Genomic DNA, 56455 nt, shown 5'->3' on the forward strand with positions numbered 1-56455 from the left:
TCGTAGGAGGCATAAGGTGGGTATAAGGGACAGGGTGGGGGCGGGAGCCGGTCTGGCGGTCGGTCATCGCGGCAACAGGCCCAGAATGTCGTTGTAGAAGGCCAGTCCCATCAGTCCGGCCAGCAAGGCCAGGCCGACGTACTGCCCGGCCGCCATCGCGCGTTCGCTCAATGGGCTGCCTTTGACCAACTCGATAAGGTAATACAGCAGGTGACCGCCGTCCAAGATCGGGATCGGCAGCAGGTTGATGATCGCCAGGCTCAGCGAGAGCAGGGCGAGGAAATACAGGAACCAGTCGGCGCCGCGCTTGGCCGAGGCGTTGGCGGCGCGGGCGATGGTGACCGGCCCGGACAGGTTCTGGACCGAGGCCTGCCCGGTCAGCATCCGGCGCATCATGCCGACCGAGTCGGACGCCAGCCGGCCGGTCTCGCGCAGCGCCGCGGGCAGGGCGGCCAGCGGGCCGTAGCGTTGCACGGCGTCGTAGGCCGGGGCCTGCGGCGCGGCCAGGACGATGCCCAGCTCCCACTGTCCGGCGCGCGCCGGATCGGTGCTGGCCCGGGGCTGCAGCTCCAGCGCCAGCCGGTCGCCGTCGCGCTCGACCTCGACCATCCCCGGGCCGCCCCGGAGGCCCAGCGCCTGCACCTGGGGCGAGACCTCGCCGGCCGAGTCCACCCGGACGCCGTCGACGGCCAGGAGCAGGTCCCCGGGCTGCAGCACCCCCGCCGCGGCACCGTCCTCGCGGACCGCGTCGATCCGGGCCGGGGCGAGCAGGAAACGCCAGGTGAAGCCGGTCTGCTCCGGGATCCGCCGTTCGTCCAGGTCCGCCGGCAGCTGCGACAGGCGCAGCGTCCGGACGAGGGTGTCGCCGGTGGCGCTTTCGGCGGTGACGTCGATGTCGCGGCGGTCCAGCGCGGGCGTGGCCATGGCCATGGCGGCCTCGGTCCAGGTGCCGACCCCGCGGCCATCCACTTCGACCAGGCGGTCGCCGGGCTGGAATCCCGCCTGGGCGGCGATGCCGGTGGCCTGGCCCACGACCGGGGCGTAGTCCTGCCGGCCGACCATGAACATCACCCAGAGCAGGGCCACGCACAGCAGCAGGTTGGCGGCCGGTCCGGCGGCGACGATCGCGATCCGGCGCCATACGCCCTGGCGGTTGAACGCATGCGCCTGGCGGTCGACCGGCACCTCGCCTTCGCGCTCGTCGAGCATCTTCACGTAGCCGCCGAGCGGGATGGCGGCGATGGCGAATTCGGTCCCGGCGCGGTTGTGGCGCGACCACAGCGGCTTGCCGAAACCCACCGAGAAGCGCAGCACGTCCACGCCGCAACGGCGCGCGACCCAGTAGTGGCCGTATTCGTGGAAGGTGACCAGCACGCCCAGGCTGACCACCAGCCACCAGATGGAGCCGATGAAATCACCCATGGGCGCGGCTCTGGCGTGGAACGCCGGGTGACGGGGTGGCGCTCATGCGGTGCGGATCCCGGCGGAGGGCATGGGGGGCAGGTGCTGGCGGGCGAAGCGGCGCGCTTCCGCATCGGCGGCCAGCAGCGCTTCGAGCGAACCGGCTGGCGCCGCGGGCAATGCGGCGAGGGTGTCCTCGACCAGCGCGGGGATGCCTAGGAAACCGATCCGGCCCTGAAGAAAGGCTGAAACCGCCTCCTCGTTGGCCGCGTTGAGCACCGCCGGCGCGGTTCCGCCGGCGACCAGCGCCTCGCGGGCCAGGCGCAGGCAGGGAAAGGCCGCCAGGTCCGGGGCTTCGAATTCGAGCCTGCCCTCGGCCAGCAGGTCCAGGCCGGCCACGCCCGAGTCGATGCGCTCGGGCCAGCCCAGGCCCACCGCCAGCGCGGTGCGCATGTCCGGCAGGCCGAGCTGGGCCAGGGTGGAACCGTCGACGTACTCGACCAGGGCGTGGACCAGGCTCTGCGGATGCACGAGCACGTCGATGCGGTCGCCCGCCAGGCCGAACAGGTGGTGGGCCTCGATCACTTCCAGGCCCTTGTTCATCAGGGTGGCCGAATCGACCGAGATCTTCGGCCCCATCGACCACTTCGGATGCGCCACCGCCTGTGCCGGGGTCACCGTGGCCAGGCGCGCGCTGTCCCAGCCGCGGAACGGGCCGCCGGAGGCGGTCAGCACCAGCCGCCGCACGCCCTCGGCCCGGCACGAACGCAGGCACTGGAACACGGCGCTGTGTTCGCTGTCGATCGGCACGATTTCCGCGCCGGACGCGCGCGCGGCGGCGATCACCAGTTCGCCGGCCAGCACCAGCGACTCCTTGTTGGCCAGCAGCAGGCGCTTGCCGGCGCGCGCGGCGGCCAGGGTCGAACCCAGCCCCGCCGCACCGACGATCGCGGCCACCACGGTGTCGCAGGCGGGTCCGGCCACCAGTGCCTCGAGCGCCTCGTCGCCGGCATGGGCCCGGGTCGCCAGGCCGGCGGCGCGCAGGCCGTCGCGCAGCGGCGCGAGCCCGGCCGGATCGGCGATCACCGCATGGTCCGGCCGGTGGGCGGCGCACAGCGCCAGCAGCGCCCCGGTGTTGCTTCCGGCGGCCAGCACGCTGGCACGCATGCGCTGCGGATAGCGCGCGATCACGTCCAGCGCCGAGGCGCCGATCGAGCCGGTGGCGCCGAGGACGGCGACCTGGCGGAGGCCTGCGGCGGGTGTCATGTCGGCGACGGGCGGCATGGCGGTGGCCGGCTTCAGAAGCCGAGCATCTCCTTGCCGATCGCGAACACGGGCAGGGCTGCCAGCACGCCGTCGATGCGGTCGAGGACGCCGCCATGGCCCGGGATCAGGGTGCCGGAGTCCTTCGCCCCGGCCTGGCGCTTGAGCAGGCTCTCGACCAGGTCGCCCACGATCGAGGCCAGCACCGTCGCCGCGGCCACCAGCGCCAGCAGGGGCAGCTGGGCCACGGTCGCGCCGGCGAAGGCCCCGAACGCCAGCGCCACGCCAAGGCCGGCGACCAGGCCGCCGATGGCGCCTTCGATGGTCTTGTTCGGGCTGATGGTCGGGGCGAGCTTGTGGCGGCCGAAGCGGCGACCGGCGAAATAGGCGCCAGAGTCCGCCGCCCAGACCAGGGCCAGGGCGGCCAGCAGCCAGCGGTGGCCGCTGGCGTCGATGGCGGCCGCGGCAGGCGCCAGCTCGGTGAAGCCGCCGGAGTGGATGAGGCACAGCGCGCACCAGGCCGGCACCACTGCGACCGTGCCGGCGGCCAGCTTGAAGGCCCGGGTCCAGGGACGGTCGCCAGCGGTGAAGCCCGGCCGCCACAGCCACAGCAGGGCCAGCAGCCAGGCCAGGGCGCCGGCGAGGGTGACGATCTGGAACAGCGCCGGCGAGAACCCGTCATCGCCGCGCGAGGCCCACACCAGCAGCACCATCAGCAGCAGGTTGAGGCCCACCAGAACGGTCCGCGGCAGGCTGTCGTCGATCCCGGCCAGCCGCAGCCACTCCCACAGCCCGGCGAGCATCACCAGCGCGGCCAGCGCCGCCAGCCAGGGGGTGGGGAGCAGCAGGATCGCCGCGATCGCGGCGGGCGCCATGACCAGCGCGGCGATCACCCGGGTGCGGGTCATGGAGTCGTCTCCGCGCCAATCTGGGCGCTGGTCAGTCCGAAGCGGCGTTCGCGCCCGGCATAGTCGTCCAGGGCCTGCTGCAGCACGCCGGCGTCCACGTCCGGCCACAGGGTCTCGGTGAACCACAGTTCGGTGTAGGCCAGCTGCCAGAGCAGGAAGTTGCTGACCCGGTGGTCGCCACCGGTGCGGATGAACAGGTCCGGGGACGGCAGGTCGGCCAGGGCCATGCGCGCGCCTACGGCCGCCTCGTCGACCTGCTCCGGGCGCAGCCGGCCGGCGGCCACCTCGACGGCCAGCGCCCGCGCGGCGGCGGCGATGTCCTGGCGTCCGCCGTAACTGGCGGCGATGGCCAGGTGCAGGCGTTCGTTGCGCAGGGTCTGTGCCTCGGCGGCGGCCATCCGCGCGCGGATCGGCTCGGCGAACGGACCGCGCTCGCCGATGAAGCGCACCCGCACGCCGCGCCGGTCCAGTTCGTCGACCTCGCGCTCCAGCGCGTTGAGGAACAGCTTCATCAGCGCGCCGACTTCCTCTTCCGGCCGCCCCCAGTTCTCGCTGGAGAAGGCGAACAGGGTCAGCGCGCCGATGCCGCGCTCCAGGCAGAAATCGATCACCCGGTTGACCGCGCGCGCACCGGCGCGGTGGCCGATCGCGCGCGGGCGGCGCCGGCGCTGGGCCCAGCGGCCGTTGCCGTCCATGATCACCGCCAGGTGGCGGGGGACGGGCGCGCCGGCGGTGGCGGGAGGGGCAGTCATGCCGTGAGCAGACCGCTCAGACCGCCATCAGTTCCTGTTCCTTGGCCTTGACCACCTCGTCGACGTCCTTGATCGCCTTGTCGGTGATCTTCTGGATGTCGTCCTCGGCCTTGCGCACCTCGTCCTCGGTGACCTGCTTTTCCTTGAGCAGGTCCTTGACGTGCTGGTTGGCGTCGCGGCGGATGTTGCGGATGGCGACCTTGGTGTCCTCGCCCTCGGCGTGCACGACCTTGGTGAGCTCGCGGCGGCGTTCCTCGGTCAGCGCCGGCAGGTTCAGGCGGATGGTGGTGCCGGCGGTGTTCGGGGTCAGGCCCAGGTCCGAGGCCAGGATCGCCTTCTCGACCGCGCCGACCATGCCCTTGTCCCACGGGGTGATCACCAGCGAGCGCGCGTCGGAGACCGACACCGCCGCGACCTGGGACAAAGGCACTTCGCTGCCGTAGGCGCTGACGCGGATGGTGTCGACCAGTCCGGTGGAGGCGCGGCCGGTGCGGACCTTGACCAGGTTGTGGCGAAGGGCGTCGATGCTCTTCGTCATGCGGGCCTGCGCGTCTTGTTTGATCTGGTTGATCATCGCCGTATTCCGTCCGTTCGCGTGAATCGGCCGATTATACGGGGATCGCCCGCGGCGCGGCGCGGGCGGCGACCGCCCGCGGTCCGCCGACGCCGCGGCTCAGCGGCGCGAACGGACCAGGGTGCCGACGCGTTCGCCGCGCAGGATCCGCATCAGGTTGCCGGGCACCGAGATGTCGTAGACCCGCAGCGGGATGCCGTGGTCGCGGCACAGCGCGAAGGCGGCGGTGTCCATCACCTGCAGGTCGCGGGCGATGACCTCGTCGTGGTCCAGCTCCTCGAAGCGGACCGCGTCGGAGTGCTTCTTCGGGTCGCGGTCGTAGACGCCGTCGACCTTGGTCGCCTTGAGCAGCAGGTCGGCGTTGATCTCGATCGCCCGCAGGGCAGCGGCCGAGTCGGTGGTGAAGAACGGGTTGCCGGTGCCGGCGGCGAAGATGCCGATGCGGCCTTTCTCCAGGTGGCGCACGGCGCGGCGGCGGATGTAGTCCTCGCACACGTCGTTGATCTTCAGCGCGCTCATGACCCGGACCTTGCCGCCGAGCTTCTCCAGCGCGTCCTGCATGGCCAGCGCATTGATCACCGTGGCCAGCATGCCCATCTGGTCGCCGGTCACCCGGTCCATGCCCGAGGCGGCCAGGCCGGCACCGCGGAAGATGTTGCCGCCGCCGATCACCAGGCCGATCTCGGCGCCGGCCTCGCGTACTTCCATGATCTCGCGGGCGATGCGGCCGATCACGACCGGATCGATGCCGTAGTCCTCCGCCCCCATCAACGCCTCCCCCGACAGCTTCAGCAGGACACGGCGGTAGGCGAGCTCGGACATGGCGGTCTCGGGGGCGGGTTGGGGGCGCGGGAATTCTAGCGGAAAGGCCCGGCGTGCGGCTCGCTTCGCGCGCGGCCGTTCACTGCCCGTGCTGGCTGACCCGGTTGCGGCCTTCGCGCTTGGCGCCGTAGAGCGCATCGTCGGCAGCCGCCAGCAGGCTGCGCGCATCGGCGAACTGGCGGCCGGTGCCGTGCGTGGCCAGCCCGGCGGAGAACGTCACGTAGAGCGGCTTGCCGTCGACCTCCGCCATGGGCATCCGCGAGGTTTCCTCGAGGATGCGCTGCAGCACCCGCGACGCGGAGGCCTCGTTGGAATGGCTCAGCACGACCAGGAATTCCTCGCCCCCGTAGCGCGCGACCAGGTCGGTGCTGCGCAGCATGCGCTGCAGGGTCTGCGCGAACTGGTGCAGGACCCGGTCGCCGACCAGGTGGCCGTGGCGGTCGTTGATGTGCTTGAAGTCGTCCAGGTCGATGAACGCGATCGACAGCGGTTGCTGCAGGGCGACGGCGGTGGCGAACTCGCGTTCGAGCACCTCCTCCATCTGCAGCCGGTTGTAGACGCCTGTGAGCGGGTCCCGCCGCGACTGCTCGGTCAGCTGGCGCACCTGCGCTTCCGATGCCTGGGCCTCGCTGCGCGCGCGCGCGGCATCCTGGATCTCGCGCAGGTTGCGCAGGATCAGCAGCTCCTTGGCGTGGTCGGCGATCGCGGCCAGGTGGCCGGGATGGGCGATGTGGACGTCGAACATCGCGCTGATTTCCGGCAGCGCGGTGGCGATCCGTACCAGGAGGTCGTCGAGCCGGGTGCCGTCGGCGGCGCAGGCCGACACCAGCGCGAGCGCGCGTTCGCGCAGCGCGTCGACGTCGCCTTCGGCCAGCCAGAGGTCGGCGATGACGCCGGAGGCCTGCACGCAGGCCTGGAAGGCGTCGTCGGCGACCGGCGCCGACTCGCTGCCGTCGATCGCATCGGCGAGGTACGCGGGCAGGCGCCAGTGGCGTGCGAGCCACGCGCCCACCTCGGCGTGGTCGGCGCCGAAGGCGGCCCGTTCCAGCGACAGCAGCGCGTCGTTGCCGTCCGCCTGCGCCCGCAGCGCCGGATACTCCTCCGGCTTGGCCTGGAGCAGGGCCAGCGCGCCGATGTCCTGGAGCAGGCCGGCCAGCATCAGGTCTTCCAGGCGCTTGACGCCGGCGTGGTTGCCCAGCAGGCGCGCGGCCAGCACGCTGCGCCGCCAGATGCGCTCCTGGTCGCGGGCGTCGCCGCTGCCGCGCATTCCCTGGGCCAGCGAGAAGCCCAGGGCCAGGCTGATCGTGGCGTTCAATCCGAGCAGGGTCAGGGCCTGCGGCAGGTTGTCGACCCGGCGCCTGCCCGCGTACAGCGGCGAATTGGCCACCCGCAGCATCCGCGCGGTCAGCGCCGGGTCCACGCCGATCGCCTGCGCCGTCGCATTGAGGTCCGCCCCCGGGTCCTGCGCCAGTTCGATGATCCGCAAGGCCACTGCCGGCGGTGACGGCAGGTTGCGGCAATGCAGGAGGTGGGCTTCCAGGTCGGGGTGCATCAGGTGCGATCGGGACGGTAATCAGCCGGAGTATGCCGGCAAAAGCGTGCGTCGGTCAGCAGTTTTGCCGGCGCCGCGCGTCGCCCGGGCCGGAAAGCAGGAAGGCCGCGGGATTCCCGCGGCCTTCCTGCTTGCTTGCGGCGGCTGGACGTCGCGGGTCGGGTCAGACCTGCATCGCCTTGGCCACTTCGGCGGCGTAGTCCTCCACCACCTTCTCGATGCCTTCGCCGACCACCAGACGCTGGTAGCCGACCACGTCGGCACCGGCGGCCTTGACCGCCTGCTCGACGGTCTTGTCGCCGTCCAGCACGTACGGCTGGCCGTACAGGGTCACTTCGTTGACGATCTTGTTGATCTTGCCGGAGATGATCTTCTCCAGGATCTCGGCCGGCTTGGACTTGTCCTTCTCGGACATCTTGGCGAGCTCGATTTCCTTTTCCTTCTGCACGAACTCGGCCGGCACGTCGGCGGCCTTGTTGTACGGCGGGTTCATCGCGGCCACGTGCATGGCGATGCCACGGGCCAGCTCGGCGTCGCCGCCGTTGACCTCGACCAGCACGCCGATCCGGCCGCCGTGGACGTACGCGGCCACGTTGTGGGCGCTGTCGATGGCGACGATGCGGCGGACCTGCATGTTCTCGCCCAGCTTGGCGATGGCGGCCGCCCGGGCCTCTTCGACGGTCTCGCCCGACGGCAGCTTGGCGGTCTTGAGCGATTCGATGTCCTTGGCGCCGGCAGCCAGCGCCGCCGCGGCGACGGCGTCGGTGAAGGCGATGAAGTTGGCGTCCTTGGCGACGAAGTCGGTCTCGGAGTTGATCTCGACCAGCACGGCCTTGCCGCCGGCCTGGGCCACGGCGATGCGGCCTTCGGCGGTGACGCGGTCGGCCTTCTTGTCGGCCTTGGCCAGGCCCGACTTGCGCAGCCACTCGCCGGCGGCGTCGATGTTGCCGCCGTTCTCGGTCAGCGCCTTCTTGCACTCCATCATGCCGGCGCCGGTGCGCTCGCGCAGTTCCTTGACCAGGGAAGCAGTGATTTCCACGGGTTTACCTCGTTATGTGATGAATGTGGCTCCGCGGCGCGGAGCGGGGCCGGCGGCCGGCAGCGCCTGCGGCGCGTACCGGGCGCCAGGCCCGGGCCGCGGACGGCGCGCAGGTGCGGCCGCCCGGCGGAGTGGCGGCCGCGTGGCGGCCGCCGGGGTGGGTCACTCGGCGACCGCGGCTTCGCCGCCTTCGGCCTTGTCCTTGCGCGGCGCGCCCTTCTTGGCCGGGGCGCGACGCGGGGCCTTCTCGGCGTCGCCTTCGGCGAAGTCGCCCTCGGTGACGGTGGCCGCGTGCGGCGCGGCGGCCTTGCCTTCCAGCACCGCATCGGCGGCGGCGCGTGCGTACAGCTGCACGGCGCGGATGGCGTCGTCGTTGCCCGGGATGGCGTAGTCGACCAGGGCCGGGTCGTAGTTGGTGTCGACCACCGCGATCACCGGGATGCCGAGCTTCTTGGCTTCCTTGATGGCGATGTCTTCATGGCCGATGTCGATCACGAACAGCGCGTCGGGCAGGCGGTTCATCTCCTTGATGCCGCCCAGCGAGGCTTCCAGCTTCTCGCGCTCGCGGCGCAGGCCCAGCACTTCGTGCTTGACCAGCTTCTCGAAGGTGCCGTCGGTCTCGGCCGCTTCCAGCTCCTTCAGGCGCGACACCGACTGCTTGACGGTGCGGAAGTTGGTCAGGGTGCCGCCCAGCCAGCGCTGGGTCATGTACGGCTGGCCGCAACGCTCGGCTTCTTCCTTGATCGCCTCGCGCGCGCTGCGCTTGGTGCCGACGAACAGGATGGTGCCGCGCTTCTGGGCGATGGCCGAGATGAAGTTCATCGCGTCGGAGAAGAGCGGAACGGTCTTCTCGAGGTTGATGATGTGGATCTTGCCGCGCGCGCCGAAGATGTACGGGGCCATCTTCGGGTTCCAGTAACGGGTCTGGTGGCCGAAGTGGACGCCTGCTTCGAGCATCTGGCGCATGGTGATCTGGGGCATTGCTGTAACTCCTGGCAGTGGAACCGCTCCGCGCGTGCCGTGGTTTCGGCTGATGCGCGGGGATGTGCGGCCATGGCGGCGCGCAGCAGACGATTCCGGGGTTGGGCCTCCCTGGCGCTTCCGTGTCCGAACCCGCAGCTGGAATTCCAGCCCGGGCACCCCGGCACGGAGGGTGGCGTCAGGTGTGTATTCGCCGGGACCGGACGGGGCCGGCGCTTCCCGCCCGGCGTGGGCGGCCCCGCCAGAGGACGGGAGCTGGGGAAAGCCGCGGGATTATAGCCGGGCCGGTAGGGCGGGGGCAAACCCGGGTCAACGGCCGGTGAGCAGGTCTGCCTCGGGGACCAGGACCACGGGCTCGCCATCCACGTCGGCCTCGAAACGCCCGTAAGGCGGGCGACCTGCGTCCGCCGGCAGGGGCCAGTGCTTGTAGCGGCCGGCCAAGACATAGCCGGCCAGGTTCGGTGCCAGTGCATGGCGCCGCTCGCCGGTGCCGATGTAGGCCAGCGCGGCGACGCGGGCGTGCCGGTCGCCACTGTTCTGCAGGCGCAGGAGGCGGTTCCCTGCGGCATCTTCGTCGATTCTGGCACTAAGTCGCGGCTTCGCAGCCGCCGAGGGCTGGATGAAGACAGGGATCGAATAGCGCAGCAGCGATGCCTGGCCGCCGGCAGCAGGGGGACTGTCCGGGGGCAGCTCGTCGACCACCAGGCGATAGGCGGTTTCGGCCGAGATGGTCGACCCGGCCAGCCGGACCACGCGGACGCGTTGCCGACCCAGCGGCGGGACTTCCAGCAGCGGCGGGCTCACTGCGAGCTCGCGGGTGGCCTGCAGCACTTCGCCGCCGCCGTCCTGGGTCCAGGAGAACAGCCTGACCTGGGCCTGCAGGGGCTGCCGGCCGGTATTGCTGAGCCACAGGCTGGTGGCTTCCTCGCCCGGCCCCAGGGTGAGGCTGACCGGCTCCAGGCGCAGGTCGCCGGAGGTGGCAGGCGTGGCCGCCGCCAGCCAGATGGCCAGCGTGAACAGCCGGAGCGTGGCCCTGCCGCGAATCATCAGAACACGATCGTGGTGACCCGCGCCCCGTCGGCCGGGCCGCTGGCCGGGACCGGGAAGTGCCGGCTGGCGCTGCCATCGGCGACGAGCGAAGCTGCTGCTGCCGCTGCGGGTGCGACCGTCCAGGGCACGCCGATCGAGCAGTCCACGCTGGGGCTGGCGCCGCCGTTGCGGACATCGCAGCGGTCGACGATTGTCATCGAGATGCGCAGGGTGGCCTGCTGGCTCGACGCATGCACTGCGCCGATCGTCAGGGCCAGGCCAGCCAGGGCCAGGAAAGCTTTGCAGGCGCGCATCTGCGGCTCCTTGCCGGTCGGAGGAACCGGCCTTCAGCCACGCTTTCGGCGGATACCGCGGGAAGTTGAGCCGATCCTGCGATGGCGCGTGTGTGGGAAGCGTGATCTGTGGACTGGATCACGCAAACGGCGGCGGGCCACGGCCAGGCCTGCGGCCAGGCGGAAAGGCTGCCCCGCCAGCTTAGAAGGTCAGGGTGATGGTGACCGTATCGGCATAGGTGCCCGCCGCGTTGACCGATTGGACCGGCACGCGGCCGTAGACGGTGCGGGTCTGGACGGCGTTGGTGCCGCTGCCCTCAACGTCGGTGGCCGTGGTGTTGCCCCAGGGCAGGGTGCGGGCCGAATCCTGGAAAAGCTGGTAGGTGATGTAGTTGCCGCCGGGTCCGGCCATGCGCCGGGTGGTGCCGCTGGCGTTACTGCCGTAGTTGAGCGCCAGCTGCCAGGCGGTGTTGGTAGGGCAGCGCAGGCTGATGGTCGAGGTCTGTTCGCGGTTGGTGGACAGGTTCGGGAAGGACCCAAACTCCAGGTCGGTGGCGGCGCTGACGTAGCAGGTATTGGCGAAGGTCGCGGTCACCGGTGCGTAGTTGGTTTCCTGCGAGGCGGACGCCGCGCACTGGGCGACGGACGGGGGGGTGGAGCCGGCCTGGGACACCCAGCGGATCACTTCCGTGATGTATCCGAAGTAGCTACCCGCGGAGACCTGCTGGCCCCCCGGTACGCGTCCATACAACGGTATCGATCCGGTCGACTGCGCCGCGGATGTGGTGTGGGTGATGCTGTAGACCGCATGGCCGCTGGTAGTCGAGCCGATCAGCTGGGTCATCGCGGGATTGGAATACAGGTCGTACTCCAGGAAATCGTCCCAGTTGGTCATCCGACGCGGGGCCACGCCGGTGATGAGCAGCGGATTCATGTACAGGCACAGCCGGAAGCTGCGGACGGCCTGGCTTTCATTGTTGCAGGTGAAGGTCACGCTATTGGACGTGGTGCCGCCGCCACCGCCAACGCTTCCGAAGGCGATCGAGGTTCCGCCGATCCAGCAGTCGTTGGCGGCCATGGCCTTGCCGGGCAACAGCCAGCAGCAGGCCAGCAGGGCGGCGAGCGGGAACGCGCGCAGCCACGCCGGAATCGCGCGCCCGTTCGGCAGGTAAACGTTGTTCATCGGCACACCACCCCGTCAAGTTCGATGAATCCCGTGCGTTCCTGCAGCTCCGGGAGGGACGCGTCGCAATAGCCGCCGTCGCGGCGGATTTTCAGTCCTGCGCCGGGCGGCAGTTCCTGCAGGTAGATCAGGCCGTCGTAGCCGACCACCGTCAAGGGCTGGACCGTCGCCGGGTCGGAGCTATCCAGCCACACGGCACTGCCAGGGGCCAGGTACTGGCCATCCGGATCCGTTACGGTGGCCTGGATCGAAAGCACCTTGCGCATCGGGAAACGGGCCAGCATGCCGCTGCGGCCGGGGGGCACGGCGAACACCTCGGTCGCGCCCAGCCGCAAGTCGGTGGGCGTCTGCAGCGGATCGATCGACAGCCGGTTGTTCTGCCAGGCGTTGAGCCGGTTGATCAGCAGCAGGCCGTCTTCGTCGGTGAAGCCGATCAGGCGGTTCTCCTGGAGGATCGGCACGTTGGCGATGCCGTCGGTGGATACCAGGGCGAATGCGCCGTCGACGCGGCGCATGGCGAACAGGTGTTTCTCCATCAGCAGCAGGCTGCCGATGGCGCCGGCGAAACCGGTTGTGCTTTGCGGGCTCGGGCCGTCCGCGCGCTGGTGGAAGAAGCCGGCGCTCCAGGCGCCATGGTTGCCCAGTCCGGACAGCTGCCCCTGCGCGCTGGCACGGTCGCCCAGCGTGGTCTGGACGCGCCAGCCCAGGCCGCCGAGATCGCTGTCGACGGGACGGTTTGCTTCGAGGCTGATGCCGTTGCTGTTGCGGTTGTGGCGCGCCGAGGCGGACACCGACGTGCGGCGGTCCAGCGGCATCGACCAGTACAGGAACGCGCTGTCGGCGTCGCGATTGCCGAGGTCGCGGTTCAGGCTCAGGCTGAGGTAGCCATTGTGCGGCAGTTGCCGCGACCAGCTCAGGCTGGCGAAGCGGCTCAGCGGTTGCCCGGCGGTTTCCTGGCGAACGTAGCTGGCACCGATCTGGGACAGACCCAGGCTGAGTCCGGCGAAGGCGCTGTCCATGCGCCGCGGTAACATGGCGTCCTCCAGGCTGGCGACATCGGCGAAGTCGTCGCTGCGCCGCAGCGTGGACGCGCCCAGGTTGAGCACGCCCGAATTCCACTGGTAGCCCACCCCGTACTGCTGGCCTGTTTCGCCGCGGTAACGGCTGCCGGCCACTGAGGCGTCCAGCACGCCGCCGCGCTCGCCGAGCAGCCAGGCCCCGCCGGCGCCGGCCATTTCCAGCCCGGACGTGGCCTCGGCATGGAACTCCAGCGTGGTCTGGTCGCTGACGCCATGGCGCACCGTGGCGCTGCCCATCGGGTCGTTGGCGTACGAGAACGAGCGGATGCCGTAGTCGCGGCGGACCACGCCGGCTTCCGCCGACCAGTCGGTCAGGCCCTGCCGCAGCAGCTGCGGGGTGTTGTACAGGGGAAACTGACGACCCGGCTCTGGCCGTTGATGTCAGTGATCACCATCTGCGCTTGACCGGCGCCGCTGATGGTTGGGATGGTGTCGATCTGGAACTGGCCGGGCCGGACCTGCTGGCTCGATTGGCGGATGCCGTTGATGTACAGGTCCACGGTCGACGGCAGCACCGCGTCGCCGGCGAACGAGGCCAGCGGGGTGGTCACCCGGTAGGGTTGCAGGCCGAAGTTGCTGCCGGCGCGGATGCCGCCGATACGCGTGGTCCGTGTCCAGCCGAGCGAGCCGCTGTAGGTGTCGCCAGCGATCACTGAGACCATGCTGTCCGGCAGGTCGAGTTGCCAGGAGGTGTCCAGGCGGGTGTTGCCGCGATCGCCTTCGTTCCCGCGCACGTTGATGGCGCGGCTGACCATGCTGTTGCTCCAGACGCCCGGCCCCATGCCGAACAGCCGCAGTTCGCTCCAGCCGCTCACCGACTGGTAGTCGCCGTCGCCCTGCGCGTAGACGTCGTAGTTGAACAGCAGACCAGCAGCGAGCGTGGAGGGATCGAGTCGGGGAATGCTCCGCTCCCCCGCGCTGAAGACCTCGCGTTCGCCGGAAAGGTTTTCCAGCGGTGCGGTCAGGGCCAGTTGCTGGTTGGCGGCGTCGTAGCGGGCCTGCAGGCCCGGGATGTCGTCCAGCGCGATCAGGCCGCTGGCGGTGTCGCCACCAAGCCAGCGCAGACCAAGTTCGCGGAGGGTCGCCGCGCTGGTGTGCAGCCGGCCGTCGATCAGGACGAAGCGGGCCAGCCGGCCGGTGGCGAATTCGTTGAGCGAGACTTCGAGATAGAGCTCCTGCGAGCCGGCATCCGCGTCGGGGAGCTGGTCGTCGGATCCGATCAGGTCCAGCGCGCCGGTAGCGGCGTAGCCGGCGGGCGATGGGTTCGGGGAGGGCGCGGCGTCCGCCATGGGCGTGCAGACCGCGGCGATACTAGCGGCCAGCAGTTTCCAGCGGCAATGTCTGGTCGTTCGGATCGTCATTGAATCTGACCTTCAAGGTGCCGCCCTTGGCCCGCTGTTGCGGCGACAGCGGGATCGTCCATTGCATCTCCTGGCCGGCCAGCACGTAGCCGAACAGCCCGGAGGCCAGTTCCGTGCGCTGGCCGTCGCTTCCCACCCAGGCCAGGTTGCTCATCCGGACCCGCTGTCGGGCCGGGTTGGACACGCGCAGCAGGCTCTTGTCGCCCTGGTCCTGCAGCATGGCGGACAGTCCGACCGGGCTGGGTGCGTGCGCCGGCGAGTTCGCCGTGCGCCGGGTCGGGCCCAGTGGCTCGGTGCCTTCGGCAAGGACGAATACCGGGACCGAATAGCGCAGGAGGAACTGGACCCCTGAGCGTTCCAATTCCGAGCCGTCCACCGGCAATTCATCGATGGTCAGCCGGTAAGCCGCCTCGGACTGCAGCGGTTCAATCCGTGGCCGGATGATGCGCACCAGCTGCTGCTCGCCGGCCGCGATGTCCAGGATTGCCGGGCTGGCTACCAGGTCGCGGCTGGACTCGTTCTGGTCCTTGCCGTCGGCCTGGGTCCAGCGTCCGACCCGTACCTGGGCCTTAAGCGGCTGCGTGCCCGAATTGGTCAGCCATAGCGCCTGCGACTGCTCGCCCGGGGCGAACTCGAGCATGATCGGGTTGACCTGCAGGTCGGCTGCCAGCGCGGCCGGCCCTGCCAGGAACGTCGCCGCCAGCAGCAGCCAGCCTCCGATACGGGAACCGCGCCCGGGCAAGCGGCGCGGCCCGCGTACATCAACAGTCAACGGGATCATTCCCTGCCTCGGCGCATCGATCAGTAGGTGATCGTCGCGGTGATGGTATCGGTATACGTGCCAGCCGACACGCCGGTGTCCGCGCTCAGCACGCGGCCGTACACCGTAATGGTCTGGGCAGAGCCGCTGCCGGTGCCGGCCACCCGGTTGGTGCCGGTGTCGCCCCAGTTCTGGGTGCGGCCCGTGTTCTTGTACAGGCTGTATGGAACGGTGCCACCCGGGCCAGTCATCTTGCGGGCGGTGTCAGTGGCGCCAGAGCCCGTGCCGGCGTTCAGGCCGATGTTGTACGGGGTGCCGTTGGTGCAGGTGACCACCAGCGTGCTGGTGCTGTCGACGTCGTTGGCCGACAGGCGGGCCTTGTTGCCGAAGTCGAGGTCGGACGAGGCGCTGGTGCTGAAGAGGCAGGATTCGGTGATGTTGATCTTCACCTGGAAGTTGCGGGTGTCGGTGGCGGCGCTGGCGGTGCCCGCTAAACCGGCCGCGACCAGGGCGGTGGCGATCAGGGTGTTCTTGAACAGGTTCATCGGGAACTCCGGGTGTTGGTTCGGGGTGTGGTGATGCTTGCGGAGGGATGCAGCAGGAGGCGTGCCAACTATTCGACGCGAGGCCTTCCAGTCCCTGGAAGCAGGATTTGACGCCGTTGTCACATTCCTGAATAGGAATAGTGTGACACATTGCGCGTCCGGTACCGGGCCTATTCAGCAAAATGTGACCTGCCGCGTCAGTCACTTGACGTTAACTATTCAGGTCCGCGCTCCGAAGTGACGCGGCAGGGCCGGGACGTCGCCGGTGTGGTCGATTTCCCGCCTGCGCGCCAGCAGGCGCCATCCGCGTTCAGGTACGGTCCCGGATCGGCGATAATCCGCGCATGACCCTGCACCTGAAGACCCCCGAGGAAATCGAGAAGATGCGCATCGCCGGCCGCCTGGCCGCCGAAGTGCTGGAGATGATCGCCCCGCACGTGAAGCCGGGCGTGACCACCGAGGAGCTGGACCGGCTCTGCCACGACCACATCGTCGAGGTGCAGGGCGCGATCCCGGCCAACGTCGGTTATCGCGGCTATCCCAAGACGGTCTGCACCTCGGTCAACAACGTGATCTGCCACGGCATCCCCAGCCCGGGCAAGGTCCTCAAGGACGGCGACATCCTCAATATCGACGTCACCGTCATCAAGGATGGCTGGCACGGCGACACCAGCCGCATGTACTACGTTGGTACCCCGTCGGTCATGGCCAGGCGCCTGGTCGAAACCACCTTCGAGGCGATGTGGCGCGGCATCCGCGCGGTGAAGCCGGGCGCGACCCTGGGCGACGTCGGCCATGCGATCCAGAGCTACGCCGAGGCCGAGCGCTTCACCGTGGTGCGCGAGTACTGCGGGCACGGCATCGGCAAGGTCTACCACGACGAACCGCAGGTGCTGCACTACGGCCGCCCGGGCGATGGCCTGGTGCTGCGGCCGGGCATGACCTTCACCATCGAGCCGATGATCAACGAGGGCACCCGCTACACCAAGGTGCTGCCCGACGGCTGGACCGTGGTGACCAAGGATCGCAAGCTTTCGGCCCAGTGGGAGCACATGGTCGCGGTGACCGAGGATGGCGTCGACGTGCTGACACTGGGCGCCGGCGACGTGCCGCCGCCGGCCTCCGGCCAGACGCCGCCGGCGTGAGCGCCGGCATGGGCGTCGATCCGATGGGGGCCGATGTCCACGGCGACGGCGGCGCGGCCGACGAGGCCGGCTGGGCCGCGCGCGCGCGCGAACTGCTTGCCCATGGCGATGCGCGCCTGCTCAAGCGGTACGGACGCGACGTCGACATCGACCGCCTGCTCGCATTGCGCGCACGCCTGGTCGACGACCTGCTGCGCCGCGCCTGGCACCACTGCATCCCGGAAGGCGCGGGGTTGTCGCTGATCGCCGTGGGCGGCTATGGCCGCGGCGAACTGTTCCCGCGCTCGGACATCGACCTGCTGGTGCTGGCAGAGCCGGACGCGCAGCAGGCGCACCAGGCCGCGCTGTCGCGGTTCTTCGCCCTGCTTTGGGACACCGGCCTGCCCATCGGGCACGCGGTGCGCTCGGCGCAGGAATGCACGACGGCGGCGGCGGACCAGACCGTGATGACCGCCCTGCTCGAGGCGCGTCCGGTCGCGGCGGGGCCGGAGGCGATGGCCGCGCTGGCCGCGGCGATCGCGCCGGAGAAAATCTGGCCGCCGCGCGATTTCTTCCTGGCCAAGCGCGAGGAGCTGCAGCAGCGCCATCGTCGCCACGGCGATACCTCGGACAACCTGGAGCCGAACATCAAGGACGGCCCCGGCGGCCTGCGCGACCTGCATACCCTGGGGTGGATGGCCGAGCGCGCGTTCGGCGTGCGCGAACTGGAGGCGGTGGTCGGCCTCGGCCACCTGGGCGCCGACGAGGCGGCGGCGCTGGCCCGCGAGCGACGCTCGCTCGGGCGGCTGCGCTTCGGACTGCACCTGGTCGCCGGGCGGCCGGAAGAGCGGCTGCGCTTCGACTACCAGAAGGCGCTGGCGCAGCGGCTGGGCTACGACGACGACGAGCACAGCCTCGGCGTCGAGAAGATGATGCAGGGCTTCTACCGAAGCGCCGCGATCGTCCGCCGGATCAGCGACCGCCTGTTGCAGCGCTTCGAAGAGACCTTCGATGGTGAAGCGAAGCCCGAGCCGCTGAACCCGGACTTCGTCCTGCGCCGCGGCTACCTGGCCGCGGCGGCCGGCTACTGGCCCGAGGGCGACCTGCGCGAAGTGCTGGCGCTGTTCTCGACCTGGGCCGCCCATCCGCAAGTGCGTGGCCTGCATTCGCAGACCGCGCGCGCGCTGGCCGAGTCGCTGCGGCAGCTGCCGGCCTATGCCGATGCAGGCCCGGCGGCGCGCGAGCGCTTCATGGCGCTGCTGCGCGGCCCGCGCCCGGTGCAGACGCTGACGCGGATGGCGCGGCTGGGCGTGCTCGGCCAGTACCTGCCGGCGTTCGCGCAGGTGTCCGGGCGAATGCAGTTCGACCTGTTCCACGTCTACACCGTGGACCAGCACACGCTGATGGTGCTGCGGAACATCGAGGGCTTCGCCAGCGCCAGTGCGGGCGCCGGCGACGAGCGCTTCTCGATCGCCCACGAAGTGTGGCCGCGCCTGCGCAAGCCGGAGCTGCTGCTGCTGGCGGGCCTGTTCCACGACATCGCCAAGGGACGCGGCGGCGACCATTCCGAACTGGGCGCGGTCGACGCGCGCGCCTTCTGCGCCGCCCACGGCCTCAGCGAGGCCGACACCGGGCTGGTCGTCTGGCTGGTGGAGCAGCACCTGCGCATGTCGGTGACCGCGCAGAAGCAGGACATCTCCGACCCGGAAGTGGTCCGCGCCTTCGCCACCCTGGTCGGCGACCGCGAGCGCCTGGACTACCTCTACCTGCTGACCTGCGCCGACATCGCCGGCACCAGCCCCAAGCTCTGGAATGCCTGGAAGGACCGCTTGCTGGCCGACCTATACCTGGCGACGCGCCGCGTGCTGCGCGAAGGCCTGGAAGCGCCGGTCGACGCCGAGGCGCGCGTGGCCGAGGCGCGCGAAGCCACCCGGCTCCTGCTTCGCGAACAAGGCCACGACGACGCCACCATCGAGCGGCAGTTCGCCGAGATGCCGGACGAGAGCTTCCTGCGCTTCCGCCCCGAGCAGCTGGCCTGGCAGGCCGCGGCGCTGGTAGAGGTGCGCATGGGTGACACCCAGGTCGCGGTCAGGCCGATCGGCGGTGCCGCCGGCGAGCACGGCGGCGCGCTGGAGGTGTTCGTGCATTCGCCCGACCGCGATGGCCTGTTCGCCGCGATCGTGGCCACCCTCGACCGCCACGGCTACGCCGTGCACCAGGCGCGGATCCTGATGGGCCCGCATGGCACCGTGTTCGACACGTTCGAGATATTGCCTGCCGACAGCTACGCCTGCGGCGATCCGGCGCAACTGGAGCTGGCGCTGCGCCAGGCGCTGGCGGGCGCGCTGGACCAGGTGCGCGCGCCGCGCCGCGCCGCGCCGAGGCAGCTGCGGCATTTCCGCTTCCCTCCGCGGGTGGACTTCAGCACCACGGCCGACGGGCGCCGCAGCCTGTTCGGCCTGGTCTGCCCCGACCGCCCCGGGCTGCTGGCCGATGTCGCCCAGGCCTTGCGTGCCAGCCACCTGCGGGTGCACGACGCCCGCATCGCCACGTTCGGCGAGCGCGCCGAAGACCTGTTCCAGATCACCGACGAACACGACCGGCCGCTGGACGCTGCCGCGCAGGACGTCCTGCGCGCCGAACTGCGTGCACGGCTCGATCCCGAAAACCCGAACCGAGGAGCCCCCCGCTGATGGCCGCGCAGAAGCCGAAGAAGACCCCTGCCCGCAAGACCGTGCGCAAGCGCCCGGCTGCGCCTGCCGGCCCCGGCCTGGACGAATTGAAGTTCTCGATCGAAAGCGCGTTCGCGCGCCGCGCCGCGCTGACCCTGGACGAGATCGACGGCTCCACCCGGCCGCTGGTGGAGCGCGTGATCGGTGGCCTGGAGTCGGGCGAGTTCCGGGTGGCCGAGCCGGACGGCAAGGGCGGCTGGCAGGTCCACGAGTGGCTGAAGAAGGCCGTGCTGCTCTACTTCCGGGTCAACGACATGGTGGTGATGGACGGCCAGCCGGCGCCGTTCTGGGACAAGGTGCCGGCCCGGTTCGGCGACTACGGCGAAGCCGAGTTCCGCAAGCTGGGCGTGCGCGTGGTGCCCGGCACGATCGCCCGGCGCGGCGCCCATTTCGGCAAGGACGTGGTGCTGATGCCGAGCTTCATCAACATCGGCGCGCATGTGGGCGAGGGCACCATGGTCGACACCTGGGCCACGGTCGGCTCCTGCGCCCAGGTCGGCAAGCATTGCCACATCTCCGGCGGCGCGGGGATCGGCGGCGTGCTCGAGCCGCTGCAGGCCAGCCCGACGATAGTGGAAGACCACTGTTTCATCGGCGCGCGTTCGGAAGTGGTCGAGGGCGTGGTCGTCGGCCACCACAGCGTGATCGGCATGGGCGTGTTCATCGGCCAGTCGACCCGGATCTACAATCGCGCCACCGGCGAGATCTCCTACGGTTACGTCCCGCCGGGCAGCGTGGTGGTCTCCGGCTCGCTGCCGGCCGCCGACGGCAGCCACTCGCTGTACTGCGCCGTGATCGTCAAGCAGGTGGACGCGAAGACGCGTTCCAAGACCAGCATCAACGACCTCCTGCGTGGCTGAGCTGCGCTCGCCTGGCGACCGTCCTGTCGACGGTGGCCAGGACAGCGAACGCACGACCATGGATGGCCGGGCCGGCTTACCGGAGCTCGCGACCTGGCGCCATGGATGGCAACCCCCGGCCTGGAAGCAAAGAAGACATGACCACGACGATCTACGGCCTGAAGAACTGCGACACCTGCAAGAAGGCGACGAAGTGGCTGGACCGCTTCGGCGTGCCCTACGCGTTCGTCGATTACCGCGACGACAAGCCGTCACCGGAAACGCTGGTGGAGTGGGCCGGCAAGGCCGGCGGCTTCGATGCCCTGGTCAACAAGTCGTCGACCACCTGGCGGCAGTTGCCCGACAGTCGCAAGGCGCCCGGCAGCCAGGCCGAGTGGAAGCTGCTGCTGCGCGAGCACCCGCAGCTGGTGCGGCGCCCGGTGGTGGTCAGGGACGACGGCACCTTCAGCCAGGGCTTCTCCGACAACGGCTTCAAGAAGCTGTTCGGCGTCGGCTGAGCGGCACGCGCTCCGCTGCTGCGAGCGTGGTGGCTTCGTAGCGCGGGGCTTGCCCCGCTGCTCCTGGCCACGATGCAGGAATCAGCGGGGCAGGCCCCGCTCTACGAGGGCGTGCCGTACGCGCGGCTGATCCGCTGACGTATCCTGCGTTGCACAAGGAGCAACGGCCGACCATGAGCGAAGTGCTGGACCTGACCTGCGATCTGATTTCCCGTCCTTCGGTGACCCCGGATGACGCTGGCTGCCAAATGCTGCTCGCCGGACGGCTGCAACGCGCCGGATTCACCTGCGAGCACCTGCGCTTCGGCGCGGTCGAGAACCTGTGGGCCACCCACGGCAGTGGCGCGCCGGTGCTGGTGCTGCTGGGCCATACCGACGTGGTGCCGCCCGGCCCGCGCGAGGCGTGGACCAGCGACCCGTTCGTCCCGCAGGTGCGCGACGGCGTGCTCTACGGGCGCGGCGCGGCCGACATGAAGGGCAGCGTGGCGGCATTCGTCGTCGCCGCCGAGCGTTTCGTCGCCGCGCACCCGGCGCACGCCGGTACCCTGGCGATCCTGCTGACCGCCGACGAGGAAGGCGATGCGATCGACGGCGTGCGCAAGGTCGCGCAGGCGTTCCGCGAGCGCGGCCAGCGCATCGACTGGTGCGTCACGGGCGAGCCGTCCTCGACCGCGCGCCTCGGCGACCTGCTGCGGGTGGGCCGCCGCGGCAGCCTGTCCGGCACGTTGACGGTCAAGGGCGTGCAGGGCCACGTGGCCTACCCGCACAAGGCGCGCAATCCGATCCACCAGGCCGCGCCGGCGCTGGCCGAACTGGCGGCGAAGGCGTGGGACGACGGCTACGAGAGCTTTCCGCCGACCTCGCTGCAGGTCTCCAACATCCATGCCGGCACCGGCGCCAACAACGTCATCCCCGGCGAGCTGCAGGTGCTGTTCAACCTGCGCTACAACCCGCACTGGAACGCCCCGGCGCTGGAAGCGGAGGTCGCCGCGCTGCTGGACCGGCATGGCCTGGACTACGACCTGCGCTGGCATCGCAGCGGCGAGCCGTTCTACACGCCCGAAGGCACGCTGCGCGCGGTGGCGCGCGAGGTGCTGGGCCAGTTCGCCGGTGCGCCACCGGAGGAGAGCACGGGCGGCGGCACCTCCGACGCGCGGTTCATCGCGCCGCTGGGCGCGCACTGCATCGAGGTCGGCCCGGTCAATGCCAGCATCCACCAGGTCGACGAGCATGTCCGGGTCGACGACCTGGAGGCGCTGCCTGGCCTCTATGCGCGCCTGATCGAGCGCCTGCTCCTGTAGAGCGGGGCTTGCCCCGCTGCCTTCGTTCGTGGGCCCGGCAGCCGGGCGAGCCCGGCTCTACGTGGCGCGTATGGCTCCCGCGATCCGTCCGTGCGCGGGATCAGTGCGGCCCGCGCTGTTCGTTGGGCCTGGCCTTGCGGTCGCTCAGCAACGCGCTCAGGGCGATGGTCAGGCCCAGCGCCGTCGCCACCAGGAACAGCAGCACCGCCAGGGCGGGATAGCCGAACAGCTGGGCCTTGGTTTCCACCCGCATCAGCATCGCCGAGGACAGCAGCAGCGCGGCGGTCACCACCGAGGCGGCGATGCGGTTGGCGATCTTCTGCATGTTCTCCAGCAGCCGCGAGTTCTCCAGCCCATCCAGGCGCACCTGCAGCCGGTTCTCGGCCAGCAGCGACAGCGTGTCGGAGATCTTGCGCGGCGCGTCGCGCAGCAGTGCCTGTACCTCCAGCGCCTCGCTGGCCAGGTTGGCGGTGGAGAACGAGCGCCGCAGCTGCGCGCGCATGATCGACTGCAGGTGCGACTCGACCAGCTCGCGCACGTCCATCTGCGGATCCAGCGCATCGGCCACCCGCTCCAGGTTGAGCAGGGTCTTGCCGAGCAGGCTGATCTCCGCCGGCACCCTCAGGCCGTGCTCGGCCGAGCAGCCGACCAGTTCCAGCAGCAGGCGGCCTTCGGAGGTGCGGCGGCCGCCAGTGGCATAGCGCGCCACCAGTTGCCCGGTGTCGCGGCTGAAGGCGGCGTCGTCGAACTGCTCCAGCCGCGTGCCGATCGCCACCAGTTCGCGGGCCACGTCCTCGCCGCGCGCGTCCACCGCGGCGAACAGCAGCTTGAGCAGGCGTTCGCGCATGCGCGGCGGTACCTGCGCCACCATGCCCAGGTCGATCAGCGCCAGGCGTCCGTCCTGGCACAGCAGCACGTTGCCCGGGTGCGGGTCGGCGTGGATGTCGCCGTGCACGAACACCTGGTCGAGGTAGGCGCGCATCAGCTGGCCGGCCGGCGTGGCCAGGTCGGTCTCGGTGCGGCGCAGGCCGGTGACGGTGGTCACCTTGGCGCCGTGCACCAGCTCCATCGTCAGCACGCGCTGGGTCGACAGGCCCCACACCGGCGCCGGCACGTACAGCATCGGGTAGGCGGACAGGCGTTCGCCGAAGCGCTCCAGGTTCTCGGCCTCGCGCCGGTAATCCAGCTCCAGCAGCAGGATCTTGCGGAACTCGGCGATCCAGCCGGCGAAATGCAGGCGACGCCCGGTCTCGGTCAGCGCATCGGCGGTGCCGGCCAGGCCGGACAGCACCTCCAGGTCCAGGCGGATGGCCGCGTCCATGCCCGGGCGCTGCACCTTCACCGCGACTTCGCGGCCGTCGCGCAGGAGCGCGCGATGGACCTGGGCCAGCGAAGCGGCCGCCAGCGGCACCGGGTCGAAAGAAGCGAACAGGCGGCTGATCCTGGCGCCCAGTTCCTCCTCGATGATCTTCTCGATCACCTCGGTGGGTACCGGCGCGACTTCGTCCTGGATACGGTCCAGTGCGTCGATGTAGGCCGGGGGCACCAGGTCCGGTCGCGTGGACAGCGATTGCCCGAGCTTGATGAAGGCCGGGCCGAGCGATTCGAGGTCGGCGGCGAAGGCCTGCGCCTCGGCGATCCCCGAGGCATGGGCGATGGTCGGCTCGGCCGGCGGGGCGTGGCTCCAGTCCAGGCCGGTCAGGATCCGGCGATGGCGCGCCAGGCGGGCCAGGACCTGGCCGGTCCGGGCGAGACGTTGGGTGGTGTCGGGCAAGGTCGGCTCTCCGGTGACGGCGGAAATCCGCGCTGGGATGAGGGGCACGGGAAGTATTGGCCGGCCCGCGTGAGCGGGGTGTCAGTTGCCGCGGCAACGGTTGCGCGCGGTCCGCGCAGCGGGTTAACGTCGGCCCATGCACCCGTTCCGCCTCGCCAACACGGCCAATTGCAACCGCAACAACAATGCGGCCAATAACCGTGCGCGACCGATGCGGGAGCGCGACCGGAGCTAGAGCAGCACAGCCCGGCCACCATCGAACCCGCATCCGGCCGATGCGGGTTTTTTTGTGCCCGGCGGCTGCCCGGCCAGGGCCGGGCGCCTGGCCGCGATGCGCGAAGAATTCCGTAACACCCCACCAGACCCAGGAGTTTCCCCATGTGTTCGATCTTCGGCATCTTCGGCCTGCAGCCGGGCGACGACCTGCAGGCGCTGCGCCGGCAGGCGCTGGACCTGTCGCAGCGGCAGCGCCACCGCGGCCCGGACTGGAGCGGGGTGTATGTCGACGACGGCGCGATCCTCGTGCACGAGCGCCTGGCCATCGTCGATCCTGCCGGCGGTTCGCAGCCGCTGCTGTCCGAGGACGGCCAGCTGGCGCTGGCGGTGAACGGCGAGATCTACAACCACCGCGCGCTGAAGGACGAACTCACCCGGCCCTATGCGTTCCAGACCGCGTCGGACTGCGAGGTGATCAACGCGCTGTACGTGGAAGACCAACCGGCTTCGTTCCTCAACCGGCTCAATGGCATCTTCGCCTTCGCGCTGTGGGACAAGGCGAAGGGCCGGGGCATCATCGCCCGCGATCCGATCGGCGTGTGCCCGCTGTACTGGGGCCACGATCGCGAGGGCCGGCTGCGCGTGGCTTCGGAAATGAAATCGCTCGTGGACGACTGCGCCGACGTGGCCCAGTTCCCGCCCGGCCACTGGTACGACACCGCGACCGGCACGCTGGCGAAGTACTACGAGCGCCCCTGGCGCAAGTACGAGGCGGTCGAAGGCGTGGAAGTATCGCCGCAGGAATTGCGCGAGGCGTTCGAGGCGGCCGTGCACCGCCAGCTGATGACCGACGTGCCGTACGGCGTGCTGCTGTCCGGCGGACTGGATTCCTCGCTGGTCGCCGCGGTCGCCGCGCGTTATGCCCGCCACCGCATCGAGGATGGCGACCGCACCGAGGCCTGGTGGCCGCGCCTGCACTCGTTCGCCATCGGCCTGGAGGGCTCGCCGGACCTGGCCGCGGCCAAGATCGCCGCCGAAGCGCTGGGTACCGTGCACCATGGGTTCGAATACACCTTCGAGGAAGGCCTGGACGCGCTGCCGGAGGTGATCCGCCACATCGAGACCTACGACGTCACCACCATCCGCGCCTCCACGCCGATGTTCCTGCTGGCGCGCCGGATCAAGGCGATGGGGGTGAAGATGGTGCTGTCGGGCGAGGGCAGCGACGAGGTGTTCGGCGGTTACCTGTATTTCCACAAGGCGCCCAACGCGCGCGAGTTCCACGAGGAGCTGGTGCGCAAGCTCGACGCGCTCAACAACTTCGACTGCCTGCGCGCCAACAAGTCGATGATGGCCTGGGGCGTCGAGCCGCGGGTGCCGTTCCTGGACCGCGAGTTCCTCGAGGTGGCCATGCGCATGGACGCCAGCCACAAGATGGTGCGCAAGGGCAGCGACGGCGCCCAGCGGATGGAGAAGGGCGTGCTGCGCCAGGCCTTCGACGGCTACCTGCCCGAGCAGATCCTGTGGCGGCAGAAGGAGCAGTTCAGCGACGGCGTCGGCTACGGCTGGATCGATGGCCTGAAGGCGCATGCCGAAGCGCAGGTCAGCGACCGCGAGCTGGCCGCGGCCGACAAGCGCTTCCCGGTCAATCCGCCGCAGACCAAGGAGGCGTATTTCTACCGGTCGGTGTTCGAGCGTTTCTACCCGACGCCGGCCGCGGCCGAGACGGTGCCGGGCGGCAAGTCGATCGCCTGCTCCTCGCCGGCGGCGATCGCCTGGGACGCGAGCTTCGCGAAGATGGCCGACCCGTCCGGGCGGGCGGTGGCCGGCGTGCACGAGGCCGCGCACGCTCCGTAGGAGCCGATCTTTATCGGCGACGCGACGCCGTCGGCACAAGCGACCCTTTCGTGGTTCCGAAGCCCCGGTCGCCGATGAATCGGCTCCTGCAGCGGGCCCTCAGCCGCAGGTGATGCGGGTGATGGTGTTGTTGGCGTCGATCTCGACGTTGACCCGGTCGGGCCGGAAGTCGCGGGTCACGACCTGGCCCGGGCCGATCGGACGGATCAGCCCGGCGCCGCTTTCGCGCCAGACCCGGGCCATGACGTCCTGTTCGGCCTGCTGCCCGACCGCCCATGCGACCGGACCTGCATTGCAGGCGCCGGCGGTGGCCGCGTTGCGGCCGGGCGTGCCCGGATCCGGCTGGACCGAACTGCAGGCGGCCAGCGCGATGCTGGCCAGGAGTGCGAAGGAAGCAGCGGAACGCAGGGTCATCGCGACGGTTCTCCGTGGTGGCGATCGGCACGTGGCGATCGGTTTGCGCGTTGGTGCTTGCCGGCCGGGTAGCGAAAGTCTCGAGCAGGAGGCCAGCTTCCGGCATGGCGTCACTGCGGGGCGGCCGGCGCCAGGGTCAGGGTATGCCTTGCCGGGCCGGGCAGGAAGGGCGTGGCCCGGCCCTCTACCCAGTCGTCGTGGCCGGCGCCCCAGAACGGCGACAGCGGATGGCCGCTCTGTCCGCCGGGCATGTGCACGATGCCGTCGGCCTCGTGGCCGGGCGAGACCACCATCCGCTGCGAAGCGCCGAACGCCGGGCCCTGGACCCGCGGCATCGAGCCGTCGCCCGGCAGGGGCGCGCCGGGCATGCACAGGCGCGTCCTGAAGAGGCCCGGCAGGGCGTTGGCGAGCGGGTGGCAGATCCGCGCCGTGTTGCGCTCGCCCCAGGTCCGTTCGGACAACGGGCCCTTCCCAGCCAGGTCGTCGCGCACTTCCTGCGCCGCATCCTCCAGCAGCGCGCTCCAGCTGTCGTAGCGGCGCGACAGCAGGTGGGGCGGACGCTGCTCCAGCAGCGGCCAGGCCACGCCCTCCAGCTGCGGCAGGTCGGGCATGGCGAACTCCTCGCCCAGCGCGGCCTGCGCCGGGGCCGTCAGGCCGTCGGCGATCCGCGCGTGCACGGCCAGGCGCCATGCCCGCACCAGGCGGTAGCTCACCGAATCGACCGAGGCACGGCCCTGCCAGGTAGCGCCCGCCTCGGCCAGGCCATGCAACGCCGAGCCGGCCGGCGCGCCCCTGGCCTCGTCCTGCAGCAGCTGCCACCAGCGCTGCAGGAACACGGCGCGGTCGTCGAGCTGGATCGCCAGCAGGTCGGTTTCGTCGAACCGGTCTTTCGCCAGCAGGCCATCGCGGATCTGCGCGGCGCGGGCGCCCAGGGCGTAGCCGCCGTCGCCGGCCACCGCCAGCGGCTCTCCATCCAGGACGCGGGCGTTGGCCGTCCACAGGCGATGGTTTTCGGGATCGGCCAGCACCGGCGACCGCGTGGTCGAGATGCTCCACGGTGCGCAGTCGGCCGCGGGTGCGGCGACGGCGTCCTGCAATGGTGCCGGGCAGCGGCCATCGCGTACCGGCAGGGGCCCGAGGATGCGCCAGGCGATCCGCCCGCCGCGATCGGCGAGCACCAGGTTCTGCGCCGGGGTCGCGGCGCCGGCGGCGATCGCCAGCGCATCGTCCAGGTCCGAGGCGATCGCCAGGTCGGCCAGGCCGAAGTTCAGTGCGCCGGGCTGGTGGGCGACCCAGCGCAGCGCCAGTGCGGTTCCCTGCGCATCGGCCGGATGCAGGATCGGGCCGAAGCGGGTGTCCTCGACCGGGAACGCCACCGGATCGGCGCCGGCGACGCGGATCGCCTCGTCGTGGCGGACGACTGGTTCGCACCCGGGCTCGCCCGCCGCCGCGCACGGCCGGACCGGCTGCCAGTCGGCCGTGTCGGCATAGCTGTTGGTGAAGCCCCAGGCCACGTGCCCGTTGCTGCCGACGATCACCGCCGGCAGGCCGGGCAGGCTGAAGCCGGACACGTCGACGCGGCCATCCGGCGCGCGGCTGTCGGGATAGCGCAGGCGCACGCGGAACCAGATGTTCGGCGCGCGCAGGCCCAGGTGCATGTCGTCGGCGACGATGGCACGGCCATCGGCCGTGAGCGCGCCGGCCACGGCCCAGTTGTTGCTGCCCGGGGTGCCCTTGTCGGCCAGGCGGCTGGGCCGGTCGCCATCGGGCACCGGCAGCGTGCGCAGGTCGACCTGCGCCGGGCCCGGCAGCGCCGCGTTGCCGCGCGCAACGCCGAACAGCGGCGCGTCCCATTGCGTGCCATCGTGCGCGAGCAGGCCGAACAGCGCCGCCGGCACGTGCTGGCGCAGCTTCCACAGGCGCAGCTCGCGCAGGTTCTGCGCATCCTGCAGGTCGAAGTACATCGCGTAGCCGGCCAGCGCCGAATCGGCCACCTGCCAGCGGCGCGGCGCCTGTCGCAGCAGCAGGTACGGCCACGGCCGCACGCTCAGCGCGCCGAGCCCGGCGTTGACGCCGTCGGCGTAGGCCTGCAGCTGCGGCAGGCGGTCGCCGGCGAACGCGTCCAGGTGCGCGTCGACCCGGGCGCGCATGCGATGGACGCGCTGCTGGCGATCGACATCCAGTGCCACCACACCGAACAGCTCCGACAGTTCCCCGGCCGCATTGCGCCGCATCAGGTCCATCTCGAAGTAGCGCTCCTGCGCATGCACGTATCCCAGGGCGCGCATGGCGTCGGGCTCGCTGCCGGCCTCGATGGTGACGACGCCCAGCGAATCGCGCTCGACCGACACCGGCGCGGCCAGGCCCGGCACGGCGAGCTCGCCGTCCAGCGGGGCCAGGCTGCCGCGCAGCAGCCACCAGGCCAGCAGGGCCGCACAGGCGGCCAGCAGCGCGGCCAGCACCGCCAGGCGTCGGATCCAGCGAAGCATGCATCTCCCCTTCAGTGACGAGGTGTGATGGCGCGGCGCCCGATCGCGCCGCCGCAGCGGATTATTCCATGCCGCGGCGTGGCGGCCGCGGCCCAATGCGACTGATTCCGATTGGAACACCGGCCGCCGGCTTGCGGCACACTGCGCCCCGCAAGTCAGTCCGGAGCACCGACCCATGAAAGGCCATCCCGAAGTCATCGACTGCCTGAAAGAGCTGCTGCGCGGCGAGCTGGCCGCGCGCGACCAGTACTTCCTGCATTCGCGGCGCTACGAGGACCAGGGCCTGAAGGCGCTTTACGAGCGCATCGGCCACGAGATGCAGGAAGAGACCGAGCATGCCGACGCGATCCTGCGCCGGATCCTGTTCCTGGAAGGCGACCCGGACATGCGCCCGCATGCGTTCACCCCGGGCACGACCGTGGTGGAGATGCTCGAGGCCGACCTCAGGGTGGAGTACCAGGTGCGGGCCAACCTGGCCGCGGCGATGAAGCTGTGCGAGCAGAAGCAGGACTACGTCAGCCGCGACATGTTGCTGGCCCAGCTCAAGGACACCGAGGAAGACCATGCCTGGTGGCTGGAGCAGCAGCTGGGCCTGATCAAGCGCATCGGCCTGGAGAACTACCAGCTGTCGAAGATCGGCGGCGACGGCGCGCCACCGCACGGCTGAGCCGCTTTTCCGTAGAGCGGGGCTCGCCCCGCTGCCCCTGCCGATGCCGGTCACGGCGCAGCCGGCGGCGACCGGCGGTCAGCGCCGCTGCAGCCGGTACGCGGCGGTCGCAAGCGCGGTCACGCCCTCGGCGACGAAGCGCGGTTCGCTGGCGAGGATGTCGCGCCGGGTGAGCCGTTCGACGTCCCAGTGCGGCGCGAACAGCGCATGCACGTCCGCCTCGGGAACCGGGAACGGCGGGCCGTCCTTCTCGCCGGGCGGGTATTCCAGGGTGATCAGCAGGCCGCGACAACCCGCCGGCAGCCTGCCGTAGACCTCGTCCACGTAGCGCCGGCGCATGCCGTCCGGCAGCGCGATCAGCGCGGCGCGGTCGTAGAACGCATCCATCGCCGCCAGCGTTTGCTCGCGCAACGCGAACACGTCGCCCTGGACCAGGTCGATGGCGCCGGCCCGATGGTGCAGTCCGTCGGCGTCACGCTGGACCTGCGGGGTGATGCCGGCCTCGGCGAAGAACGCCTCCACCGCCAGCGGCGACAGTTCGCAACCCAGCACCTGCAGGCCCTGGGCGGCCAGCCAGTGCATGTCCAGCGTCTTGCCCGCCAGCGGCACGAACACGCGGCTGCCGGCCGGTACGGCGAGCGAGGGCCAGTACTGCTCCAGCAGCGGCATCACCTCGCCGCGGTGGAATCCGATCTGTCCTTCCCGCCAGCGTTGCAGCCAGAAATCAGCGTCCATCCGTCACTCCGGTGCAGGCACCGCCGGTGCCCGTAGAGCGGGGCTCGCCCCGCTGCTTCCTGCCTGATTGCGGCACCTGCGCAGCGGGGCGAGCCCCGCTCTACGCAAGTCACTCGACAGCGAGGCCATCCACCTTCTGCCAGCCCCGCGGCAGCAGGCCGCCCCGCGTCGCCCGCGCGCCCAGGTACTCGTCCAGTTCCTTGAACGACAGCGTCATCGTGCGCTGCCCGCTGAACACCTGCAGCTTCTGTCCCGGTGCCACCGCGGCCACCGCGACCACGCGCTCGGTGCCGAGCTTGGCCTTGGGGATGTCGATCAGCTTGTTGCCCTTGCCCTTGTCCAGCTCCGGCAGGTCGCTCGCGGCGATGGCCAGCAGGTGGCCGGCGCTGGTCACCGCCACGATCCGGTCGGTCTCGACGCTGGCCACCGCCGCCGGCTGCAACACGCGCGCGTTCGGGGTCAGGTTGAGCATCGCCTTGCCGGCCTTGTTGCGGCCGGTCAGGTTCTCGAAACGGGTGACGAAACCGTAACCGTGCGAGGAGGCCAGCACGAAACGGGCGTCGTTGTCGCCGCTGGCCAGCGCCTGGAACGAGGCGCCCGCGGCCGGCGAGAAGCGGCCGGTCAGCGGCTCGCCGTTGCCGCGCGCCGACGGCAGGGTGTGCACCGCGGTCGAGTAGCTGCGGCCGGTCGAGTCCAGGAACGCCACCTGCTGGGTGCTGCGGCTCTTCACCGCGCCCAGCAGGCTGTCGCCTTCGCGGTACGACAGCCCGGCGGCATCGACATCATGGCCCTTGGCCGCGCGGATCCAGCCCTTCTCCGACAGCACCACGGTCATCGGCTCGCTGGGCACCAGCTCGGTCTCGTCGATCGCCTGCGCGGCGCCGCGCTGGACCAGCGGCGAGCGGCGCTCGTCGCCGAACTTCTTCGCGTCCGCCAGCAGTTCGTCCTTGACCAGCTTCTTGAGCTTGGCCTTGCTGCCGAGGATGGCGACGATGCGCTCCAGTTCCTTCGCAAGCTCGTCCTGCTCGCCGCGGATCTTCATTTCCTCCAGCCGCGCCAGCTGCCGCAGCCGGGTCTCCAGGATGTAGTCGGCCTGCTCCTCGGACAGGGCGAAGCGCGCGATCAGCGCGGCCCGCGGCTCGTCCTCGGTGCGGATGATGCGGATCACCTCGTCCAGGTTGAGGAAGGCGACCAGCAGGCCTTCCAGCAGGTGCAGGCGGCGCTCGACCTTCTCCTGGCGGTGCTTGAGGCGGCGGGCGACGGTGTCGGTGCGGAACACCAGCCACTCGTCCAGCATCGCCTTGAGGTTCTTGACCGCCGGCTTCCCGTCCAGGCCGATCACGTTCAGGTTGACCCGGTAGCTCTTCTCCAGGTCGGTGGTGGCGAACAGGTGGCCCATCAGCTGCTCGGCGTCGACCCGGTTGGAGCGCGGCACCAGCACCACCCGGACCGGGTTGGCGTGGTCGGATTCGTCGCGGATGTCTTCCAGCCACGGCAGCTTCTTGGCGCGCATCTGCGCGGCGATCTGCTCGATCACCTTCGACGGGGACACCTGGTAGGGCAGGGCGGTGACCACGAAGTTGCCGGTGCCTTCCTTGAGCCAGGTCGCGCGGGCGCGGACGCTGCCGTTGCCGGTCTCGTACATCGCGCGCAGGTCGGTCGCCGGGGTGATGATCTCGGCGGCGGTGGGATAGTCCGGCCCGCGCACGTGTTCGCACAGGTCGGCGACGGTGGCGTCGGGGTCGTCGAGCAGGCGCACGCAGGCGCTGACCACCTCGTTGAGGTTGTGCGGCGGCACGTCGGTGGCCATGCCCACGGCAATGCCGGTGGTGCCGTTGAGCAGCAGGTGCGGCAGCCGCGCCGGCATCCAGCTCGGCTCCTCGAGGGTGCCGTCGAAGTTGGGCACCCAGTCGACCGTGCCCTGGCCCAGTTCGCCGAGCAGGACCTCGGCGATCGGGGTGAGCCTGGATTCGGTGTAGCGCATGGCCGCGAACGACTTGGGGTCGTCGGTGGAGCCGAAGTTGCCCTGGCCCTCGATCAGCGGGTAGCGGTAGGAGAACGGCTGGGCCATCAGCACCAGCGCCTCGTAGCAGGCGCTGTCGCCGTGCGGGTGGTACTTGCCGATCACGTCGCCGACGGTGCGCGCGGACTTCTTCGGCTTCGCCGCCGCGTTCAGGCCGAGCTCGCTCATCGAATAGACGATGCGCCGCTGCACCGGCTTGAGCCCGTCGCCGACGAAGGGCAGGGCGCGGTCCAGCACCACGTACATCGAGTAGTCCAGGTAGGCGCGCTCGGCGTACTCGCGCAGCGGGATCTGTTCGAAGCCGTGGAAGGTGGGGCGGATGGTCTCGGTCATTGCGGGCACTGCGGGGGACAGGCCACGATTCTACCCGTCCGCCTGTCCCCGGATCAGCCCGCCCAGGGCAGCAGCGGGCCGCCCAGCCAGAGCGCGCGCGCCATCCAGGCGGTGGCCAGGGCGATGGCGATGGTCAGCGGGATGCCCACGCGCAGGAAGTCGCCGAAGGTGTACTGGCCGGGATTGAGGATCAGCAGGTTGCCGTGGTGGCCGATCGGGGTCAGGAACGAGGCCACGGCGCCCATCGCCGTGCACACCACGAACGGCGTCGGCGGCAGGTCCAGGCCATGCGCGAGCGCCAGCGCGATCGGCGCCAGCAATACCGTGGTCGCGGCGTCGGAAAGTATCTGGGTCAGCAGCGCCGCGGTGCCGAACATCACCAGCAGCAGGACGAACACCGGCCACTCGGCGGAATGGGCGAGCAGGAACTGCGCCACCAGTGCGGCCGTGCCGGTCTGCTCCATCGCGATCCCCAGCGGGATCACGCCGGCGATCATGACGAAGATGCGCACGTCGATCTGCGCGTAGGCCTGTTCGATCGCCACGCAGCGGGTCAGCACCATGGCCGCCGCGCCGGCCAGGAACGCGATCTGCGGCGGCAGCAGTTCGGTGGCGGCCGCGGCGACGGTGGCGGCCATGATGGCCAGCGCCATCGGCGCACGCCGCCGGCTCTTCTGCTGGCCCTGGAACGGCATCAGCATCAGGAAGCCGTGGTGCGCGGCCAGCGGCTGCAGGTCCTGCTCGCGGCCCCACAGCACCAGGAGGTCGCCTTCCTCGAGCCGCATCTCCGACAGCTCGCCGTGCAGCCAGCCCTCGCGCCGCCACAGGCCGACCACGACCACGCCCAGGGTGCGCAGGAAGTCGATCCCGGCCACGCTGCGGCCGATGAACTCCGAATTCGGGGCGACCACCGCCTGGACCAGGCGTTCCTCGCCCAGCACTTCGGTCTCGGGGTCCTCGCGCGGCTTGTCGCCGTACTTGGCGACCGCGTGCAGGGCCAGCCCTGGCTCGTCCTTGATCGAGGCGATCTCGTCGGGTGAGGCGCGGACCAGCAGGACATCGCCGGCGGCCAGCGGCCGGTCGCCGGCCTGCTGCCGGCGGCGCATGCCGTGGCGCAGCCAGTCCACCACCTGCAGGCGCTCGGCGAAGGCGTCCTCGAACTGTTGCCGGGTGCGGCCGACCCAGGGCGAGTCCGGCTCGACCAGCAGTTCGGTGTAGTAGCGCTCCAGGCGCAGGTAGTCGCCCTGCGGCGATTCGCCCATGCGCCGCGGCAGGAGCCAGCGGCCCAGCAGCATGTAGGCCGTGCCGAGCAGGACCAGCACCGCGCCGATCGGGGTGATGGCGAAGATGTCCAGCCCGGCGCCGCCGTCGCGCTTGAGCAGGTCGCTGGCCAGCAGGAAGGCGGGCGCGCTGAACAGGGTCAGGGTGGTGCCCAGCGAGGCGGCCAGCGACATCGGCATCAGCAGCCGCGAGGCCGCCAGCTTCTGCTCGCGCGCCAGGCGCATCAGGATCGGCAGCATCATCGCGGTCACCATCAGGTGGTGCGAGAAGGCGGCCAGCGCCGCGGTCGCGGGCATCACCACCGCGACCGTGCGCCACTCGCTGCCACCGGCCGCCCGGCCGATCGCCGCGCCGATGCGGTCGGTGATCCCGGTCGCGGCCAGCCCGGCCGAAAGCACGAACACCGCCGCGACGATGATCGCCGGCTCGCTCGAGAACCCCGCCAGGGCCTGCTTCGCATCGAGGATCCCGGTGAGCGCCAGTGCGAGCAGGGCCAGGACCGCGACCACGTCCACGCGCATCCGGCCGCTGATGAACAGCGCCAGGGTGGTGGCGAGGATGGCCAGGAAGAGGATCTGTTGCGTATCCATGCGCGGCGGGGCGTCCGGTGACCGATCCGCATCGTAGCCGGTGGGAGGGCGCGGGCCTGCGATGGCGGCCGGAAAAGAAAAACCCCCGCGTCTGGCGGGGGTCTTCAGGCAGGCGTGCCTGCGATGTCTGGTGCCCAGGAGAGGACTCGAACCTCCACGGTTTTACCCGCTAGTACCTGAAACTAGTGCGTCTACCAATTCCGCCACCTGGGCAGGTGAGGCCGCGCATTCTGGAGGGTGGCCGAAATCTTGTCAACGCCCCGTTGGCGCCCGCACGCCTGCACGCGGCCGTGAGCCGGGTGGGGTGTACGATCCGCGCATGAAAAACACAGGCAAGCGCGGCGGGAAGGCCGCGGGCGGCTCGGGCCGCAAGGACACCGGCCCCGGCAGGGCTGGCGGGGACGCGGCACGGACGAAGAAGACCCCGGGCAAACCCGCGGCGTCACCCAAGCTGCCGCCGTGGATGCCGGAGCCGCCGCCACGGGCTGGCGGCCGGCCGCCAGCCCCGGCCGGGACCGCGCACCAGGCGGCGCCCCGCAAGAGGCACCATGACCCGCATGCGGCGCGCGAGGCCGAGCGCTACGCCAACCCCATCGCCAGCCGCGAGGCGATCCTCGCCGCCCTGGAGGACGCAGGCGGGCCGCAGACCGCCGAGGAGCTGGCGCAGACCCTCGGCCTGACCGCCGAGGACCGCTTCGACGCGCTCGGCAAGCGCCTGGGCGCGATGGTCCGCGACGGCCAGCTGGTGCAGAACCGCCGCGGCGGTTTCGCCCCGGTCGAACACACCAACCTGATCTCCGGCACGGTGATCGCCAATCCCAACGGCTTCGGCTTCCTGCGCCCGGATGCCGGCGGCGGCGACGACCTGTTCCTGCCGCCGTACGAGATGCGCAAGGCCATGCACGGCGACCGCGTGCTGGCCAACGTCACCGGCATCGACCGCAGCGGACGCCGCGAGGGCAGCATCGCGCGCGTGCTCGAGCGCGGCATCAGCCGCCTGATCGGCAGCTTCGGCACCGAGGCCGGGATCAGCTTCGTGGTTCCGGACGACAAGCGCCTGCAGCGCAACATCCAGGTGCCGCAGGACGCCACCGGCGGCGCGCGCGACGGCCAGCTGGTGGTCTGCGAACTGGTCCAGGCCCCCGACGCGCGGCGTCCGCCGATCGGCAAGGTGATCGCCGTGCTCGGCGACAGCCTGACCCCGTCGCTGGTGGTCGAGGCGGCGATCCACGGCCACAACCTGCCGCACGAGTTCCCGCCGGAGGTGCTGGACGAAGCCACGGCGGTGCCGTTGACCGTCGAGCCGTCGATGGTCGGCGACCGCGTGGACCTGCGCGCCACCCCGCTGGTGACCATCGATGGCGAGGACGCCAAGGACTTCGACGACGCGGTCTACTGCGAGGTCAACAAGGCCGGCTTCCGCCTGGTGGTGGCCATTGCCGACGTGTCGCACTACGTGCGGCCGGGCACGCCGCTCGATAACGAGGCGCAGAAGCGCGCCACCTCGGTCTACTTCCCCGGCTTCGTCGTGCCGATGCTGCCGGAGACGCTGTCCAACGGGATCTGCTCGCTGAACCCGCGCGTCGACCGCATGTGCTTCGTCTGCGACATGCAGGTCGACCACGACGGCCAGGTCACCCGCTCGAAGTTCTACGAGGCGGTGATGAACTCGCATGCGCGCCTGACCTACACCCAGGTGTGGAAGGCGGTGGGCGAGGATGACGACGACGCCCGCGCCGAGATCGCGCCGGTGCTGCCCCACGTCGAGCGCCTGCACCAGCTCTACCAGGTCCTGGCCAAGGCGCGCGCGAAGCGCGGCGCGATCGAGTTCGAGACCTCCGAGGTCCGCTTCGTCCTGGACAACCGCGGCGAGGTCACCCAGGCCGGCATGCTGGTGCGCAACGATGCGCACAAGCTGATCGAGGAATGCATGATCGCCGCCAACGTCGAGGCGGCGCGGCACCTGATCAAGGCCGGCGTGCCGGCGCCTTACCGCATCCACGAGAAGCCCCCGGAAGGCAAGTACGCGGACCTGCTCGAGTTCCTCAAGGAATTCAAGCTCAGCCTGCCGCCGTGGGGCAAGGTCCAGCCCGGCGACTACACCCGCCTGTTGAAGAAAGTCCGCGAGCGCCCCGACGCGGCACTGCTGGAGTCGGTGCTGCTGCGCAGCCAGAGCCTGGCGGTCTACTCGCCGGACAACGCGGGCCATTTCGGCCTGGCGCTGGAGGCGTATGCGCACTTCACTTCGCCGATCCGCCGCTACCCGGACCTGCTGGTGCACCGCGCGATCAAGCATGCGCTGTCGCGGCGGAAGCCGGACGCTTTTCTTTATGCGCCGCGCGACATGGCGGGTCTGGCGCTGCAGTGCTCCGAGCGCGAACGCCGCGCCGACGAGGCCGAGCGCGAGGTCGACGAGCGCTACCGCGCCGCGTGGATGGAGCAGCACGTCGGCGGCCAGTTCGACGGCGTGATCAGCGGCGTGACCAGCTTCGGCCTGTTCGTGGAACTCGATCAGTCCAAGGTCAACGGCCTGGTCCACGTCACCCAGCTGCCGCACGACTACTACCACTTCGATCCGGTGCGGAAGACGTTGTCGGGCGAACGCCGCGGCATGCAGTTCCGGCTCGGCGACCGGGTCCGGATCATCGTGCTCAAGGCCAGCCTGGAGGAGCGCAAGATCGACTTCCGCCTGGTCGAGGACAGGGAGCGCGACACCGGCCTGCCGCCGCTGCCGCCGCGCGGGCAGCCGGCGAAGCGGACCAAGCAGAAGTACTGAGTCGCCGTGGCCAGCGAACCGGCGGTGCATACGGGGGGCTGCCAGTGCGGGGCGGTGCGCTTCCGCGTCACCGGCCCGCTGGACGACGCCTCGATCTGCCATTGCCGGATGTGCCAGAAGGCGTTCGGCGCCTACTACGCGCCGCTGGTGTCCACCCGCGGCGCGCGGCTGGAATGGACCCGCGGCGAGCCGAAGCGGTTCCAGTCCTCGAACCTGGTCCGGCGCGGGTTCTGCGGCGACTGCGGGACCCCGCTGACCTACGAGGCCCCCGATGGCGTGGCGCTGGCCGCCGGCGCGTTCGACGACCCGGCGGGGCTGGCGCCATGGATCCAGTACGGGATCGAGGGTCGCCTGCCGTATGTCCAGGGGCTGTCCGCCCTGCCGGCCCGTCGCACCGAGGAGGACGAGGCGGCCGCGGACTTCCTGTCGCGGATCGTGTCCTACCAGCATCCGGACCACGACACCGGACACTGGCCGCCGCGCACCGGGGCGTGAACGCGAGGCCGGCTCGTGCCGGCCCCCGGATGCGATAATGCCGGCTTCCCTTCGGCGGCCCCGTGCATGAGCAGCAAGCAGAACCAGTGGATCGTCGGCGTCAATGCGGTGGCCTCGGCCGTCGAGAACGACGCCGAGAACGTGCGCGAGGTGCTGGTCGAGTCCGGTGCGCGCAACCCGCGGCTGGTCGAGATCGAAGAGCAGGCGCGGCGCCGCGGCATCGACGTGCGCAAGGTCGCCACCCAGGCCCTGGACGGCATCGGCGGCAGCGTCCGCCACCAGGGCGTGGCCGCGCGCTATGCCGCGGCGAAGACCTGGGACGAGCACGAGCTGGCCGGCCTGGTCGAGGCCGCCGCGGGCAAGGCGCTGCTGCTGGTGCTCGATGGCGTGCAGGATCCGCACAACCTCGGCGCCTGCCTGCGCAGCGCCGCGGCCGCAGGCGCGACCGCGGTGGTGATTCCCAAGGACAAGTCCGCCCCGGTGAACGCCACCGTGCGCAAGACGTCGGCCGGTGCGGCCGACCGGCTGCCGGTGGTGTCCGTGACCAACCTGTCGCGCACGCTGCGCGAGCTGCAGAAGCTGGGCGTGTGGATCTACGGCCTGGCCGGCGAGGCGGAGCCATCGCTCTATTCGCTGGACCTGAAGGGCAACGTGGCCCTGGTCCTGGGCGGCGAGGCCGAAGGCCTGCGCCGGCTGACCCGCGAGCACTGCGACGGGCTGGTGCGCATCCCGATGCCGGGCGACATCGAAAGCCTGAACGTGTCGGTGGCCGCCGGCGTCTGCCTGTTCGAGGCGGTGCGCCAGCGCGCCTGACGGCCGTGCGGCGCGGGGGCTCGCGGCTCGGGGGAGCGGGAATGTCGGACTCGGAAGCGGGATGCCGGTCGCGGCGGGCGGGACGGCGCCGGAGGGTACGGGCCTGGCGCTTGGTGGTCGCGTTGCTGCTTGCCTCGCTGCCCTGGCTTGCGGCTGCGGCGGCCGCCGGCAGCGGGGCGCCACACGCGCCGGCATTGCGCGACTACGCCATCGATGCCTGGACCACGCGCAACGGGCTGCCGCACAACTCCCTGCGCGACATCGCGCAGACCCCGGATGGCTACCTGTGGTTCGCGACCTGGGAAGGCGTGGTCCGCTACAACGGCGTGGCGTTCACCGTGTTCGACCGCGGCAGCGAGCAGGCCCTGCGCGACAACGGCGTCGGTGCGTTGTACGTGGATCCGCGCGGCCGGCTGTGGATCAGCGATTCGCGCGGCAATGTCGGGCGGCTGGAGGCGGACGGTCGCTGGGCCTACGTCGAGCGCATGCCGCAATGGCCGCAGGCGCTGGTCCACGACATGGCGATGGACGGGCAGGGGCGCATGTGGCTGCTGTTCGAAGGCCATGGACTGGGCCGGGTGGAGCCGGATGGCCGCCTCGCGTACATCCCGCCCCCGGCCGGGATTCCGCTGCGGGCCAGCTTCCCGCACATGGCGGTCGATGCGCGCGGACGGGTCTGGATCGGCACGCTCGATGGCCTGGTGATGCTCGATGCCGCGGGCACGTGGCACCGTTTCGGCCGGGGCGAGGGCCTGCCGGCGGGCCTGGTCTGGCCTTACCTGGCGCCGGACGACACGGTCTGGCTCGCAGCGGAAGGCGCGCTGTTCCGGGTGGATGGCGATCGCATCGTCGCCGCGCACGCGCTGCCCGACTCGGGCCACGTCACCACGATGCTGGTCGACCGCAGCGGCGCGCTGTGGGTCGGCACCGAGAACCGGGGCATCGCCCGCATCGACGGCAGGGGCGCGGACTGGCTGCCGCCGGGAGGCGTGCTGCCGCGGGGGCGCATCGCCAGCCTGCTGGAGGATGCCGAGGGCAGCATCTGGGTCGGCGCCAACGGCGGCCTGTTCCGCCTGCGCGAGACGCTGTTCACCGGCTTCACGCGTCGCGACGGACTCGCCAGCGACTACGTGCGCGCGGTGCTGGAGGATCGCGATGGCGTGCTGTGGGTGGGCAATGGCGGCGGCCTGGACCGGCAGTCCGGGGACGGCCGCTTCGACCACGTGGCCTTGCCGGGAGCCGGCGGCGAGGAACCTTCGGTGCTCAGCCTGGCCGAGGGCACTGCCGGCGACCTGTGGGTCGGCACCTTCGCCGACGGTGTCTACCGCTTGCGCGGCGATGGATTGCTGCGCCACTACACCCAGGCCGATGGCCTGCCCAGCGGGCACGTGCGCGCGATCGGCGTCACCGCCGACGGCACGGTCTGGATCGGCAGTCGGCGCGGGGTGGTCTGGATCGACGCGGAGGCCGGTGCCGACGGCGTGCAGCCGCCGCCCGCGGTGCCGGGGTTGCCGCAGGGGCTGGTGACCGCGCTGGCGGGCATCGGTGCCGACCTGTGGATCGGCTCGGTGGAGGGCGCCAGCGTGCTGCGTGGCGGCCGGGTCGAGAAGATCGACCTGGACGCGGCCGGCGGCGGCGCGCGCTCGGTGTTCGGGTTCCGCCAGGTGGACGAGGCGGTATGGATCTCCACCGATCGCGGCCTGTACCGCTACCGCGATGGACGGGTCTCGCGCGTGGGACTGGAGCAGGGCCTGCCGGTGGATGCGGTGTTCCAGCTGGTCCCCGACCGCCAGGGCGAGGCCTGGCTGAGCAGCAATCGCGGGGTGATCCGCGTGCCGATGGATGCGCTGCAACTGGTCGCGGACGGCCGCCTGCCGGTGCTGCCCCGCGCGCGCCTGCATACCGAGATGGACGGCCTGCCCAGCGCGCAGGGCAACGGCAGCTCCTCGCCGCCGGCGATCCTGCGCCGGGATGGCACGCTGTGGCTGGCCACCGCCGCCGGCGTGGCGCGCGCCGATCCGGCGCGCCTGCCGCGCTACCTGGATCGCCAGCCGCCGCCGGCGGTGATCGAATCGGTCCATCGCGACGGGCAGCCGGTGGACTGGACCACCCGGCACGCGCTCGCCGGTGGCGGCCGCATCGCCGTCAGCTACGCGGGCCTCAGCTACCTGCTGCCCGAGCGGATCCGCTACCGCACGCGCCTGCTGGGCCTGGACAGCGACTGGATCGAGCGCGGCACCCAGCGCAATGTCGAGTTCATCGGCCTGCCGCCCGGCGACTACACCCTCGAGGTGGACGCCGCACATCCGGACGGGGCCTGGAGTCCGCGGCCGGCGCGCTGGAGCTTCAGCGTGCGCCCGATGTGGTGGCAGCGCCCGGACGTGCAGCTGCTGGCGGCGCTGGTGGTGCTGGGCGGGCTGTTCGCGCTGTACCGCTGGCGCCTGCGCCGCTACCACGCGCGCAACCGCCGCCTCGAGCGCCTGGTCCGTGAACGCACTGCCGACCTGCAGGCGCAGGCCGAACGGCTGGTGGCGGCCGACCGCGAGCGCAGCGAACTGCTGGAGAAGCTGCGCGAGCAGGCCGAGGCCTACGGCCGCCAGGCACGCGAAGATGCGCTGACCGGGCTGCCCAACCGCCGCCACTTCGACGAAGTGCTGGCCCGCGACCTGGCCCTGGTCCGTCGCGGCGGCCACCCGCTGTGCCTGGCCCTGCTCGACATCGACCACTTCAAGCGGATCAACGACACCTGGTCGCACAGCGTGGGCGATGCGGTGCTGCGCGAGGCCGCGCAGGTGCTCGCCGCCGAGAGCCGCGCCTGCGACCTGCTGGCGCGGCTGGGCGGCGAAGAGTTCGCCCTGCTGCTGCCGGACACGCTGCTGGACGAGGCGCTGCTGGTCTGCGAGCGCCTGCATGCGACCTTCCGCGAGCGGGTGGGGTGGGCGGGCATCGAGGGCCTGCGGGTCACCTTCAGCCTGGGCGTGGTCGCCTGCCGGCCGACCGACACCGCCGCTTCGCTGCTCGAACGCGCCGACGCGGCCCTGTACCGGGCCAAGGACGAAGGCCGCGACCGCCTGCAGGCCGGTTGAAGGCGCTCAGCCCGGCAGTGGCGACGGCCAGGCGTTGGCGATGCGGCAGAACAGCCGCGCGGTCTGTTCGGCGTCGTACACCGCCGAGTGCGCATCCTCGGCGTTCCAGTCGAAGCCGGCGGCGTGCATCGCGCGCGCGAGCACGGTCTGGCCGTAGGCGATGCCGGACAGGGTGACCGTATCGAACACGCTGAACGGGTGGAACGGGTTGCGCTTGTGGCCGGTGCGCGCCACCGCGGCGTTGACGAAGTTGAGGTCGAAGTGGGCGTTGTGGCCGACGAGGATCGCGCGCTGGCAACCGTGGCGGCGCACCGCGGCGCGGACCTGGTTGAACACGTGGCCGAGCGCGTCGCGCTCGGGCTTGGCCAGCCGGAACGGGTGGTCGAGGTCGATGCCGGTGATCTCCAGGGACTTCGGGTCGATCTCGGTGCCCGGGGCGGGGATGAAATGCGCGCTCGCGGTCTGCCCGGGCACGAACAGGCCCTGCTCGTCGAGCTCGATCGGCACGGCGGCCATCTCCAGCAGCGCATGCCGGTTCCAGTCGAAGCCGCCGGTCTCCACGTCCACGACCACGGGCAGGAAGCCGCGGAAGCGGCGGGCCATCGCGCCGGGCGGCGCGGCGGGCGGTTCGGCGTGGGAGGGATCTTCCAGGTCGGCGTCGCTCATGCGCGAAGGGTAGCAGAGCGCGCGCGGCCGACGGATCAGGCGCGGGGCACGGTGCCCTTGATGGTGCCTTCCGCGCGCATCCGCTCGAGCATGGTCGCGCCCTGCGCGAGGAACCCGGCATCCGCTTCGACGCCGGCTTCTGCCGCGAGCGCCTGCAGCCGGGCGCGGCCGCTGTGGCCACCTTCGCCGAGCAGCTCCAGCAGGCGGTACACCAGCGGCGATATCGCGGCGAAACGCGCGCTGCCATCGCCGTCGCGCCGGACCAGGAGCAGGGTCGGTGCGCCCGGCGCCGCGGGCGGAACGTGGTCCGGGCCGATCGTGTGCACGGGCCAGTCGTAGGCCAGCGCGCGTATCCAGGGCGACAGCACCGGGATGCCGTCCAGCAGGTCGCCCGCCGGGTCATGCGCCGGCAGCGGGCTGTCGTCGATCTGCACCGCCAGCTCGATCCATTCGTAGTGCGCCAGTTCCCGCAGCCAGGGCGGATCGCCGGGGTCGGGGCTTTCCTCCAGGAAGCGGATGAACTCGCGCGCCAGCTCCGGGAACAGCGGCGTGCGGCTGCGGTGCGTGGAGTAGAAGCGGCGTACCAGGGCCCGCCAGGCGTCCTCGCCGAGCGTGCGCCGGATCACCGGGAAATTCGCGGCGAGCAGGCCGGCGATGTTGTTGAAGAACAGGTCGCGGTAGATGGCCATGCGCCGCGGCTCGATCCCCGGGGGCGGCGGGTTCGCGGCCGGATCGCGCAGGTGCGCGGCGAAGGCGGACTGCTGCTGGCGCAGGTCAGCCATGCAGCCTGCCCGTCGCCACGCCGGAGGCGGCCGCCTGCTGCAGCTGGCGGATGCGTTCGACCTCTTCCAGCAGCACCGCCAGCGGCGGCAGGTTGAAGTCGCGCTCGAGCAGGGTGGGGCGCACGCCGTGCAGGCGGTAGGCCTCGGCGAGCAGGTCCCAGACATCGCCCTTCACCGGCGCCCCGTGCGTGTCGACCTTCAGGTCCACGGCTTCGTCGTAGTGGCCGGCGACGTGGTAGGAGGCGATCCGGTCGCCGGGCATGCGCGCCAGGAACGCGTGCGGGTCGTAGCCGTGGTTGACCGCGTTGACGTAGACGTTGTTCACGTCGAGCAGCAGGTCGCAGCCGGCTTCCGCGAGCACAGCGGCGACGAACGTGGCCTCGTCCATCGCCTGCGTCCCGGCGGGCTGCGGATGGGCGGCGTAGTACGAGACGTTCTCCACCGCGACGCGGCGGCCGAGCGCGTCCTGCACCTGGCGGATCCGCGCGGCGACATGGGCCACCGCTTCGTCGGTGAACGGGATCGGCATCAGGTCGTAGAGGTGGCCGTCGTCGGTGCAGCAGCTCAGGTGTTCGCTGTACAGGCGCACCCGGTGGCGGTCGAGGAACCGGCGGGTCCGGCCCAGGAACACGTCGTCCAGCGGGTCGGTCCCGCCCAGCGACAAGGACAGCCCGTGGCAGGTAAGGGGATGGCGATCGGACAGCTCGTCCAGCGCCTCCCCCAGCCGCCCGCCGACGCCGATCCAGTTGTCCGGCGCGCATTCGAGGAAATCGAACGCGCCGGCCGGTGCGGCGCGGAGCTCGTCGAGCATCGCGCGCCGCAGGCCCAGGCCAGCGCTGGCGTCAGGCAAAGTCATCGGAGGTCAGGAGCAGTCCCACCAGGCAAAGGAATCCGACCCCCTGATGACCCGCACATGGATGTGCGGGCTCCCGCGAGGGACTCGCATCGAGGACTGGCGCCTATGCCGCGCCGCCGCACTTGCCCTCGCCGCACTTGCCTTCCCCGCACTTGCCTTCGCCGGCCTTCTTCTCGCCGCACTTGCCTTCGGCGCCCTTGGCGGCGTGGTGCGCCTTGCGCTCGGCCTCGTCGATGAAACCGTCCTGGTTGGCATCGATTTTCGCGAACTGGTCGGCCTTGGCGGGGTGGGCGGCGACGAACTCGGCCTGCGACACGCGCCCGTCCTTGTCGGCGTCGACCTTGTCCATGCCGCACTTGCCCTCGCCGCACTTGCCTTCCTGCGCCTTGGCGGTCTCGCCGGCGGCGAGCATGTAGCCCTGCGCCAGCGGCTCCATGGCGAAGGCGGCGCCGGTGAGGGTCAGGCCGGCGAGCGCGGTACCGAGCGCGATGGCGGCGGGTTTCTGCTTGGACATGGCTGTGCTCCGTGAAGTCTGGGGCGCGGGAAGCGGCGCGCCCGCCGCCGGGGGGTGCCCAAGTCTACCCCCGGTTCGTTATCACGGCGTGGCGGGCCCGGCGCCGGGGGAGGCGGCGCCCGGGCACCGGCTCAGGGCGCGCTGACCGTGGTGCTGGTGTCGTCGCGCTTCTCGCGGGGCGGCAACGGCTGTTCGCCATGGATCAGGAACCACACGTTCTCGGCGATGTTGGTGGCGTGGTCGCCGATCCGCTCCAGGTTCTTGGCCATGAACAGCAGGTGTGTGCAAGGAGTGATGTTGCGCGGGTCCTCCATCATGTAGGTCAGCAGTTCGCGGAACAGCGCGGTGTACTGCTCGTCCAGCCGTGCGTCGTTCTCGCGGACCTGCAGGGCGAGCTCGCTGTCGCTGGTCTGGTAGGCGCGTAGCGCCAGCCGGACCTGGCCGGCGGCCAGCATGCCCAGGGCACGGAGGCCGGAGGTGTGGGGGAGCGGGGGCGCGGCGTTGAGCGCGATCGAGCGCTTGGCAACGTTGGCGGCGTAGTCGCCGATGCGCTCGATGTCCGCCGGGATGCGCAGGCCGGCGAGGATCTCGCGCAGGTCGCGCGCCATCGGTCCGCGCAGCGCCAGCAGCATCACGTCGTGGCTGATCCGGCGTTCGGCCGCGTCGATGGACTCGTCGTTGGCGACGATCCGGCGCGCGGCGCTGTCGTCGCGGCGATCGACCACGTCCAGCGCGGCTTCGAGCTGGACCACGGCGACGTGGCCCATCTGCACGATCTCCTCGACCAGGTGGCGCTGCTCCTCGTCGTAGCTCTTGACGATGTGCTCGTGGGGAGGGGTCGTGGTCATGGGTGCTGTCCGGAATCGAATGAATGTGTGTTGCCGTCCATGGCGCGGCGGCTCGGCTTCGGACAACCCGGCCCGGCCATCCATGGCCGGGCGTTCGTCCGATCGCGCGGCAGTGCCGCGCAGGCGATCGTCCTCACCCGAACCGTCCGGTGATGTAGTCCTCGGTCTGCTGCCTGGAGGGACTGGAGAAGATCACCTGGGTGCGGTCGTGCTCGATCAGGTCGCCCAGGTACATGAAGGCGGTGTAGTCGGACACGCGCGCGGCCTGCTGCATGTTGTGGGTCACGATCACGATCGTGTAGTCCTTCTTCAGCTCCTCGACCAGCTGCTCGATGCGGCTGGTCGAGATCGGATCCAGCGCCGAGGTCGGCTCGTCCAGCAGCAGCACGTCCGGGCGCAGCGCCACGGCGCGCGCGATGCACAGGCGCTGCTGCTGGCCGCCGGACAGGCCCAGTGCGCTCTGGCCCAGCTTGTCCTTGACCTCGTCCCACAGCGCGCCCTGGCGCAGCGCGTGCTCGACGCGGTCGGCCATCTCGCCCCTGGACAGCTTCTCGTGGTGGCGGATGCCGTAGGCCACGTTCTCGAAGATGGTCATCGGGAACGGCACCGGCTTCTGGAACACCATGCCGACCTTGGAGCGCAGCCGGTTCATCGGATACTTGTGCGAGAGGATGTTCTCCCCGTCCAGCAGCACTTCGCCGCGCGCCTCGAGCTTGGGATACAGCGCGTAGATGCGGTTGAAGATGCGCAGCAGGGTGGACTTGCCGCAGCCGGAGGGGCCGATCAGCGCGGTCACCCGCTTCTCGGGTATTTCCAGGTTGATTCCCTTGAGCGCGTGGAACTTGTCGTAGTAGAAGTCCAGGCCGCGCGCGGCGAGCTTGACCGGCGCGGCGCTGGCCGGCTCGGCGTGTGCGGTCACCGCGATGCGCTGCATCGGTGCGGCGGAGGCGTGGTCGGTCATGGCCGGGTTCCGGGAAAGGTCAGTCATGGGTGATCCTGTTGCGCAACAGCAGGGCGCGTGCGCCGAGGCTGACCAGCAGCACGAAAACGGTCAGTACCAGGGCGCCGGCCCAGGCCAGTACCTGCCAGGACTCGTAGGGGCTGGCCGCGAACTGGTTCATCACCACCGGCACCGACGCCATCGGCTGGAAGATGTTCGTGTTCCAGTACTGGTTGCCGAACGCGGTGAACAGCAGCGGCGCGGTCTCGCCGGAGATGCGGGCCAGGGCCAGCAGCACGCCGGTGACGATGCCGGCCGAGGCGCTGCGGTACAGCACCTGGACGGTCACCTTCCACTGCGGGATGCCGAGCGACAGCGCCGCCTCGCGCATCTGCACCGGGACCAGGCGCAGCATCTCGTCGGTGGTGCGCACCACCACCGGCAGCACGATGAACGCCAGCGCGAGCGCGCCGGCGAACGCGGAGAAGTTGCCGCCGGTCTGCATCACGTACAGGGTGTAGACGAACAGGCCAAGCACGATCGACGGCGCCGACAGCAGGATGTCGTTGACGAAGCGCACCACCGTGCCCGCCTTGCGCGCGTTGCCGTACTCGGCAAGCCAGGTGCCCGCGGCGATCCCCAGCGGCGTGCCGATGGCGATGGCCAGCACGCACATCACCGCGCTGCCGAAGAACGCGTTGGCCAGGCCGCCTTCTTCCATCGGCGGCGGCGTCATCCGGGTGAACAGGTTCCAGTCGATCCCGGCGATGCCCTTGGCCACCAGGGTCCACAGGATCCAGCCCAGGAAGAACAGGCCGAACAGCGCGGTGGCGCAGGACAGCACCAGCGCCAGCACGTTGACGATGCGACGCTTCAGGTACAGGCGCCCGGCAACGGAAGCGGAAGCGGCGGGGGCGGGGGCGGCCATCAGTTGCCCTCCCGGCGCGAGAGCTGCATCAGCATCAGGCGGGCGATGGCCAGCACCACGAAGGTGACGATGAAGAGGACGAAGCCCAGCAGCAGCAGCGCGGAGCGGTAGGTTTCGGTCGCCTCGCCGAAGTCGTTGGCGATCAGCGCGGCGATGGTGGTGCCCGGCTCGAGCAGCGACGGCGACAGGCGCACGCTGTTGCCGATCACGAACGCCACCGCCATGGTTTCGCCCAGGGCGCGGCCCAGGCCGAGGAAGATGCCGCCGATCACCGCCGAGCGGGTATAGGGCAGGACGATGTCCCAACTCACTTCCCAGCGGGTCGAGCCGAGCGCATAGGCCGACTCCTTCAGGCGCGTGGGCACGGTCAGGAACACCTCGCGCATCACCGAGGAAATGAACGGGATCACCATGATCGCCAGCACGAAACCGGCGGTGAGCATGCCGATGCCGAGCGGCGGGCCCTGGAACAACGGGCCGACGAGCGGCCATTCACCCAGGGTGTCGTTGAGGAACGGGGTCACGTACTCCGTCATCACCGGCACGAGCACGAACAGGCCCCACATGCCGTAGATGATCGAAGGGATGCCCGCGAGCAGCTCGATCGCGGTGCCGACCGGGCCGCGCAACCAGCGAGGCGCCACTTCGGTGAGGAAGAAGGCGATGCCGAAGCTGACCGGGACGGCGATCACCATCGCGATCAGGGCGGTGACCAGGGTGCCGTAGATCGGCGCCAGCGCGCCGAACTTGTTCTCGACGGGATTCCACTCGGCCGAGTAGAAGAAACTCAGGCCCTGCATCTCCAGGGCGTGGCGACCACCCCAGAGCATCGACAGGGCGGCGCTGGCCAGCGCGACCAGGACGAACACCACGCATGCCACCAGCGCGTAGCGGAACAGCCGGTCGTTGCGGGCGTCGCGCAGGTCGCGCCCGGCGGGGGCGGCCGGTGCAGCTTCGAATGTCGTCGTGTTCATCGGGTCTTCGGCGCGGGGCGGGCGTCGCTGCGGGAAGCGGCGGAGCGCGGCGGTCCGGTGGGAGGGAGTGCGGACCGCCGGCTCCGCGGCGCGTGGAGGGGCGGCTTCCTTCGAAGCCGCCCCGGATCTGTCCCGTTACTTGAACTCGGCAGCCCAGTAGGCCTCGATCTGCTGCACCAGCTCCGGCGGCAGCGGCACGTAGTGCAGTGCCTGTGCCTGCGGCTGGCCCTGCTCGAAGGCCCACTTGAAGAACGCGAGCGTGGCCTGGCTGCGTGCCGGATCCTTCGGCTGCTTGGGCATCAGCATGAAGTTGGTGGCGGTGATCGGCCACGCCTGCTCGCCCGGCGCATTGGTGATCACCAGGTTGAAGTCCTTGGCGCTGGTCCAGTCGGCGCTGGCGGCCGCGGCCGCGAAGGTGTCCGCGTTGGGCTGCACCCACTGGCCGGCCGCATTCTGCAGGGAGGCGTAGGGCATGGCGTTCTGCAGCGCGTAGGCGAGCTCGACGTAGCCGATGCCACCCTTGATCTGCTTGACGTAGGCGGCGACGCCCTCGTTGCCCTTGCCGCCGACGCCGGCCGGCCATTGCAGCGATGTTCCTTCGCCGACCTTCTCCTTCCACTCGCCGCTGACCTTTGACAGGTAGTTGCTGAAGTTGAAGGTGGTGCCGGAACCGTCGGAACGGTGCACCAGGGTGATCTTCTCGGCAGGCAGCGCGACGCCCGGGTTGGCCGCGGCGATGGCCGGGTCGTTCCACATGGCGACCTTGCCGAGGAAGATGTCGGCCAGCAGCGGGCCGGTCAGGCGCAACTGGCCGGGCTGGATGCCTTCGAGGTTGAATACCGGCACCACGCCGCCGATGGCCGACGGGAACTGGCCCAGGCCCGCGGCCGCCAGCTCTTCGCTCGGCAGCGGCTTGTCGGAGGAACCGAAGTCCACCGTGCCCGCCTTGATCTGGGCGATGCCGCCCCCGGAGCCGATCGACTGGTAATTGACCTTGTTGCCGGTGGCCGCGTTGTAGTCGGCCGACCACTTGGACACGAGCGGGTAGATGAACGACGCGCCGGCGCCGGAGATCTGCGCGGCCACCTGCTCGCCGGCCGCCGGCGCGTCGGCGCCTTGCGTGGCCGGTGCGGTGGCGGCGTTGTCGGCGTCGCCGCCGGCAGAGCACGCGGCCAGGGCGAGGCTGGCGGCCAGGGACAGGACGAGGGGGCGGAGCGGGAAGGGCTTCATGGGCTCGTTTCTGGGCTGGGCCGGCGGGCCGGCGGATGGGCACATGAAATGATGTTTTTGTGACAACCGTATGACGCGCCCCCGGCGTTCTGCCCGGCCGCCCCTGGTTGCATCGCAAGCGGCTGTATTCAAAGAAAAAAGAGCGCGGACCGAAGTCCGCGCTCCCGGGTGAACGGCGAGGGGAGAGAGCCCGCCGCTCAGTACTTCATGTGCTGCGCCCAGTACGCCTCGATCTGCTTGACCAGCGCATCGGGCAGCGGCACGTAGTCGAGCTGGCGCGCCTGGGCATCGCCGTTGGCATAGACCCACTGGAAGAACGTCTTAGCGTTCCTCGCGCCGGCCGCGTTCTTCGGCTGCTTGTACATGAGGATGAAGTTGGTGGCGGTGATCGGCCAGGAGTTCTCGCCCGGCGCATTGGTCATCACCAGGTAGAAATCCTTGGCCTTGGCCCAGTCGGCGCTGGCGGCGGCGGCGGCGAAGCTCTCTTCGCTGGGCTGCACGAAGCGGCCTGCGGCGTTCTTCAGGGCCGCGTGCGAGAGCTTGTTCTGCAGCGCGTAGGACAGCTCGACGTAGCCGATGCCGCCCTTGACCTGCTTGACGTAGGCGGTCACGCCCTCGTTGCCCTTGCCGCCGATGCCGGCCGGCCACTGCACCGAGGTGCCTTCGCCGACCTTGTCCTTCCATTCCGGGCTGACCTTGGACAGGTAGTTGACGAAGTTGAAGGTGGTGCCCGAGCCGTCGGAGCGGTGGACGACGGTGATCTTCTGGTCGGGCAGGGCCAGGCCCGGGTTGAGCGCGGCGATGGCCGGATCGTTCCACTTGGCGATCTTGCCCAGGAAGATGTTGGCCAGGGTCGGGCCGTCGAGCTTCAGCGCGCCCGGAGCCACGCCCTGCACGTTGACGATCGGCACCACGCCGCCGATCACCGACGGGAACTGCGCCAGGCCGTACTTGGCCAGCTCCTCGGGCTTGAGCGGCGCATCGGACGAGCCGAAGTCGACCGTGGCCGCCTTGATCTGGGCGATGCCGCCGCCGGAGCCGATCGACTGGTAGTTGACCTGCTTGCCGGTCGCACCCTTGTAGTCGGCCGACCACTTCGACATGACCGGATAGATGAAGGAAGCCCCGGCGCCGGTCACGTCGTTGGCGTGGGCGAGGGAGATCGAGGAAGCGGCCGCGATCAGTGCGGCGGCGGCGCGGGTCTTGAACGTGAAGTTCACGGTGCAACTCCGTAAGCAGCGGGTGGGTGGTGGCGGACGCGAAGCCGACGCATCCAGCGGCGGCCATTCCATAACCGATCCGTGACAGCGCCGCGTAATCCACGTGACCGCGGGGTGACACCGCGCTGCGGCCGGCGCCGAGCGGCCGGTCACCGTTCTGTCATATCGCCGTCGCGTCCCTGAAAGATCGCGGTCGCAAGCTGCGCGGCGTTTAACGGGTGCTTCACGTTCCCAGGCGGAACCGCACCGCTCTCGCCAGACCACCACCACCGGAGTTCCTCCATGCGTTATTCCTATCTCGCCGTCGCCCTCGCCGCGGCCCTGGGCACGACCGCCGCCTTCGATGCGGCCGCCGCCGAGAACGCCGAACTGGCCGCGCTGAAGGCGCAGCTGGCCGAGCTGCAGGCCAAGGTCGCCGAGCTCGAGACACGCACCGACGCCCAGTCCGACATCAACGTGGGCACCCAGCAGAGCATCGAGAACATCGCGGCGACCACGCCGAAGGTCGAGACCAAGGGCGGCATCAAGGTCACCTCGGCGGACAAGAAGTTCGAGGCCTCCATCGGCGGTCGCATCCATTTCGACGCCTATGCCTTCGACCGCGACATCGCGGCCACCACCGGCACCAGCGAGTTCCGCCGCGCGCGCCTGACCCTGGCCGGCAAGGCGCTGGGCTGGGACTACAAGCTCGAGCAGGACTTCTCCGCCGGCACCAACCTGGACGGCCTGCGCGATGCCTATATCGCCACCGGCCTGTGGGGCGGCAAGGCCACCATCGGCCATTTCAAGCCATACCGCTCGATGGAGGAGCTGACCAGCTCCAACGAGATCCTGATGATGGAGCGTCCGTTCGCGTCGGCCACCGGACTGTTCAGCGGCCGCCAGTTCCAGCAGGGCGTGGGCTACCAGCGTTCGGGCGACAACTACACCGCCGGCTTCACCGTGTTCAACCTGCGCGGCGCCTCGGGCACCCGCAACGAGGGCATGGGCGCTTCGGGCCGCGTCACCTGGGCGCCGATCAACAACGACAACGAAACCCTGCACTTCGGCGGTTGGGCCAGCCAGGAGAACGCCAACCAGGGCTCGGCCGACATGTCGGCGGTGGCCAGCTACGCCGGCCGGCGCGGCCCCTCGCAGACCATCGCCACCACTACCGGCGCCAGCCGCAACACGATCACCGCCTACGGCCTGGAAGCGGCCGGCGCGTTCGGCCCGCTGTTCTTCCAGGGCGAGTACGCCAACGCCACCTTCGGCCAGCCGATCGGCGGCGACCAGGACGTGTCCACCTGGTACCTGCAGGGCAGCTGGCTGCTCAATGGCGGCCACAAGCCGTACAAGGCGGCTACCGGCGTGTTCGGTTCGCCGAAGGTCGACAAGGGCCTGTGGGAGCTGACCGCGCGCTACGACACCATCGAGAACAAGGACATCGCCGACCGCGAGGCGACCAGCGTGATCCTCGGCGTCAACTACTACGTCAACGCCAACCTGCGCTTCATGTTCAACTACACGCAGGGCGAGAACGAGGTGACCGGCGACGAGACCGGCCAGTACGCGCTGCGCACGCAGTTCGCCTGGTAAGACGCCCACGGCTCACCGCCACGGAAGCGCCCCGCACCGCGGGGCGCTTTTCTTTTTTCGCGGGTCAGGCGGGCGTCTTGTCCGGCCAGTGGCACAGGTCGCGGACCACGCACTGCGGGCAATCGGGCTTGCGCGCCTTGCACACGTAGCGGCCGTGCAGGATCAGCCAGTGGTGCGCGTCCTGCAGGTATGGCGGCGGCACCCGGCGCAACAGCGCGTCCTCGACCGCGCGCACGTCCTTGCCCGGCGCCAGGCCGGTGCGGTTGGCGACGCGGAAGATATGCGTATCCACCGCCATGGTGGATTCGCCGAACGCGGTGTTGAGGACTACGTTGGCGGTCTTGCGGCCGACGCCGGGCAGCGCCTCCAGCGCGGCGCGGTCGCGCGGCACTTCGCCGCCGTGCCGTTCGACCAGGATCGCGCAGGTCGCGATCACGTTCTTCGCCTTGGCGTTGAACAGTCCGATCGTGGCGATGTGCTTCTTCAGCCCGTCCTCGCCCAGCGCCAGGATCGCCTGCGGCGTGTTGGCCAGCGGATACAGCCGGCGGGTGGCCTTGTTCACGCCCACGTCGGTGGCCTGCGCCGACAGGATCACCGCGACCAGCAACTCGAACGGCGTGGTGTATTCCAGCTCGGTGGTCGGATGCGGGTTGAGCTCCTGCAGGCGCGCGAACATCTCCTCGATCTCGGCGGCCTTCATCAAGGTGACGCGCGGCGTCGCGGTCTTGCCTGGACGGGCTTGCGTGCCGGTTGCGGCTTTCTTCGCGGGCGTCTTCTTGGCGGGCGCTGCCGGCTTTTTCGCAGCGCTGCGCCCGGCGGAACTTCTACGCACGCTCATTCGCTTGTTTTCCCGGCCGCGCGTGCACGTGCACGCGCCAGTGCTGCCGCGGCCGCCGGGGGCAGGGCGGGTCGAGGGGGTGCGTCGACGACCGGTGCATTGGCAACCGTTTCATGGCCAGAGGTGGGTGCTTGTGCGGTGACCGGACCACGTGCCGCGCGCTCGGCGGCGCGCCGGGCCAGCCGTGTTTCGCGCGCACGGTAGCGGTCGCGCGCGGCCCAAGCGGTGCGCAGCCGAGCCTGCGCCTCGGCGATCGGCGCATCCCATCCATCGTCGCCCGCGGCGTAGTCCATCAGACCGGCCTGCAAGGCGCCATCGAGGTCGCTCGCGTGCAACAGCGCCAGCAACCGCTGGCGCAGTGCAGCCCGTGCGGCGGTCGCTTCGGTGGACGGGGCCATGGACGGGGCGTGGCTCAGCGGTTCTGGAACTGCGGCTTGCGTTTGGCGAGGAACGCGTCGGTGCCTTCGCGCATGTCCTCGCTGGCGAACAGCAGCGCGAACTGTGCGGTCTCGAACTGCAGTCCTTCCTCGATGCCGCATTCGCCGCCCAGCAACACCGCGTCGAGCACGCCCCGCAGGGCCAGCGGAGCGGCCGAGGCCAGCTGCGCCGCCAGCTTCATCGTTTCCGACTCGAGGTCCGCGGCCGGAACGACCCGGTTGACCAGCCCCAGCTGCAGCGCACGGGCCGCATCGATCGGCGCCCCGAGCAGGCACAGCTCGAGGGTGGCCGCGCGGCCGGCCAGGCGCAGCAGGCGCTGGGTGCCGCCGAACCCGGGGATCAGGCCGAGGTTCACCTCCGGCTGGCCAAGTCGGGCGCTGTCGGCGGCCACGCGCAGGTGGCAGGCCATGGCCAGTTCCAGGCCGCCGCCCAGTGCGTAGCCGTTCACCATCGCGATGGCCGGCTTGGGCAGGCGCTCGATCCGGCGCATCAGGCGTTGGCCCAGCAGGGAGAACTCGCGGCCCTCGATCGCGGTCAGCGCATTCATCTCGGCGATGTCGGCGCCGGCGACGAAGGCCTTGCCGCCGCTGCCGGTGAGGACCACGACGCGGACGTCGGGATCCTCGCCAGCGGCGGCGAACGCGGCGTCGAGGGCTTCCAGGGTCTGCCGGTTCAGGGCGTTGAGCTTGTCCGGGCGGTCGATGGTCAGGACCCGGACGCCGTCGGCGTCGCGGCTGAGGACGGGGCTGGCCGTCATGGCGGTGAACTCCTGGTCGGGAATGTGAAGGCACGGGGCTGGAACTTCCCGTCCGGCGGGCGGTCCGAAGCCCTGACCCGCGCTGGCGGGCCGCCGGTGCGGCGGCTATCCTAGCGCGTCCGCTACTGCCGGGACCCGAGGTCCTGGCGCCACCCTTCCGGAGAACGATCCAGATGAAGTTGCGTCCTATCGCTGTCGCCATTGCGGCCCTGGCCCTGGCCGGCAGTGCCTTCGCCCAGGACACCACGTCCGAGAAGGGCAAGCTGAGCTACTACTTCGGCTACGACTACGGCAACAACCTTGCCGAGCTGCAGGGCCGCGGAGAGCAGATCGACGCCGCGTCGGTGGTCAAGGGCCTGCAGGACGCGCTGGCCAAGAAGCAGCCGGCGATCACGGCCGACCAGCTCAAGCCGGCACTGGAGGCGTTCCAGAAGCGCGAGCAGGCCCGCGCCCAGCAGGCCAAGGCCCAGTACGACAAGGCCGCCGCCGAGAACAAGACCAAGTCCGACCAGTTCCTGGCCCAGAACAAGGCCAAGGCCGGCGTGCAGACCCTGCCCAGCGGCGTGCAGTACCGCATCCTCGAGACCGGCACCGGCGCCAAGCCGACCCAGGCCAGCAACGTGCAGCTGGAAGTGGCCGGTCCGTTCCCGTTCGGCCAGCGTCCGGAGCAGGCCCGTCCGGCGCAGCAGATCCCGAGCATCAAGGTCAGCGAAGTGGAAATGGCCGCCATGCGCGAAGTGCTGCTGCAGATGCCGGCCGGTTCGAAGTGGGAAGTGGCGCTGCCGGCGGACAAGGCCTACGGCGCCGACCCGCGCACGCCGTTCCCGCCGAACGTGGCGGTGGTGTTCGAGATCAAGCTGGTCGCGATCAAGTAATCGCCCCCGCTGCATGATCGTCCTTCTGCGCCGGCTCGATGCCGGCGCAGTCGTTTCCGGGATGGCATCGCGCCTTGCATGGCACCGGACGCGCTACGCTTGCTCCTTCCAGGTTCCGCCACTGCCGTGCTGTCGATCCCGTTTCCGCCTGTCAGCGTCGATCCCACCGCGCCAGCGAGTCCCTGCATCCGCGCATGCCGGATCGATGGCGACGGCCTGTGCCGCGGCTGCCTGCGCACCGGCGACGAGATCGCCTGCTGGTCCCGCCTCGGCGAGGCGGAACGGCGGCACCTGATGGAGACCGTGTTGGCCGACCGCAAGCGCGAACGCTACCGTTTCCTCGACCGCCTGCGCGAACGCGAGCAGGTGGGGGGCGTACTCCATCCGCTGCGGCACCCGCCCGCCGGCGACGGCTGGAACCGCTCCGAGCTCGACGACCTGCTGCCGGACGCGGGCGCGCTGGCGGAAGCGGCGGTACTGGTGGGCCTGGTGCCGCGCCAGGCCGGTACGCAGGTACTGCTGACCCGCCGCACCGACGCGCTGCGCCACCACGGCGGCCAGGTGAGCTTTCCCGGCGGCCGCGTGGAGCGCGACGATGCCGGCGTGCTCGGCGCGGCCCTGCGCGAAAGCCACGAGGAGATCGCCCTGGCCGCCGTGCAGGTGGCGCCGCTGGGTTATCTCGATCCGTTCCTGACCGTCAGCGGGTTCCGGGTCACGCCGGTGGTCGCGGCGATCGATCCCGATTACGTGCCGCAGCCCCATCCGGACGAGGTGGCAGAAGTGTTCGAGGTGCCGTTCGAGTTCCTGATGTCGGCCTCGCACCTGCACCAGGTCGAGATGGAGTTCCGCGGCCGCCGCCGTAGCGTGCTCGAGTACGACTGGCCCGGCCAACGCATCTGGGGCGCGACCGCGGCGATCCTGTACAACCTGAGGCGACGGCTGGAGGAAGCGGCATGACGATCACCACGGCGGGGACGCTGGTACCGGTCGAGGACCTGGCTGCGGCGCTGGGCGATCCGGCGTTGCGCCTGGTCGACGCGCGCGCCGTGCTGGCGGACCCGGCCGCCGGGCGTGCGGCCTGGGAGGCCTCGCACCTGCCCGGCGCGGTACACGCCGACCTGGACCGCGACCTGTCCGACCACTCGGTGCCCGGGCAGGGCAGGCATCCCATGCCGTCGCCCGGCGACTTCGCGCGCCGCCTGGGCGAGTGGGGCATCGGGCCGCAGCACCGGGTGGTCGTCTACGACGCCAGCGACGGCAGCATGGCCGCCGCGCGATTCTGGTGGCTGTTGCGCCTGCTCGGCCATCGCCAGGTCGCGGTGCTCGACGGTGGCCTGGCGGCGTGGCGCGCGGCCGGCCTGCCCGAGACTGCGGCGGTCGAGCCGCCGCCGGCGTTGCCGCCCTAT

Annotated in this window: 50 protein-coding genes and 1 tRNA gene (1 of these 51 cut by a window edge); 15 read left to right on the top strand and 36 right to left on the bottom strand. The window is 70.6% G+C overall.

The window, feature by feature from the left end:
• Positions 1–63: 63 nt before the first annotated feature.
• From rseP to CSC66_RS15465, 16 genes are all read right to left on the bottom strand, one after another.
• Positions 64–1422, bottom strand: a complete 1359-nt coding sequence (gene rseP, locus CSC66_RS15390; protein WP_162378300.1) for an RIP metalloprotease RseP — start codon at positions 1420–1422, stop codon at positions 64–66.
• Between the two features lie 42 nt (positions 1423–1464).
• Positions 1465–2667 (bottom strand): 1-deoxy-D-xylulose-5-phosphate reductoisomerase, encoded by a 1203-nt coding sequence (dxr, locus tag CSC66_RS15395; protein WP_162378301.1) that lies wholly within the window; start codon positions 2665–2667, stop codon positions 1465–1467.
• A gap of 32 nt (positions 2668–2699) precedes the next feature.
• Positions 2700–3572 carry a phosphatidate cytidylyltransferase gene (locus CSC66_RS15400; RefSeq protein WP_162378302.1) on the bottom strand — a complete coding sequence of 291 codons (873 nt, stop codon included), beginning with the start codon at positions 3570–3572 and terminating at the stop codon, positions 2700–2702.
• Entirely contained in the window at positions 3569–4324 is a 756-nt protein-coding gene (gene uppS / locus CSC66_RS15405) for a polyprenyl diphosphate synthase (protein WP_162378303.1), read from the bottom strand. Before uppS ends, CSC66_RS15400 begins: the two co-directional genes overlap by 4 nt.
• Positions 4325–4340: 16 nt before the next feature.
• Positions 4341–4898: a ribosome recycling factor gene (gene frr / locus CSC66_RS15410; protein ID WP_162378304.1), complete on the bottom strand. Its 558-nt coding sequence runs from the start codon at positions 4896–4898 to the stop codon at positions 4341–4343.
• A 99-nt stretch (positions 4899–4997) separates the two neighbouring features.
• Positions 4998–5720: a UMP kinase gene (pyrH, locus tag CSC66_RS15415; protein ID WP_162378305.1), complete on the bottom strand. Its 723-nt coding sequence runs from the start codon at positions 5718–5720 to the stop codon at positions 4998–5000.
• 79 nt (positions 5721–5799) lie between these two features.
• Positions 5800–7272 (bottom strand): GGDEF domain-containing protein, encoded by a 1473-nt coding sequence (locus CSC66_RS15420; protein WP_162378306.1) that lies wholly within the window; start codon positions 7270–7272, stop codon positions 5800–5802.
• 163 nt (positions 7273–7435) lie between these two features.
• A complete protein-coding gene (gene tsf, locus CSC66_RS15425) occupies positions 7436–8311 on the bottom strand; it encodes a translation elongation factor Ts (RefSeq protein ID WP_162378307.1) in 876 nt (291 codons plus the stop codon).
• Between the two features lie 162 nt (positions 8312–8473).
• Complete coding sequence (gene rpsB, locus CSC66_RS15430; protein ID WP_162378308.1) at positions 8474–9292, bottom strand: 30S ribosomal protein S2; 819 nt, start codon at positions 9290–9292, stop codon at positions 8474–8476.
• A gap of 309 nt (positions 9293–9601) precedes the next feature.
• Complete coding sequence (locus CSC66_RS15435) at positions 9602–10339, bottom strand: fimbrial biogenesis chaperone (protein ID WP_162378309.1); 738 nt, start codon at positions 10337–10339, stop codon at positions 9602–9604.
• Positions 10339–10635: a hypothetical protein gene (locus CSC66_RS15440; protein WP_162378310.1), complete on the bottom strand. Its 297-nt coding sequence runs from the start codon at positions 10633–10635 to the stop codon at positions 10339–10341. Before CSC66_RS15440 ends, CSC66_RS15435 begins: the two co-directional genes overlap by 1 nt.
• 181 nt (positions 10636–10816) lie before the next feature.
• Positions 10817–11797, bottom strand: coding sequence for a Csu type fimbrial protein (locus tag CSC66_RS15445; protein ID WP_162378311.1), 981 nt, complete (start codon positions 11795–11797; stop codon positions 10817–10819).
• A complete protein-coding gene (locus CSC66_RS15450; RefSeq protein WP_162378349.1) occupies positions 11794–13224 on the bottom strand; it encodes a fimbria/pilus outer membrane usher protein in 1431 nt (476 codons plus the stop codon). The genes CSC66_RS15445 and CSC66_RS15450 overlap by 4 nt, the downstream gene beginning before the upstream one ends.
• Complete coding sequence (locus CSC66_RS15455) at positions 13188–14237, bottom strand: fimbrial biogenesis outer membrane usher protein (protein WP_162378312.1); 1050 nt, start codon at positions 14235–14237, stop codon at positions 13188–13190. The genes CSC66_RS15450 and CSC66_RS15455 overlap by 37 nt, the downstream gene beginning before the upstream one ends.
• The gene (locus CSC66_RS15460) at positions 14188–15018 is read right to left on the bottom strand and encodes a fimbrial biogenesis chaperone (protein ID WP_162378313.1); all 831 of its coding nucleotides are present in this window, start codon (positions 15016–15018) and stop codon (positions 14188–14190) included. Before CSC66_RS15460 ends, CSC66_RS15455 begins: the two co-directional genes overlap by 50 nt.
• Positions 15019–15038: 20 nt before the next feature.
• On the bottom strand, positions 15039–15542 hold the full coding sequence (locus CSC66_RS15465; protein WP_162378314.1) for a Csu type fimbrial protein: 504 nt from the start codon (positions 15540–15542) through the stop codon (positions 15039–15041).
• A 344-nt stretch (positions 15543–15886) separates the two neighbouring features.
• On the opposite strand from CSC66_RS15465, the gene map reads away from it, so the two are divergent.
• The 5 genes from map to dapE all read left to right on the top strand — a co-directional run bounded on the left by map (position 15887) and on the right by dapE (position 22056).
• Positions 15887–16687: a type I methionyl aminopeptidase gene (gene map / locus CSC66_RS15470; protein ID WP_162378315.1), complete on the top strand. Its 801-nt coding sequence runs from the start codon at positions 15887–15889 to the stop codon at positions 16685–16687.
• 8 nt (positions 16688–16695) lie between these two features.
• Entirely contained in the window at positions 16696–19359 is a 2664-nt protein-coding gene (glnD, locus tag CSC66_RS15475; RefSeq protein WP_374317628.1) for a [protein-PII] uridylyltransferase, read from the top strand.
• A complete protein-coding gene (gene dapD / locus CSC66_RS15480; protein WP_162378316.1) occupies positions 19359–20258 on the top strand; it encodes a 2,3,4,5-tetrahydropyridine-2,6-dicarboxylate N-succinyltransferase in 900 nt (299 codons plus the stop codon). Before glnD ends, dapD begins: the two co-directional genes overlap by 1 nt.
• Before the next feature lie 137 nt (positions 20259–20395).
• Positions 20396–20755: an arsenate reductase gene (locus CSC66_RS15485; protein WP_162378317.1), complete on the top strand. Its 360-nt coding sequence runs from the start codon at positions 20396–20398 to the stop codon at positions 20753–20755.
• Positions 20756–20928: 173 nt separating this feature from the next.
• The gene (dapE, locus tag CSC66_RS15490; RefSeq protein WP_162378318.1) at positions 20929–22056 is read left to right on the top strand and encodes a succinyl-diaminopimelate desuccinylase; all 1128 of its coding nucleotides are present in this window, start codon (positions 20929–20931) and stop codon (positions 22054–22056) included.
• Between the two features lie 100 nt (positions 22057–22156).
• Here the strand turns inward: dapE and CSC66_RS15495 are convergent, their stop codons facing one another.
• Positions 22157–23830: an ABC1 kinase family protein gene (locus CSC66_RS15495; protein WP_162378319.1), complete on the bottom strand. Its 1674-nt coding sequence runs from the start codon at positions 23828–23830 to the stop codon at positions 22157–22159.
• A 378-nt stretch (positions 23831–24208) separates the two neighbouring features.
• On the opposite strand from CSC66_RS15495, the gene asnB reads away from it, so the two are divergent.
• Positions 24209–25903: an asparagine synthase B gene (gene asnB / locus CSC66_RS15500; RefSeq protein WP_162378320.1), complete on the top strand. Its 1695-nt coding sequence runs from the start codon at positions 24209–24211 to the stop codon at positions 25901–25903.
• Positions 25904–26002: 99 nt separating this feature from the next.
• On the opposite strand, the gene CSC66_RS15505 is transcribed toward asnB, so the two are convergent.
• Both CSC66_RS15505 and CSC66_RS15510 read right to left on the bottom strand, forming a co-directional pair.
• The gene (locus CSC66_RS15505; RefSeq protein WP_162378321.1) at positions 26003–26317 is read right to left on the bottom strand and encodes an I78 family peptidase inhibitor; all 315 of its coding nucleotides are present in this window, start codon (positions 26315–26317) and stop codon (positions 26003–26005) included.
• Between the two features lie 110 nt (positions 26318–26427).
• Positions 26428–28806, bottom strand: coding sequence for a penicillin acylase family protein (locus CSC66_RS15510; RefSeq protein ID WP_162378322.1), 2379 nt, complete (start codon positions 28804–28806; stop codon positions 26428–26430).
• A 175-nt stretch (positions 28807–28981) separates the two neighbouring features.
• On the opposite strand from CSC66_RS15510, the gene bfr reads away from it, so the two are divergent.
• Positions 28982–29473 carry a bacterioferritin gene (gene bfr / locus CSC66_RS15515; RefSeq protein ID WP_162378323.1) on the top strand — a complete coding sequence of 164 codons (492 nt, stop codon included), beginning with the start codon at positions 28982–28984 and terminating at the stop codon, positions 29471–29473.
• A gap of 78 nt (positions 29474–29551) precedes the next feature.
• Here bfr and CSC66_RS15520 read toward each other — a convergent pair whose 3' ends face one another.
• The 4 genes from CSC66_RS15520 to CSC66_RS15535 form a co-directional block, all read right to left on the bottom strand.
• The gene (locus CSC66_RS15520) at positions 29552–30208 is read right to left on the bottom strand and encodes a thiopurine S-methyltransferase (protein WP_162378324.1); all 657 of its coding nucleotides are present in this window, start codon (positions 30206–30208) and stop codon (positions 29552–29554) included.
• 109 nt (positions 30209–30317) lie between these two features.
• Positions 30318–32564 (bottom strand): DNA topoisomerase IV subunit A, encoded by a 2247-nt coding sequence (gene parC, locus CSC66_RS15525; protein ID WP_162378325.1) that lies wholly within the window; start codon positions 32562–32564, stop codon positions 30318–30320.
• A gap of 53 nt (positions 32565–32617) precedes the next feature.
• The gene (locus tag CSC66_RS15530; protein ID WP_162378326.1) at positions 32618–34435 is read right to left on the bottom strand and encodes an SLC13 family permease; all 1818 of its coding nucleotides are present in this window, start codon (positions 34433–34435) and stop codon (positions 32618–32620) included.
• Between the two features lie 128 nt (positions 34436–34563).
• A tRNA-Leu gene (locus CSC66_RS15535) sits at positions 34564–34648 on the bottom strand.
• Between the two features lie 106 nt (positions 34649–34754).
• Between CSC66_RS15535 and rnr the strand changes: the two genes are divergently transcribed.
• The 4 genes from rnr to CSC66_RS15555 all read left to right on the top strand — a co-directional run bounded on the left by rnr (position 34755) and on the right by CSC66_RS15555 (position 41605).
• Positions 34755–37211: a ribonuclease R gene (gene rnr / locus CSC66_RS15540; protein WP_379655817.1), complete on the top strand. Its 2457-nt coding sequence runs from the start codon at positions 34755–34757 to the stop codon at positions 37209–37211.
• 6 nt (positions 37212–37217) lie between these two features.
• On the top strand, positions 37218–37706 hold the full coding sequence (locus tag CSC66_RS15545; protein ID WP_162378327.1) for a GFA family protein: 489 nt from the start codon (positions 37218–37220) through the stop codon (positions 37704–37706).
• Positions 37707–37772: 66 nt separating this feature from the next.
• Entirely contained in the window at positions 37773–38519 is a 747-nt protein-coding gene (gene rlmB, locus CSC66_RS15550) for a 23S rRNA (guanosine(2251)-2'-O)-methyltransferase RlmB (protein WP_162378328.1), read from the top strand.
• Between the two features lie 41 nt (positions 38520–38560).
• Positions 38561–41605: a ligand-binding sensor domain-containing diguanylate cyclase gene (locus CSC66_RS15555; protein WP_162378329.1), complete on the top strand. Its 3045-nt coding sequence runs from the start codon at positions 38561–38563 to the stop codon at positions 41603–41605.
• Positions 41606–41611: 6 nt separating this feature from the next.
• Here CSC66_RS15555 and rnt read toward each other — a convergent pair whose 3' ends face one another.
• The 10 genes from rnt to pstS (CSC66_RS15605) form a co-directional block, all read right to left on the bottom strand.
• Complete coding sequence (rnt, locus tag CSC66_RS15560) at positions 41612–42208, bottom strand: ribonuclease T (RefSeq protein WP_374317715.1); 597 nt, start codon at positions 42206–42208, stop codon at positions 41612–41614.
• Positions 42209–42306: 98 nt separating this feature from the next.
• Positions 42307–43053, bottom strand: a complete 747-nt coding sequence (locus CSC66_RS15565) for an HvfC family RiPP maturation protein (RefSeq protein WP_162378331.1) — start codon at positions 43051–43053, stop codon at positions 42307–42309.
• On the bottom strand, positions 43046–43909 hold the full coding sequence (locus CSC66_RS15570) for an HvfB family MNIO-type RiPP peptide maturase (protein ID WP_162378332.1): 864 nt from the start codon (positions 43907–43909) through the stop codon (positions 43046–43048). The genes CSC66_RS15565 and CSC66_RS15570 overlap by 8 nt, the downstream gene beginning before the upstream one ends.
• Before the next feature lie 103 nt (positions 43910–44012).
• Positions 44013–44423, bottom strand: a complete 411-nt coding sequence (locus CSC66_RS15575) for an HvfA family oxazolone/thioamide-modified RiPP metallophore (protein ID WP_162378333.1) — start codon at positions 44421–44423, stop codon at positions 44013–44015.
• Between the two features lie 131 nt (positions 44424–44554).
• The gene (phoU, locus tag CSC66_RS15580) at positions 44555–45271 is read right to left on the bottom strand and encodes a phosphate signaling complex protein PhoU (protein ID WP_162378334.1); all 717 of its coding nucleotides are present in this window, start codon (positions 45269–45271) and stop codon (positions 44555–44557) included.
• 133 nt (positions 45272–45404) lie between these two features.
• On the bottom strand, positions 45405–46259 hold the full coding sequence (gene pstB / locus CSC66_RS15585) for a phosphate ABC transporter ATP-binding protein PstB (RefSeq protein WP_379655819.1): 855 nt from the start codon (positions 46257–46259) through the stop codon (positions 45405–45407).
• On the bottom strand, positions 46252–47139 hold the full coding sequence (gene pstA, locus CSC66_RS15590) for a phosphate ABC transporter permease PstA (protein ID WP_162378335.1): 888 nt from the start codon (positions 47137–47139) through the stop codon (positions 46252–46254). The genes pstB and pstA overlap by 8 nt, the downstream gene beginning before the upstream one ends.
• Positions 47139–48113 (bottom strand): phosphate ABC transporter permease subunit PstC, encoded by a 975-nt coding sequence (pstC, locus tag CSC66_RS15595; RefSeq protein ID WP_162378336.1) that lies wholly within the window; start codon positions 48111–48113, stop codon positions 47139–47141. Before pstC ends, pstA begins: the two co-directional genes overlap by 1 nt.
• Positions 48114–48248: 135 nt before the next feature.
• Positions 48249–49343: a phosphate ABC transporter substrate-binding protein PstS gene (gene pstS / locus CSC66_RS15600; protein WP_162378337.1), complete on the bottom strand. Its 1095-nt coding sequence runs from the start codon at positions 49341–49343 to the stop codon at positions 48249–48251.
• Between the two features lie 197 nt (positions 49344–49540).
• On the bottom strand, positions 49541–50635 hold the full coding sequence (gene pstS / locus CSC66_RS15605; protein ID WP_379655820.1) for a phosphate ABC transporter substrate-binding protein PstS: 1095 nt from the start codon (positions 50633–50635) through the stop codon (positions 49541–49543).
• Between the two features lie 210 nt (positions 50636–50845).
• Here pstS (CSC66_RS15605) and CSC66_RS15610 point away from each other — a divergent pair, with 210 nt between their 5' ends.
• Positions 50846–52141, top strand: a complete 1296-nt coding sequence (locus CSC66_RS15610; RefSeq protein ID WP_162378339.1) for an OprO/OprP family phosphate-selective porin — start codon at positions 50846–50848, stop codon at positions 52139–52141.
• 64 nt (positions 52142–52205) lie between these two features.
• On the opposite strand, the gene nth is transcribed toward CSC66_RS15610, so the two are convergent.
• The 3 genes from nth to CSC66_RS15625 all read right to left on the bottom strand — a co-directional run bounded on the left by nth (position 52206) and on the right by CSC66_RS15625 (position 54174).
• On the bottom strand, positions 52206–52841 hold the full coding sequence (gene nth, locus CSC66_RS15615; RefSeq protein ID WP_162378340.1) for an endonuclease III: 636 nt from the start codon (positions 52839–52841) through the stop codon (positions 52206–52208).
• 134 nt (positions 52842–52975) lie between these two features.
• Complete coding sequence (locus CSC66_RS15620; protein ID WP_238394423.1) at positions 52976–53377, bottom strand: hypothetical protein; 402 nt, start codon at positions 53375–53377, stop codon at positions 52976–52978.
• Positions 53378–53391: 14 nt separating this feature from the next.
• Positions 53392–54174, bottom strand: a complete 783-nt coding sequence (locus CSC66_RS15625) for an enoyl-CoA hydratase/isomerase family protein (RefSeq protein WP_162378341.1) — start codon at positions 54172–54174, stop codon at positions 53392–53394.
• 173 nt (positions 54175–54347) lie between these two features.
• Between CSC66_RS15625 and CSC66_RS15630 the strand changes: the two genes are divergently transcribed.
• From CSC66_RS15630 to CSC66_RS15640, 3 genes are all read left to right on the top strand, one after another.
• Positions 54348–55049, top strand: a complete 702-nt coding sequence (locus tag CSC66_RS15630) for an FKBP-type peptidyl-prolyl cis-trans isomerase N-terminal domain-containing protein (protein ID WP_162378342.1) — start codon at positions 54348–54350, stop codon at positions 55047–55049.
• Positions 55050–55175: 126 nt separating this feature from the next.
• Positions 55176–56006, top strand: a complete 831-nt coding sequence (locus CSC66_RS15635) for a CoA pyrophosphatase (RefSeq protein ID WP_238394424.1) — start codon at positions 55176–55178, stop codon at positions 56004–56006.
• Positions 56003–56455: the 5' portion of a sulfurtransferase gene (locus CSC66_RS15640; protein WP_162378344.1), read on the top strand. It continues 414 nt past the right edge of the window; the window shows 453 of its 867 coding nt (coding positions 1–453); it begins with the start codon at positions 56003–56005; its stop codon lies beyond the right edge, outside the window. Before CSC66_RS15635 ends, CSC66_RS15640 begins: the two co-directional genes overlap by 4 nt.

Source organism: Pseudoxanthomonas kaohsiungensis (assembly GCF_010211765.1).
GTDB classification, from domain to species: Bacteria; Pseudomonadota; Gammaproteobacteria; order Xanthomonadales; family Xanthomonadaceae; genus Pseudoxanthomonas; species Pseudoxanthomonas kaohsiungensis.

Coding starts and splice junctions, on each gene's coding strand:
- rseP (WP_162378300.1), bottom strand. CDS start 1,422: ATGGGTGATTTCATCGGCTCCATCTGGTGGCTGGTGGTCAGCCTGGGC.
- dxr (WP_162378301.1), bottom strand. CDS start 2,667: ATGACACCCGCCGCAGGCCTCCGCCAGGTCGCCGTCCTCGGCGCCACC.
- CSC66_RS15400 (WP_162378302.1), bottom strand. CDS start 3,572: ATGACCCGCACCCGGGTGATCGCCGCGCTGGTCATGGCGCCCGCCGCG.
- uppS (WP_162378303.1), bottom strand. CDS start 4,324: ATGACTGCCCCTCCCGCCACCGCCGGCGCGCCCGTCCCCCGCCACCTG.
- frr (WP_162378304.1), bottom strand. CDS start 4,898: ATGATCAACCAGATCAAACAAGACGCGCAGGCCCGCATGACGAAGAGC.
- pyrH (WP_162378305.1), bottom strand. CDS start 5,720: ATGTCCGAGCTCGCCTACCGCCGTGTCCTGCTGAAGCTGTCGGGGGAG.
- CSC66_RS15420 (WP_162378306.1), bottom strand. CDS start 7,272: ATGCACCCCGACCTGGAAGCCCACCTCCTGCATTGCCGCAACCTGCCG.
- rpsB (WP_162378308.1), bottom strand. CDS start 9,292: ATGCCCCAGATCACCATGCGCCAGATGCTCGAAGCAGGCGTCCACTTC.
- CSC66_RS15435 (WP_162378309.1), bottom strand. CDS start 10,339: ATGATTCGCGGCAGGGCCACGCTCCGGCTGTTCACGCTGGCCATCTGG.
- CSC66_RS15440 (WP_162378310.1), bottom strand. CDS start 10,635: ATGCGCGCCTGCAAAGCTTTCCTGGCCCTGGCTGGCCTGGCCCTGACG.
- CSC66_RS15445 (WP_162378311.1), bottom strand. CDS start 11,797: ATGAACAACGTTTACCTGCCGAACGGGCGCGCGATTCCGGCGTGGCTG.
- CSC66_RS15455 (WP_162378312.1), bottom strand. CDS start 14,237: ATGACGATCCGAACGACCAGACATTGCCGCTGGAAACTGCTGGCCGCT.
- CSC66_RS15460 (WP_162378313.1), bottom strand. CDS start 15,018: ATGATCCCGTTGACTGTTGATGTACGCGGGCCGCGCCGCTTGCCCGGG.
- CSC66_RS15465 (WP_162378314.1), bottom strand. CDS start 15,542: ATGAACCTGTTCAAGAACACCCTGATCGCCACCGCCCTGGTCGCGGCC.
- map (WP_162378315.1), top strand. CDS start 15,887: ATGACCCTGCACCTGAAGACCCCCGAGGAAATCGAGAAGATGCGCATC.
- glnD (WP_374317628.1), top strand. CDS start 16,696: ATGGGCGTCGATCCGATGGGGGCCGATGTCCACGGCGACGGCGGCGCG.
- dapD (WP_162378316.1), top strand. CDS start 19,359: ATGGCCGCGCAGAAGCCGAAGAAGACCCCTGCCCGCAAGACCGTGCGC.
- CSC66_RS15485 (WP_162378317.1), top strand. CDS start 20,396: ATGACCACGACGATCTACGGCCTGAAGAACTGCGACACCTGCAAGAAG.
- dapE (WP_162378318.1), top strand. CDS start 20,929: ATGAGCGAAGTGCTGGACCTGACCTGCGATCTGATTTCCCGTCCTTCG.
- asnB (WP_162378320.1), top strand. CDS start 24,209: ATGTGTTCGATCTTCGGCATCTTCGGCCTGCAGCCGGGCGACGACCTG.
- CSC66_RS15505 (WP_162378321.1), bottom strand. CDS start 26,317: ATGACCCTGCGTTCCGCTGCTTCCTTCGCACTCCTGGCCAGCATCGCG.
- CSC66_RS15510 (WP_162378322.1), bottom strand. CDS start 28,806: ATGCTTCGCTGGATCCGACGCCTGGCGGTGCTGGCCGCGCTGCTGGCC.
- bfr (WP_162378323.1), top strand. CDS start 28,982: ATGAAAGGCCATCCCGAAGTCATCGACTGCCTGAAAGAGCTGCTGCGC.
- CSC66_RS15520 (WP_162378324.1), bottom strand. CDS start 30,208: ATGGACGCTGATTTCTGGCTGCAACGCTGGCGGGAAGGACAGATCGGA.
- parC (WP_162378325.1), bottom strand. CDS start 32,564: ATGACCGAGACCATCCGCCCCACCTTCCACGGCTTCGAACAGATCCCG.
- CSC66_RS15530 (WP_162378326.1), bottom strand. CDS start 34,435: ATGGATACGCAACAGATCCTCTTCCTGGCCATCCTCGCCACCACCCTG.
- rnr (WP_379655817.1), top strand. CDS start 34,755: ATGAAAAACACAGGCAAGCGCGGCGGGAAGGCCGCGGGCGGCTCGGGC.
- rlmB (WP_162378328.1), top strand. CDS start 37,773: ATGAGCAGCAAGCAGAACCAGTGGATCGTCGGCGTCAATGCGGTGGCC.
- CSC66_RS15555 (WP_162378329.1), top strand. CDS start 38,561: ATGTCGGACTCGGAAGCGGGATGCCGGTCGCGGCGGGCGGGACGGCGC.
- rnt (WP_374317715.1), bottom strand. CDS start 42,208: ATGGCCCGCCGCTTCCGCGGCTTCCTGCCCGTGGTCGTGGACGTGGAG.
- CSC66_RS15565 (WP_162378331.1), bottom strand. CDS start 43,053: ATGGCTGACCTGCGCCAGCAGCAGTCCGCCTTCGCCGCGCACCTGCGC.
- CSC66_RS15570 (WP_162378332.1), bottom strand. CDS start 43,909: ATGACTTTGCCTGACGCCAGCGCTGGCCTGGGCCTGCGGCGCGCGATG.
- CSC66_RS15575 (WP_162378333.1), bottom strand. CDS start 44,423: ATGTCCAAGCAGAAACCCGCCGCCATCGCGCTCGGTACCGCGCTCGCC.
- phoU (WP_162378334.1), bottom strand. CDS start 45,271: ATGACCACGACCCCTCCCCACGAGCACATCGTCAAGAGCTACGACGAG.
- pstB (WP_379655819.1), bottom strand. CDS start 46,259: ATGACTGACCTTTCCCGGAACCCGGCCATGACCGACCACGCCTCCGCC.
- pstA (WP_162378335.1), bottom strand. CDS start 47,139: ATGGCCGCCCCCGCCCCCGCCGCTTCCGCTTCCGTTGCCGGGCGCCTG.
- pstC (WP_162378336.1), bottom strand. CDS start 48,113: ATGAACACGACGACATTCGAAGCTGCACCGGCCGCCCCCGCCGGGCGC.
- pstS (WP_162378337.1), bottom strand. CDS start 49,343: ATGAAGCCCTTCCCGCTCCGCCCCCTCGTCCTGTCCCTGGCCGCCAGC.
- pstS (WP_379655820.1), bottom strand. CDS start 50,635: ATGGAATGGCCGCCGCTGGATGCGTCGGCTTCGCGTCCGCCACCACCC.
- CSC66_RS15610 (WP_162378339.1), top strand. CDS start 50,846: ATGCGTTATTCCTATCTCGCCGTCGCCCTCGCCGCGGCCCTGGGCACG.
- nth (WP_162378340.1), bottom strand. CDS start 52,841: ATGAAGGCCGCCGAGATCGAGGAGATGTTCGCGCGCCTGCAGGAGCTC.
- CSC66_RS15620 (WP_238394423.1), bottom strand. CDS start 53,377: ATGGCCCCGTCCACCGAAGCGACCGCCGCACGGGCTGCACTGCGCCAG.
- CSC66_RS15625 (WP_162378341.1), bottom strand. CDS start 54,174: ATGACGGCCAGCCCCGTCCTCAGCCGCGACGCCGACGGCGTCCGGGTC.
- CSC66_RS15630 (WP_162378342.1), top strand. CDS start 54,348: ATGAAGTTGCGTCCTATCGCTGTCGCCATTGCGGCCCTGGCCCTGGCC.